General features: G+C 70.9%; 48 protein-coding genes. 13 read left to right on the top strand and 35 right to left on the bottom strand.

Annotation, left to right across the window (positions count from 1 at the left end; translation table 11 throughout):
* The first annotated feature begins 137 nt into the window (after positions 1 to 137).
* Positions 138 to 1106 (top strand): LysR family transcriptional regulator, encoded by a 969-nt coding sequence (locus tag CQ393_RS11655; RefSeq protein ID WP_153191724.1) that lies wholly within the window; start codon positions 138 to 140, stop codon positions 1104 to 1106.
* A gap of 111 nt (positions 1107 to 1217) precedes the next feature.
* On the opposite strand, the gene CQ393_RS11660 is transcribed toward CQ393_RS11655, so the two are convergent.
* From CQ393_RS11660 to arfB, 10 genes are all read right to left on the bottom strand, one after another.
* Positions 1218 to 3647, bottom strand: coding sequence for an EAL domain-containing protein (locus tag CQ393_RS11660; RefSeq protein WP_153191725.1), 2430 nt, complete (start codon positions 3645 to 3647; stop codon positions 1218 to 1220).
* Between the two features lie 157 nt (positions 3648 to 3804).
* Positions 3805 to 5520, bottom strand: a complete 1716-nt coding sequence (gene dld, locus CQ393_RS11665; RefSeq protein WP_153191726.1) for a D-lactate dehydrogenase — start codon at positions 5518 to 5520, stop codon at positions 3805 to 3807.
* A gap of 115 nt (positions 5521 to 5635) precedes the next feature.
* On the bottom strand, positions 5636 to 6778 hold the full coding sequence (lldD, locus tag CQ393_RS11670) for an FMN-dependent L-lactate dehydrogenase LldD (protein WP_153191727.1): 1143 nt from the start codon (positions 6776 to 6778) through the stop codon (positions 5636 to 5638).
* On the bottom strand, positions 6775 to 7560 hold the full coding sequence (lldR, locus tag CQ393_RS11675; protein WP_265588096.1) for a transcriptional regulator LldR: 786 nt from the start codon (positions 7558 to 7560) through the stop codon (positions 6775 to 6777). Before lldR ends, lldD begins: the two co-directional genes overlap by 4 nt.
* Before the next feature lie 17 nt (positions 7561 to 7577).
* A complete protein-coding gene (gene lldP / locus CQ393_RS11680) occupies positions 7578 to 9236 on the bottom strand; it encodes an L-lactate permease (RefSeq protein WP_153191728.1) in 1659 nt (552 codons plus the stop codon).
* A gap of 221 nt (positions 9237 to 9457) precedes the next feature.
* Positions 9458 to 10078, bottom strand: coding sequence for a signal peptidase I (gene lepB / locus CQ393_RS11685; RefSeq protein WP_153191729.1), 621 nt, complete (start codon positions 10076 to 10078; stop codon positions 9458 to 9460).
* Between the two features lie 339 nt (positions 10079 to 10417).
* Entirely contained in the window at positions 10418 to 12589 is a 2172-nt protein-coding gene (dcp, locus tag CQ393_RS11690) for a peptidyl-dipeptidase Dcp (RefSeq protein WP_153191730.1), read from the bottom strand.
* A gap of 170 nt (positions 12590 to 12759) precedes the next feature.
* The gene (locus tag CQ393_RS11695; protein WP_343199946.1) at positions 12760 to 14193 is read right to left on the bottom strand and encodes a deoxyribodipyrimidine photo-lyase; all 1434 of its coding nucleotides are present in this window, start codon (positions 14191 to 14193) and stop codon (positions 12760 to 12762) included.
* A gap of 3 nt (positions 14194 to 14196) precedes the next feature.
* Complete coding sequence (locus tag CQ393_RS11700) at positions 14197 to 14799, bottom strand: lysophospholipid acyltransferase family protein (RefSeq protein ID WP_153191731.1); 603 nt, start codon at positions 14797 to 14799, stop codon at positions 14197 to 14199.
* A 3-nt stretch (positions 14800 to 14802) separates the two neighbouring features.
* A complete protein-coding gene (gene arfB, locus CQ393_RS11705; protein ID WP_153191732.1) occupies positions 14803 to 15234 on the bottom strand; it encodes an alternative ribosome rescue aminoacyl-tRNA hydrolase ArfB in 432 nt (143 codons plus the stop codon).
* 117 nt (positions 15235 to 15351) lie between these two features.
* Between arfB and CQ393_RS11710 the strand changes: the two genes are divergently transcribed.
* Positions 15352 to 15738 carry an MAPEG family protein gene (locus tag CQ393_RS11710; RefSeq protein ID WP_153191733.1) on the top strand — a complete coding sequence of 129 codons (387 nt, stop codon included), beginning with the start codon at positions 15352 to 15354 and terminating at the stop codon, positions 15736 to 15738.
* A gap of 3 nt (positions 15739 to 15741) precedes the next feature.
* On the opposite strand, the gene CQ393_RS11715 is transcribed toward CQ393_RS11710, so the two are convergent.
* From CQ393_RS11715 to CQ393_RS11730, 4 genes are all read right to left on the bottom strand, one after another.
* Entirely contained in the window at positions 15742 to 16449 is a 708-nt protein-coding gene (locus tag CQ393_RS11715; RefSeq protein ID WP_153191813.1) for a pseudouridine synthase, read from the bottom strand.
* Positions 16450 to 16557: 108 nt separating this feature from the next.
* On the bottom strand, positions 16558 to 17232 hold the full coding sequence (locus tag CQ393_RS11720) for a Qnr family pentapeptide repeat protein (protein WP_153191734.1): 675 nt from the start codon (positions 17230 to 17232) through the stop codon (positions 16558 to 16560).
* Complete coding sequence (gene ubiB, locus CQ393_RS11725) at positions 17229 to 18896, bottom strand: ubiquinone biosynthesis regulatory protein kinase UbiB (RefSeq protein ID WP_153191735.1); 1668 nt, start codon at positions 18894 to 18896, stop codon at positions 17229 to 17231. Before ubiB ends, CQ393_RS11720 begins: the two co-directional genes overlap by 4 nt.
* Positions 18893 to 19540 (bottom strand): SCP2 sterol-binding domain-containing protein, encoded by a 648-nt coding sequence (locus CQ393_RS11730; protein WP_153191736.1) that lies wholly within the window; start codon positions 19538 to 19540, stop codon positions 18893 to 18895. The genes ubiB and CQ393_RS11730 overlap by 4 nt, the downstream gene beginning before the upstream one ends.
* A gap of 201 nt (positions 19541 to 19741) precedes the next feature.
* Here CQ393_RS11730 and ddlA point away from each other — a divergent pair, with 201 nt between their 5' ends.
* Positions 19742 to 20845 (top strand): D-alanine--D-alanine ligase, encoded by a 1104-nt coding sequence (gene ddlA, locus CQ393_RS11735; RefSeq protein ID WP_153191737.1) that lies wholly within the window; start codon positions 19742 to 19744, stop codon positions 20843 to 20845.
* Between the two features lie 54 nt (positions 20846 to 20899).
* Here ddlA and CQ393_RS11740 read toward each other — a convergent pair whose 3' ends face one another.
* Positions 20900 to 21055 (bottom strand): DUF1328 domain-containing protein, encoded by a 156-nt coding sequence (locus CQ393_RS11740; protein WP_082443529.1) that lies wholly within the window; start codon positions 21053 to 21055, stop codon positions 20900 to 20902.
* Between the two features lie 102 nt (positions 21056 to 21157).
* Positions 21158 to 22150, bottom strand: a complete 993-nt coding sequence (gene oleD, locus CQ393_RS11745) for a 2-alkyl-3-oxoalkanoate reductase (protein WP_153191738.1) — start codon at positions 22148 to 22150, stop codon at positions 21158 to 21160.
* 173 nt (positions 22151 to 22323) lie between these two features.
* Between oleD and CQ393_RS11750 the strand changes: the two genes are divergently transcribed.
* Positions 22324 to 23427, top strand: a complete 1104-nt coding sequence (locus CQ393_RS11750) for a serine hydrolase (protein WP_153191739.1) — start codon at positions 22324 to 22326, stop codon at positions 23425 to 23427.
* Here CQ393_RS11750 and CQ393_RS11755 read toward each other — a convergent pair.
* Positions 23411 to 24976, bottom strand: a complete 1566-nt coding sequence (locus CQ393_RS11755; RefSeq protein WP_153191740.1) for a winged helix-turn-helix transcriptional regulator — start codon at positions 24974 to 24976, stop codon at positions 23411 to 23413. The genes CQ393_RS11750 and CQ393_RS11755 overlap by 17 nt on opposite strands.
* A gap of 12 nt (positions 24977 to 24988) precedes the next feature.
* On the bottom strand, positions 24989 to 26632 hold the full coding sequence (oleC, locus tag CQ393_RS11760) for an olefin beta-lactone synthetase (RefSeq protein WP_153191741.1): 1644 nt from the start codon (positions 26630 to 26632) through the stop codon (positions 24989 to 24991).
* A 103-nt stretch (positions 26633 to 26735) separates the two neighbouring features.
* Here oleC and CQ393_RS11765 point away from each other — a divergent pair, with 103 nt between their 5' ends.
* Entirely contained in the window at positions 26736 to 27167 is a 432-nt protein-coding gene (locus CQ393_RS11765; protein ID WP_153191742.1) for a YkgJ family cysteine cluster protein, read from the top strand.
* A gap of 238 nt (positions 27168 to 27405) precedes the next feature.
* Here the strand turns inward: CQ393_RS11765 and CQ393_RS11770 are convergent, their stop codons facing one another.
* Complete coding sequence (locus tag CQ393_RS11770; protein ID WP_194269658.1) at positions 27406 to 28296, bottom strand: alpha/beta fold hydrolase; 891 nt, start codon at positions 28294 to 28296, stop codon at positions 27406 to 27408.
* A 130-nt stretch (positions 28297 to 28426) separates the two neighbouring features.
* Positions 28427 to 29137: a hypothetical protein gene (locus CQ393_RS11775; protein ID WP_153191743.1), complete on the bottom strand. Its 711-nt coding sequence runs from the start codon at positions 29135 to 29137 to the stop codon at positions 28427 to 28429.
* A 117-nt stretch (positions 29138 to 29254) separates the two neighbouring features.
* Between CQ393_RS11775 and CQ393_RS11780 the strand changes: the two genes are divergently transcribed.
* The 3 genes from CQ393_RS11780 (at position 29255) to CQ393_RS11790 (ending at position 31073) form a co-directional block, all read left to right on the top strand.
* Positions 29255 to 29842 carry a uracil-DNA glycosylase family protein gene (locus CQ393_RS11780; RefSeq protein WP_228114498.1) on the top strand — a complete coding sequence of 196 codons (588 nt, stop codon included), beginning with the start codon at positions 29255 to 29257 and terminating at the stop codon, positions 29840 to 29842.
* A gap of 155 nt (positions 29843 to 29997) precedes the next feature.
* Positions 29998 to 30726 carry a UPF0149 family protein gene (locus CQ393_RS11785; protein WP_153191744.1) on the top strand — a complete coding sequence of 243 codons (729 nt, stop codon included), beginning with the start codon at positions 29998 to 30000 and terminating at the stop codon, positions 30724 to 30726.
* Between the two features lie 110 nt (positions 30727 to 30836).
* Positions 30837 to 31073 (top strand): hypothetical protein, encoded by a 237-nt coding sequence (locus tag CQ393_RS11790; RefSeq protein ID WP_153191745.1) that lies wholly within the window; start codon positions 30837 to 30839, stop codon positions 31071 to 31073.
* Between the two features lie 126 nt (positions 31074 to 31199).
* On the opposite strand, the gene CQ393_RS11795 is transcribed toward CQ393_RS11790, so the two are convergent.
* The 3 genes from CQ393_RS11795 to CQ393_RS11805 form a co-directional block, all read right to left on the bottom strand.
* Positions 31200 to 32216 (bottom strand): 3-oxoacyl-ACP synthase III, encoded by a 1017-nt coding sequence (locus tag CQ393_RS11795; protein ID WP_153191746.1) that lies wholly within the window; start codon positions 32214 to 32216, stop codon positions 31200 to 31202.
* Positions 32217 to 32549: 333 nt separating this feature from the next.
* Complete coding sequence (locus CQ393_RS11800) at positions 32550 to 32861, bottom strand: DUF4156 domain-containing protein (protein ID WP_153191747.1); 312 nt, start codon at positions 32859 to 32861, stop codon at positions 32550 to 32552.
* A 102-nt stretch (positions 32862 to 32963) separates the two neighbouring features.
* Entirely contained in the window at positions 32964 to 35822 is a 2859-nt protein-coding gene (locus tag CQ393_RS11805) for a pitrilysin family protein (protein WP_153191748.1), read from the bottom strand.
* 459 nt (positions 35823 to 36281) lie between these two features.
* On the opposite strand from CQ393_RS11805, the gene CQ393_RS11810 reads away from it, so the two are divergent.
* From CQ393_RS11810 to CQ393_RS11820, 3 genes are all read left to right on the top strand, one after another.
* The gene (locus CQ393_RS11810; RefSeq protein WP_153191749.1) at positions 36282 to 36677 is read left to right on the top strand and encodes a hypothetical protein; all 396 of its coding nucleotides are present in this window, start codon (positions 36282 to 36284) and stop codon (positions 36675 to 36677) included.
* A 114-nt stretch (positions 36678 to 36791) separates the two neighbouring features.
* Positions 36792 to 37271: a tRNA (cytidine(34)-2'-O)-methyltransferase gene (locus CQ393_RS11815; RefSeq protein WP_153191750.1), complete on the top strand. Its 480-nt coding sequence runs from the start codon at positions 36792 to 36794 to the stop codon at positions 37269 to 37271.
* Between the two features lie 99 nt (positions 37272 to 37370).
* Positions 37371 to 37832, top strand: coding sequence for a hypothetical protein (locus CQ393_RS11820; RefSeq protein ID WP_153191751.1), 462 nt, complete (start codon positions 37371 to 37373; stop codon positions 37830 to 37832).
* Positions 37833 to 37919: 87 nt separating this feature from the next.
* Here the strand turns inward: CQ393_RS11820 and CQ393_RS11825 are convergent, their stop codons facing one another.
* Genes CQ393_RS11825 through CQ393_RS18080 form a run of 7 tightly spaced genes read right to left on the bottom strand, consistent with a single transcriptional unit; the run spans position 37920 to position 46804 of the window.
* Positions 37920 to 39233 carry an MFS transporter gene (locus CQ393_RS11825; RefSeq protein WP_153191752.1) on the bottom strand — a complete coding sequence of 438 codons (1314 nt, stop codon included), beginning with the start codon at positions 39231 to 39233 and terminating at the stop codon, positions 37920 to 37922.
* A 4-nt stretch (positions 39234 to 39237) separates the two neighbouring features.
* Positions 39238 to 39999 (bottom strand): hypothetical protein, encoded by a 762-nt coding sequence (locus CQ393_RS11830; RefSeq protein WP_153191753.1) that lies wholly within the window; start codon positions 39997 to 39999, stop codon positions 39238 to 39240.
* Between the two features lie 12 nt (positions 40000 to 40011).
* Entirely contained in the window at positions 40012 to 41262 is a 1251-nt protein-coding gene (locus CQ393_RS11835) for a CaiB/BaiF CoA-transferase family protein (RefSeq protein ID WP_228114500.1), read from the bottom strand.
* Entirely contained in the window at positions 41259 to 42656 is a 1398-nt protein-coding gene (locus CQ393_RS11840) for an amidase (protein WP_153191755.1), read from the bottom strand. The genes CQ393_RS11835 and CQ393_RS11840 overlap by 4 nt, the downstream gene beginning before the upstream one ends.
* A gap of 10 nt (positions 42657 to 42666) precedes the next feature.
* Positions 42667 to 44064: an AMP-binding protein gene (locus CQ393_RS11845; protein WP_153191756.1), complete on the bottom strand. Its 1398-nt coding sequence runs from the start codon at positions 44062 to 44064 to the stop codon at positions 42667 to 42669.
* Positions 44061 to 45452, bottom strand: coding sequence for an MmgE/PrpD family protein (locus tag CQ393_RS11850; protein WP_194269659.1), 1392 nt, complete (start codon positions 45450 to 45452; stop codon positions 44061 to 44063). The genes CQ393_RS11845 and CQ393_RS11850 overlap by 4 nt, the downstream gene beginning before the upstream one ends.
* A complete protein-coding gene (locus CQ393_RS18080; protein WP_194269660.1) occupies positions 45443 to 46804 on the bottom strand; it encodes an MmgE/PrpD family protein in 1362 nt (453 codons plus the stop codon). The genes CQ393_RS11850 and CQ393_RS18080 overlap by 10 nt, the downstream gene beginning before the upstream one ends.
* 138 nt (positions 46805 to 46942) lie before the next feature.
* Between CQ393_RS18080 and CQ393_RS11860 the strand changes: the two genes are divergently transcribed.
* A complete protein-coding gene (locus tag CQ393_RS11860) occupies positions 46943 to 48184 on the top strand; it encodes an acetyl-CoA hydrolase/transferase C-terminal domain-containing protein (RefSeq protein ID WP_153191758.1) in 1242 nt (413 codons plus the stop codon).
* A 16-nt stretch (positions 48185 to 48200) separates the two neighbouring features.
* Positions 48201 to 48944, top strand: a complete 744-nt coding sequence (locus tag CQ393_RS11865) for a GntR family transcriptional regulator (RefSeq protein WP_153191759.1) — start codon at positions 48201 to 48203, stop codon at positions 48942 to 48944.
* Between the two features lie 153 nt (positions 48945 to 49097).
* Here CQ393_RS11865 and CQ393_RS11870 read toward each other — a convergent pair whose 3' ends face one another.
* The 5 genes from CQ393_RS11870 to CQ393_RS11890 form a co-directional block, all read right to left on the bottom strand.
* Entirely contained in the window at positions 49098 to 50654 is a 1557-nt protein-coding gene (locus CQ393_RS11870; protein ID WP_153191760.1) for an FAD-binding oxidoreductase, read from the bottom strand.
* 4 nt (positions 50655 to 50658) lie between these two features.
* The gene (locus tag CQ393_RS11875; RefSeq protein ID WP_153191761.1) at positions 50659 to 51831 is read right to left on the bottom strand and encodes an acyl-CoA dehydrogenase family protein; all 1173 of its coding nucleotides are present in this window, start codon (positions 51829 to 51831) and stop codon (positions 50659 to 50661) included.
* A gap of 57 nt (positions 51832 to 51888) precedes the next feature.
* Complete coding sequence (locus tag CQ393_RS11880) at positions 51889 to 53259, bottom strand: NAD(P)/FAD-dependent oxidoreductase (protein WP_153191762.1); 1371 nt, start codon at positions 53257 to 53259, stop codon at positions 51889 to 51891.
* An 88-nt stretch (positions 53260 to 53347) separates the two neighbouring features.
* Complete coding sequence (locus CQ393_RS11885) at positions 53348 to 55822, bottom strand: TonB-dependent receptor (RefSeq protein WP_153191763.1); 2475 nt, start codon at positions 55820 to 55822, stop codon at positions 53348 to 53350.
* 75 nt (positions 55823 to 55897) lie between these two features.
* Entirely contained in the window at positions 55898 to 56785 is an 888-nt protein-coding gene (locus CQ393_RS11890; protein WP_194269661.1) for a DUF1838 family protein, read from the bottom strand.
* Between the last annotated feature and the right edge of the window lie 25 nt (positions 56786 to 56810).

Genomic DNA, 56810 nt, shown 5'->3' on the forward strand with positions numbered 1-56810 from the left:
GGACGGAATGGCGGTGGCGACGGCGGACATGGCGGAACCCTGCATGTGTCGGGGATCCCACCGTGCCGCCGGGGTCACTTATTTATCAAAACAGTTTTTGCAATACCGAGCATAAGTTGTGCTAATAATCGACTCAAATGCCCGGAAAGAAACCCGTAACCCCGCGTTTTTCCTACAAGTCCGACCGGCTCAAGCCGCTGCGCGCGTTCTGCCAGACGGTCCGCCTGGGCTCGGTTTCGCGTGCGTCGGAAGCACTGTTCGTCAGCCAGCCGGCGGTGAGCCTGCAGCTGCAGGCGCTGGAACGGGAACTGGGGGTGGTGCTGTTCGAGCGCAGCGGCCGGCGCCTGGTGCCCAGCCGCGAGGGCCAGCTGCTGTACGAGATGGCGCAGCCGCTGGTGGAGAGCCTGGACGGGCTGGAGGCCAGCTTCCGCGACAAGGTCCGCGGGCTGGACGCGGGCGAACTGACCGTGGCCGCCAATTCCTCGACGATCCTGTACCTGCTGCCGAAGATCGTCGAGGACTTCCGCCAGCGCCACCCCGAGGTGCGGCTCACCCTGCAGGACGCGATCAGCGCCGACGGCAACGAACTGCTGCGCGGCGACGCCGCCGACCTGGCGGTCGGCTCGATGCTGGATGTGCCGGGCGACCTGAGCTACGCGCCGGTCTACGACTTCGAGCAGGTGCTGATCGCCCCGCGCGGCCATCCGCTGGCCGGCAAGCGCGAGCTGACCCTGGAAGACCTCTCGCCGTGGCCGCTGATCCTGCCGCCGAAGCGGCAGATCACCTGGCGGCTGGTGGACCTGGTGTTCCAGCGCCACCGCGTGCCCTACACCGTGGCGCTGGAGGTCGGCGGCTGGGAGGTGATCAAGCAGTACGTGGCGATGGGCATGGGCATCTCCATCGTCACCGCGCTGTGCCTCAACGACGCCGACCGCGAGCGGCTGGCGATCCGCCCGATGGCGCGCTACTTCCCCAAGCGCAGCTACGGGGTGACGGTGCGCCGCGGCAAGGTGCTGTCGCCGCAGGCGCGCGCCTTCATCGAGCTGATCCGCCCGGACCTGTTCGCCCCGCGCCAGTACGACGATACCGGGCATTCGGAGCGGTAGCGTCCGCCGCGGTTGTAGGAGCGACTTCAGTCGCGAAGGGGCTTGCCTGGTAATGCCCGGTCGCGACTGAAGTCGCTCCTACGGCCGGCTGGTGGGCGGCGCGTCGGGGCCTCAACGCCCGGCCGCGGCCCATTCCGCCGCCGGGCGCGGCCGGCTGAAGGCGTAGCCCTGCAGCAGTTCGCAGCCCAGGCCGCGCAGCAGTTCGATCTGCTCGGCGGTTTCCACGCCTTCGACCACTACCCCCAGCTCCAGGTCGCCGGCCATGGACACGATCGCGCGCACGATCTTGCGGTCCGGGGCGCTGTCGAGGATGCGGCGCACGAAGGACTGGTCGATCTTGATCAGGTTGACCTGGTAGTGCGACAGGTAGCCCATCGAGGAATAGCCGGTGCCGAAGTCGTCGATGGCGATGCGCACGCCCTGCCGGTGCAGCTGTTCCAGCGCGGCGGCGACATGCTGCTGGTCGCCCAGCAGCATGTCCTCGGTCACTTCCAGCACCAGCCGCCGCGGCGGCATGCCGGCCTCGGACAGGGTCTGCGCCAGCTGCGTGGGGAAGTCGCTGGCGTAGATGTCGCTGACCGAGACGTTCACCGCCAGATAGGGTTCGCAGGGCGCGTCCAGGTGCGGCAGGAACGCTTCGCACGCGCTGCGCAGGATGCGCTGGGTCAGCGCGCCGACGTGGCCGGTCTCGACCGCGGCCTGCACGAATTCCGGCGGCGGGATCCAGCCCAGGTCCGGGTGCCGCCAGCGCGCCAGCGCCTCGAAACCGGCGATGCATCCACGGCGCACGTCGTGGATGGACTGGTAGTAGACCTCGATCTCGCCGCGCGCGATCGCCTCCGGCAGGCTGGCCTCGATCTGGAACTGGCGCGCCGCGCGCTCGTGGATCGCGCTGTCGAAGGCGACCACCGCCGTGCTGCGATTGCGCTTGGCCTCGTACATCGCCGCGTCGGCCTCGCGCAGCAGGCGTTCGGCGGCCAAGCCCTGCAGCGGCGCGGTGCTCATGCCGAACGCGGCGGTGATCGGGATGCGCCGACCGTTGATCAGGAACGGCTGCTGGAACAGCGCGTCGCACAGCGCGCGCAGCCGCGCCAGGTCGTCCTCGCCGTGCACGCGCGCCATCACGACGAAGGCGTCGCCGCTGAAACGCACCAGCGCTTCGCGCGTGCCGCAGCGCTGCCGCAGGCGTTCGGCCACGGCCACCAGCACGCGGTCGCCGAACGCGTGGCCATGGGTATCGTTGACCAGCTTGAAGCGGTTGAGGCCGAGCATCACCAGCGCCACCTGCTCGCCCTCGCCGCCGGGCTGCGGCAGCGCGTGCAGGAGCCCGGCCAGGCCGCTGCGGTTGTGCAGGCCGGTCAGTTCGTCATGCGTGGCCTGGTGGTGCAGCGCGCGCTGGCGCGTGGCCTGCATGATCCCGCGCACCATCAGCACCGCCACCACGAGCACCAGCAGCAGCACGACCACCACGATGAAGAACAGCTGCGTGCGGTATTCGCGGGCGAAGATCGACGGCGGCGCGTTGACCAGGGTGCTGCCCTCGGGCAGGCGCCGCGGATCCACGCCCAGCCGGCGCAGTTCGGCGTTGTCGAACAGCAGCGCCAGCGGCGTGTCGTGCACCACCGGTATCGCCGAGGCCGCCTCGCCGGCCAGGATCCGGCGCGCCATCGCCGCCTGCAGGCGACCCGTCTCCAGGCCGCTGTTGAGATAGCCGCCGACCGCGCCGTGGCCCACCGCCATGTCCAGGTCGCTGTACACCGGCAGCGCGGTGCGGGCGCGCACGTAGGCCGGCACCAGCTCCGGTTCCAGCGGCAGTTCGCCGTCGCGCACCGGGATGCTGCCCAGGGCGAAGACCAGCGTGCCCTCGGGCACGCGCGGCAGGCGCGGCGCCAGCCGGTCCAGCCGCGGCGTCGGCCAGTGCTCGACGGCGGGATGGCCGGGCAGCCGCGCCAGCGCCGCGTTGATGTTGGCCCGCATCGCGGCGCCGTTGTCGCTGTCGGGGGTGATGAACAGCAGGCGCCGGGTGCGCGGGTGCAGCACCAGCGCGGTACCGAGCGTACGGGCGAGGTCGAAGCGTTCGAGGATGCCGGTGACGTTGGCGCGCGCGCCGACGATGCGCTCGGGCGCGGCGTTGATGCCGCTGAACACCACCGGGGTATCGCCGAACAGCCCGGCCTGCGCCACGACGAAGGCCAGCGCATCGTCGTCCACGGTGGCGATCAGGTCGAACCGCTGGCCGGCGTACTTGCCGCCCATGTAGCGGGTCAGGCGCTCGCGCTGACCGGCGTCGGGGTAGCGCTTGGCGTCCATCCATTCGACATGGAACACCGGCCTGTCGCGGGTGGCCCCGCCCCACTCGGTCAGGCCGGAAAGGATGCGGTCCTCCCAGCCGAAGCCGGGGTGGTAGGACAGCAGCACCAGCACGCGCGGCGGACGGGACGGCGCCTCGCCCCGCGCGGCCGCCGCGCCGCCGGCGGCTGCCGTCGCGCACAGGCAGGCCAGCCACAGGCCCGCGAGCCAGCGCCAGGTCCGGGCCTTCAACCGGGTTGCCAGGACAGGCGGCGCCATTGGCACGGAGCGACAACATGGGAGCACGGTGCATCCTGCAAGCGGACGGAATCCTGCCCGAGCATAAGCCCTGCCCGCCACGCCGGGATGGCCCGAAAGCCATCCCGCCGCTGCCGGTGCGGCCGCCGCGTCAGCGGTCCGCGCAGCCGCAACCCCTCCAGCCCGCCTGCCGGCTGGTCTTGCCGATGCCCGGGTTGAAGGTGTTGCTCGGGTCCAGACGCCGGTAGAAGTCCGCCAGCGCCGGCTTGGCCGGATACAGGTGGCCGACGTTGTGCTCGGCCGGATATTCGGCGCCGCGCGCGTCCAGCAGCGCCCACATCGCGTGCTCGATCGCCACCGGGTCCTCGCCCTTGCGCGCGATGTAGTCCTGGTGGAACACATGGCACAGGAAGTGGCCGTAGTACAGCTTGTGCAGCAGGCGCGCGTCGAGCGCGGCCGGCAGCCGCTCGAACCAGTCGCGGTCGTCGCGGCGCAGCGCGATGTCCAGCGCGACGATGTCCTCGACGCGGTCGCGGTGCGCCTCGCGGTAGCGCACCGCCGCGCTGGCGATGGCGAAGCGGTGCAGGAAGGCCTTGCGTCCCTCCTCCGCCGTGCAGCGGAAGAAGCCGCCCTCGTGGTCGGCGAAGAAGCCGCGCAGCCAGGCCTCGGTGTCCGCCGCATCCTGCGCGGAGACCTTCAGCAGCAGGTGATGCTCGTAGCGCTGGCGGAACCTGCCCATGCGCGCAGGCAGATGCGGCGGCAGCAGGCCGACCAGCGCCTGCATCACCCGATCGGTCGCGCCGCGCAGCCCGAGCCTCTCGAACCAGCCGTCGACCCGGCTCTTCCACGCGAACGCGGCCGGCACGCGCGCGGTGCCGAGCCGGTCGATCAGCAGGAACACGTCCTTGCCGTAGCGCTCGCCGATGTCGTAGGCGTCGCGGTGGATGTACTCGCCGGAAATCGGCAGGCGCTCGAAGCCGGTGAGCAGCTGGCGGCGGATCGCGGTCAGGCTGTCGGTGCGGTTGCTGCCGATGTAGAAAACCTCGGCCGGCTCCTTCTCGAAGGTATCCAGGCGCACCGCGAACACCGCCAGCTTGCCGGCCGAACCGGCGGCTTCGTAATGCCGCGCCGGGTCGGCGTTGAAGCGCGCCGGGGTGCCGGCATCCACCTGCCGCACCTGCGCGGCGTAGTGCGGATCGGACGCGGCGCGGCCCTCGCCGCTGCCGATGTCGGCTGGCGCGTAGTCGCCGGCCTGCAGCCGTTGCAGGATTTCTTCCGGACCATCGCCCAGCGCGATGCCGAGATGGTTGACCAGGTGCAGCCGGCCTTCGGCATCGACCTGCGCGAACAGCGCCATCTCGGTATAGGCCGGCCCGCGCCGCACCAGCGCGCCGCCGGAGTTGTTGCAGATGCCGCCCAGCACCGAGGCGCCGATGCACGAGGAGCCGATCACCGAATGCGGCTCGCGGCCGAGCGGCGCCAGCGCCTGTTCCAGCCGGTCCAGCGTGGCGCCGGGCAGGCACACGACCTGGCGTCCCCCATCCAGCAGCTGGATGCCGGTCAAGCGCAGCGTGCTGACCAGCACCACGGGCCGCCCGTAATCGTCGCCGTCGGGCGTGGAGCCGCCGGTGAGCCCGGTGTTGGCGGCCTGCAGGATGATCGCCGCACGGCCCTGCACCGCCGCCTGCAGCACGCGCCACAATTCCAGCAGCGTGCCAGGCCGCACCACCGCCAGCACCGGGCCCTCGCCGAAGCGGTAGCCCCTGCGGAAGCGGCGCGTGGCTTTGTCGCCGGTCAGCACGTGGCGCGGGCCGACGCTCTGGCGCAGGGTGGTCAGCAGGGCGTCGCGGGAGGTCTGGTCGGGCATGGAAGGTTCCTGGTGAAGCCTTGGCTTTTCGTAGGAGCGGCTTCAGCCGCGATGAGGCTTTCCCCGGTAAAGCCTCATCGCGGCTGAAGCCGCTCCTACAGGGGGGGACCGGGGCTCACGCCGGCAGCCGCACCAGCGCGTCGCGGCCGATGTCGGCGATGCGGCGCGCGCCGGTCAGGGTCATCGCCACGCGCATCTCCCTGGCGATCAGGTCGAGCAGGTTGGCGACGCCGGCCTGGCCCTGCGCGGCCAGCGCGTAGACGAAGGCACGGCCGAGCAGCACGGTGTCGGCGCCGAGCGCGAGCATGCGCACCACGTCCAGGCCGTTGCGCACGCCCGAATCGGCGAGGATCTTCAGCTCGCCCTGCACGGCATCGGCAATGGCCGGCAGCGCGCGTGCGGTGGACAGCACGCCGTCCAGCTGGCGGCCGCCGTGGTTGGACACCACGATGCCATCGGCGCCGAACTTCACCGCATCGCGCGCGTCGTCCGGGTCGAGGATGCCCTTGATCAGCATCGGCCCCTTCCAGAACTCGCGGATCCATTCCAGGTCCTTCCACGAGATCGACGGATCGAAGTTGCTGCCCAGCCAGCCGATGTAGTCGGCCAGTCCGGTCGGGTGGCCGCGGTAGGCGGAGATGTTGCCCAGGTCGTGCGGGCGGCCGCGCAGGCCCACGTCGAGGGCCCAGCGCGGATGCGTCGTCGCCTGCAGGTAGCGGCGCAATGCCGCGTGGGGGCCGCTCATGCCCGAATGCGCGTCGCGGTAGCGCGCGCCCGGCACCGGCATGTCCACGGTGAACACCAGGGTGGTGACGCCCGCCGCCTGCGCGCGCTCCAGCGCGTTGCGCATGAAGCCGCGGTCGCGCAGCACGTACAGCTGGAACCACATCGGCCGCCTGATCGCCGGCGCCACTTCCTCGATCGGGCACACCGACACCGTGGACAGGGTGAACGGGATGCCGCGGCTGTCGGCCGCGCGCGCGGCCTGCACTTCGCCGCGGCATGCATACATGCCGGTCAGGCCGACCGGCGCCAGCGCCACCGGCATCGCCAGTTTCTCGCCGAACAGCTCGGTGTCCAGGCTCAGGTCGGCCATGTCGCGCAGCACGCGCTGGCGCAGGGCGATGTCGGCCAGGTCGGACACGTTGCGCCGGAGCGTGTGCTCGGCATAGGCGCCGCCGTCGATGTAGTGGAACAGGAACGGCGGCAGGCGACGCTGCGCGGCCGCGCGGTAATCGGTGGAGGCGGAGATGATCATGGGTCGACCGTGGAGGAAGGCAGGCGCGAGGCCCGCGCGCGCCGGGCCTCGTTTTCGTCGAGCGTGCGCAGCGTGGTGTGCACGAATTCGAGATGGGCCAGGGCGGCGGCGCGCGCGCGTGCGGGGTCGCCGGCCAGCACCGCGTCCATCATCGCCCGGTGCTGCTCGGACAGCGGCGAGAAGGTGCGCGGCGAGGTGTACAGCCGTTCGCGGCTCTGCGAGATGTTGGTCTGCAGCAGGTCGAACAAGCCGCGCATCACCTGCAGCAGCACCAGGTTGTGCGAGGCCTCGGCGATGGACAGGTGGAAATCGGCGTCGGCGCTGGCCTCGCCGGCGGGGTCGTCCTTGCCGTGCGCGTCCATCATCGTCTGGAAGGCCCGGGCGATGCGCTCGCGGTCCTGCGCGGTGGCGCGCAGCGCGGCATGCCAGGCCGCGGCGCCTTCCAGCGCATGGCGGATCTCCAGCACGTCGAAGCGGTATTCCGGATCGCCCTGGAACAGCGGCAGGTAGGGCGCCAGCGGCTCGACGATGGCCTGCCGCGCGCGCGCCGCCGGCTCGGCCACGTAGGTGCCGCCGCCGACACGCGCGGTCAACAGGCCCTGGCTGCTCAACTGGGCGATGGCCTCGCGCAGCGCGGTGCGCGACACGCCCAGCTGCACCGCCAGCGTGCGTTCGGCCGGCAGGCGGTCGCCGGCCTGCAGCTGCCGCTCTTCCACCAGCGCGCGCAGCTGCGCGGCGACCCGGTCCGATACCCGCTGCGGATTTCCGCGATGCATGTTCATGCCGTCATCGTGCCCGCTCAGGGAATCATCCACGTCAGCCACCACGCCTGCGCGCTGGTGATCAGCCCGACCATCACCGTGAACGCCAGGCTGTGGCGGATGGTGAAGCGGAACAGGTCGGCCTCCCGGCCGGCCAGCCCCACCGCCGCGCAGGCGATGGCGATGGACTGCGGCGAGATCATCTTGCCGGTCACCCCGCCGGTGGTGTTGGCCGCCACCAGCAGCACGTCGGACACGCCGATCTGCTGCGCGGTGGTGGCCTGCAGCGCCGAGAACAGCGCGTTGGACGAGGTGTCCGATCCGGTCAGGAACACGCCCAGCCACCCCAGGAACGGCGAGAAGAAGGTGAACGCATCGCCGGTATGCGCCAGGGCCAGCGCCAGCGTCGCCGACAGCCCGGAGTAGTTGGCGATGAAGGCGAAGGCCAGCACCATGCCGATGGAATAGATCGGCGTCTTCAGCTCGCGCACGGTCTCGCCAAAGGTGGACAACGCAGCCCGAGCCGGCATCCGCAGCACCAGGATGGCGACCAGTGCCGCCAGCAGGATCGACGTGCCGGTGGCCGAGAACCAGTCGAGCTTGTACACCGCCTCGTAGGCGGAAGGCGCGCTGGTGATCGGCGGCATCTTCTGCACCAGCTTGTCCAGGCCCGGCACCGGCAGTTTCAGCACCCAGCTTTCCAGCGCGCCGCCGGCGGCGAACAGCGCCTTGAACGGCTTGATGCTCCACAGCGTGACCAGGGCGGTGAGGATCAGGAACGGCGACCACGCGCGCGCGATCTGGCCGGCGCCGTGGCGCGGCGCGTCCTGCGCCAGCATGGCGGCCTCGGCGCTGGCCTCGGTCTCGAAGCGGAAGATGCGCCGCGGTTTCCAGCGGCGCAGGAACAGCGTCAGGCACACCAGCGATGCCAGGGACGCGGTGATGTCCGGCAGTTCCGGGCCGATGAAATTGGAGGTCAGGTACTGGGCGAGGGCGAACGAACCGCCGGCCACCAGCACCGCCGGCCAGGTTTCCCTGATGCCGCGCCAGCCATCCATGATCGCCATGATCCAGAACAGCACGATCAGGGTCAGGAACGGCAGCTGGCGCCCGGCCATCTGCCCGATCTCGAACGCGTCCAGCCCGGTGACCTGGCCGGCGACGATGATCGGGATGCCCATCGCGCCGAACGCCACCGGCGCGGTGTTGGCGATCAGGCACAGGCCCGCGGCGTACAGCGGCTTGAAGCCCAGCCCGACCAGCAGCGCGGCGGTGATCGCCACCGGCGCGCCGAAACCGGCCGCGCCTTCCAGGAACGCGCCGAAGGCGAAGCCGACCATCAGCATCTGCAGGCGCTGGTCCTCGGTCACCGACAGGATCGAGGCGCGGATGATGTCGAACTGGCCGGTCCGCACCGAGATCTTGTACAGGAACACCGCGCCGAGAATGATCCAGGCGATCGGCCACAGGCCGTAGACGAAACCGTACAGCGCCGCGCCCAACGCCTGCAGCGGCGGCATGCGGTAGAACAGCAGCGCCACGCCCAGGGCGATTGCCACGGTGAGCGTGCCGGCCAGCCAGCCCTTCATGCGCAGCACCGCGAGCGCGACGAAGAAGAAGGCGATGGGCAGCAGCGCGATCAGGCTGGACAGCCAGATATTGCCGGCCGGGTCGTACAGTTGTTCCCAGGGCTGCATGTCGATTCCCCAATTCGGACAGGACAGCGCCTGCGCGGGGCAGGCACGCAACGGCAGCCTTATTGGTACTACCAATAAGCGACAACCGGAACCCGGGATGCGAATGGGATCAGGCAGTCCGCGGAGAGCGCATTAGATCACAGCTCTTTCCGCGATATTGGACAGACCAATTTAACGGAGAGCTCGGCGCTCACGCGGGTCGCGCGGCTATTGCGGACGGGCTATAGCGCCCGCCACGCCATGCCCTCGCCGCGGCGCCAGAACACCGCGCGCGCCTTGCCGTACACCGTGTCGGCATCGACCAGGCCGAAGAAGCGGCCATCGAAGCTGTCGCCGCGGTGGTCGCCCAGCACCAGCAGCTTGCCCTCGGGAACGGTGATGCCGTCGATGTCCGGGCCGCCGCCGGCGTCCAGGTCCAGCGTCACCTGCTTGCCGCCGAAGGCTTCCTGCCGCGGCTCCAGGCGCAAGGGCCGGCCGTTGATGCGCAGGTAGCCGCCGTGCAGTTCGACGCGGTCGCCGGCCACCGCGACAACGCGCTTGATCAGCCGCGTGCCGTCGGCCGGCGAATCGAACACGGCCACGTCGCCGCGCTGCGGATGGCCGGTGTCGAGCAGGCGGATGCCGGTGAACGGCAGGCGCAGGCCGTAGGCGCGCATGTCCACCGCGACGTGGTCGCCGGGCTGCAGCGTCGGCTGCATCGAACCGCTGGGCACCTGGTAGTGGTTGGCGAGCGTGTCGCGCGCCGCGCCCAGCAGCAGCAGCATCGCCGCCAGCGGCAGCGCTTCGCGGCGCAGCCAGGCCAGCACGGGGTGGGCGGATGCGGGGCGTTGGTCCTGGGGCATGGCGGCATTCCATCGACAGTGATCGAGTGTGGACTGCCGGCCTCCGGGGGAAGTTCCCGTCTCCTTGGGCAGCGCGGGTTGCAGCGCGCTTCCGAAGGAAGAGGGGCGCCGAGGATTGCAATGCACGAGGCTGCGCCCTGCCCCAAACCCCGCTCATCCCGACGGGCAAGGGCTTGGGTAGATGCGGGGCTTGCCCCGCATGGGGCCGTCCCGCGATGCTTCATGCGGGGCAAGCCCCGCATCTACAGGAATGTTGCCACCACCCCGGCCATGCTCTCTGGTCCAAGCGGAAGACAAAGAAGCGGGAGGATCGCTCCTCCCGCTTCCTTACCACCCGGCTTACTTCAGCCCGCGGTTCTTCAGCAGCGGCTCCACGCTCGGATCCTTGCCGCGGAACTCGCGATAGGCGGTGGCCAAGTCGCGGGTGTTGCCGATGGACAGGATCTTGTCGCGGAACACCTGGCCGTTCTCGCGGGTCAGGCCGCCGTGCTCCTTGAACCACTCGAAGGCGTCGTCGTCGATCATCTCCGCCCAGAAATAGGCGTAGTAACCGGCCGAGTAGCCGCCGCCCCAGATATGGTCGAAGTAGCTGCTGCGGTAGCGCGGCGGCACCTGCGCCAGGTCGACGTGGTACTTCTTCAGCGCGGCGGCCTCGAAGGCGTCCACGTCCTGCTGCGGCGCGTCGGCGCCCTGCGTATGCCAGGCCAGGTCGAGCAGCGCCGCAGCCAGGTACTCGGTGGTGGCGTAGCCCTGGTTGAAGGTCTTGGCCTTGGCGATCTTGTCCACCAGCGCCTGCGGCATCGCCTCCTTGCTCTGGTAGTGCCTGGCGTAGTTGGCGAACACCTTCGGGTCCGAGGCCCAGTGCTCGTTGAACTGCGACGGGAACTCGACGAAGTCGCGCGGCACGCCGGTGCCGGCCACGCTCGGGTACCTGGTGTTGGAGAACATGCCGTGCAGGGCGTGGCCGAACTCATGGAACATCGTGGTCACGTCGTCCCAGCTCAGCAGCGCCGGCTGGCCGGCGGCGGGCTTGGTGAAGTTGCACACGTTGTAGACCACCGGCCGGGTGCCGGTCAGCCCGTCCTGCTCGACGAACACGTCCATCCACGCGCCGCCGGACTTGCTGTCGCGCTTGAAGTAGTCGGCGTAGAACAGCGCCAGCGGCTTGCCGTCGGCGTCGCTGACCTCGAACACACGCACGTCCGGGTGGTAGACCGGGATGTCCTTGCGTTCCTTGAAGGTCAGGCCGTAGAGCTGGTTGGCGGCGAAGAACACGCCGTTCTGCAGCACGTTGTCCAGCTCGAAGTACGGCTTGATCTGCGCCTCGTCCAGGTCGTACCTGGCCTTGCGCACCTGCTCGGCGTAGAAGTCCCAGTCCGAGGCGGCGGCCTTGAAACCGCCCGTCTTTGAATCGGCACGTTGCGCGTCGATGACCTTCTGGATCTCGGCCAGTTCGCCGCGCGCCTTGGCGGTCGCGGCCGGCACCGTGTCGGTCAGCAGCTTCAGCGCGTTGGCCGGGGTCTGCGCCATCTGGTCGCCGAGGTTGTAGGCGGCGTAATTCGGGAAGCCCAGCAGCTTGGCCTTGGCCGCGCGCAGCTGCGCCAGGCGCTGGATGATCCTGCGGGTGTCGTTGGCGTCGCCCTTTTCGGTGCGGGTTTCCGAAGCCTCCAGCACCTTGGCGCGCAGGTCGCGGTCCTGCAGCGACATCAGCACCGGCTGCTGGGTGGTGTTCTGCAGCGCCAGCACCCACTTGCCGTCGAGCTTGCGGCCCTTGGCCGCTTCCTCGGCCGCGGCGACGTCGCCGTCGGACAGGCCGGCCAGCTGCGCCTTGTCGTCCACCACCACCGCGCCGGCGGCGGTGGCCGCGACCAGCTTGTTGTGGAAGTCGTTGGCCAGGGTGGCTTCCTCGGCGTTGTACTGCTTCAGCGTTTCCTTGTCGGCATCGCCGAGCTGGGCGCCGGCCTTGACGAAGCCCTTGTAGGTTTCCTCGACCACGCGCAGCTGCTCGGCGTCCAGGCCGGCCCCGGCGCGGCCGTCGTACACCGCCTTGACCCGTGCGAACAGCTTCGGGTCCAGGTGGATGGCGTCGCCGTGCGCGGCCAGCTTCGGGATCACCTCTTCCTGGATCTTCTGCCGCTCGGGATTGGTATCGGCCTGCACCACGCCGAAGAACACGCGGCTGGTGCGGTCGAGGATGGCGCCGGACTTCTCCAGCGGCAGCAGGGTATTGTCGAAGGTGGCCGGCTCGGCGTTGTCGGCGATCTGCCTGATCTCGGCCAGCTGCTGGCGCATGCCTTCCTCGAACGCCGGCAGGTAGTCGCCGTCCTTGATCCTGTCGAACGCCGGCGCCTGGAACGGCAGCGTGCTGGCGGCCAGGAACGGATTGGCCGGGGCCTCGGCCGGCTGGCCGGCGGTCGGGGTGTCGGTGGTCACGGGGGCGGTGGACTCCTTGCCGGAACAGGCCGCCAGCGCAAGGCTGATGGCGGCGGCCAGAATGACGGTGCGCGACATGTAACGTGCTCCTGAGGGACGGGTGCGTGCAGCCGCAAACCCTACTCCGTCCGCCACGCGCCGGCATGTGCCGATGGTGGCGGCTTCCAGCCTGTACGCGCCCGTAGGAGCGCACTTCAGTGCGCGAGGGGACTTCCCGGCAGAGCCTCTTCGCGCACTGAAGTGCGCTCCTACGGGGCGCCGCGGCGCAGCGTGGCGAAGGCGGCCAGCGCGTCGGCGCGGCCGGCGGCCAGCTCCACCTGCGGCCGCGGTGGATAGGCCGGCGCCAGCCGCCGCGCCAGTTCGGGATGCTCCCACGGCGCGAAGCGCGCCGGCAGCGGCAGGCCCGCCAGTTCCGGCACCCAGCGCGCGATGTAGGCGCCGTCCGGGTCGAACCGCCGCGCCTGGCTGACCGGATTGAACACGCGGAAGTACGGCGCCGCGTCGGCGCCGGTACCGGCGGTCCACTGCCAGCCCTGGGTGTTGTTGGCCAGGTCGGCGTCCACCAGCGTGTCCCAGAACCAGCGCGCGCCGTGCCGCCAGTGCTGGCGCAGGTGCTTGCTCAGCCAGCTGGCCACCACCATGCGCACGCGGTTGTGCATCCAGCCGGTGTGCCACAGCTCGCGCATGCCGGCATCGACGATGGGCACGCCGGTGCGCCCGTGCCGCCATGCCTCCAGCTGCGTTTCGTCGGCCGGCGCCCACGGGAAATCGTCGAAGCGCGGGTCGAGGTTGTGGTCGGGAACCCGCGGGTAGTGGTGCAGCACGTGGTGGGCGAACTCGCGCCAGCCCAGTTCGGCGAGGAAGCGGTCGCGGTCGGCCTCGGCGATGGCGTCGCCGGCGGCCAGCACCGCCGCGGCGATGCGCCGTACCGACAGCTCGCCGTGGTGCAGGTGCGGTGACAGCCGCGAGGTGCCCGCCTCGGCGGCGAAATCGCGGCCCTGCGCGTAGCCGTGCACCGCGCCGTCGAGGAAGGCGTGCAGGGCCGCGCGCGCGCCGTCCTCGCCGGGCGTGAAGCGCTGCCAGAAGCCGGCGTCCCACGCCGGACGCGGGGCCGGCAGCAGGTCGTCCAGGCGCTCGCCCGCGGACAGGTCGACCGCATCCAGCGCAGGCAGGCGCGCCGGCGCATCCCAGGTAACCGGTGCACGCCAGTGCGCGCGCGCCGATTTCCAAAACGGCGTGAACACGCGGTACGGATCGCCCTGCCGGGTCGCCAGGTCCCACGGCTCGAACAGCAGCGCGCCGTTGAAGCTCTCCGCGTGCAGGCCGGCCTGGCGCAGGCTGCGCTTGATGTGCGCGTCGCGCTGCTCGATGGCCGGCTCGTAGCGCCGGGTCCACAGTACCGCCTCGGCGCCGGTACGCGCGGCCAGCGCCTGCAGCGCGGCGAGCGTGGGCCCGCGCGACAGCAGCAGGCGCGACCCACGGCGTTCCAGCGCATCGGCCAGCGCCGCCAGCGAACGCCGCCGCCATGCCAGCGACGCCGCGCCCGGCACCCATGCGCCCTCTTCCTCCGGCGCATGGATGTAGACCGGCAGCGGCCGCAGGCCGCGGTCCAGCGCCGCGCGCAGGGCCGGCTGGTCGTCCAGGCGCAGGTCGTCGCGCAGCCACACCAGCGCGATGTTCACCGCCTACACCGTGCCGCGGTTGCGGCCGATCCACGGCCGGTACCAGTGGCGGACCGCGGCCATGTCGGCGGCATCGTCGCCGCTGGTGTGGAACGGCGCGCCGAAGCCGATGGTCTTCTCCGGGTAGTGGAAATAGGCCGGCACGATCGGCACCTGCGCCATGCGCGCGATGCGGATGAAACCGCTCTTCCACTCCTTCACCGGCTTGCGCGTGCCTTCCGGCGCCAGCGCGAACCAGATGCGCTCGCTGCCCTGGATCATCGCCACCGCCTGCCCCACCGTGCCCTGCGGCGAACTGCGGTCCAGCGGCACCACGCCCAGCCGGCGCAGCACCGCGCCCAGCGGCCACCAGAACAGCTTGTCCTTGCCGAGGATGCGCGCCTCCACGCCCAGCGCCATCTTCGCCGCCAGGCCCCAGAGGCCGTCCCAGTTGGACGAATGCGGCGCGGCGATGACCACCGCCCTGCGCAGATCGGGAATCGGCCCGACCACGCGCCAGCCGCCCAGGCGCAGCAAGCTGCGCCCCAGCCAGCGCGAGAACGCGCTGCCGTGCACCCGGGGTACGTTCGGCGGAACCGGCGGCACGACCGGCGACGGCTTGTCCAAGCGCTACTCCCAGTTCCGTTGCGAGCGGCCGCGCTTGAGCTGCGCCCGCCCTTTCTTCTCGTCCAGCCGCCGCAGCCGGGAGCCGTAGGTCGGCTTGGTCGCCACCCGCGTCTTGGGCACCGCCAGCCCCGCGCGGATGAAATCGGCCAGCCGCTCGCGCGCGTCGGCGCGGTTGCGCTCCTGCGTGCGGAAACGCTGCGCGTCGATCACCAGCACGCCCTCGTCGGTGAGGCGCCGGTCGCGCCGCGCCAGCAGGCGCGCGCGCAGCGGCTCGGGCAGCGACGGCGAACCGGCGACGTCGAAACGCAGCTCGACCGCGCTGGATACCTTGTTGACGTTCTGCCCGCCGGCGCCGCTGGCGCGCACGAAACGCTCGACGATCTCCGTTTCCGGGATCGCCAGCGACGCGTCGACGGCAAGCGAGGGGGTGGCCATGGCTGCGGATTGTATCGGCCCGGCCGGTCGGCCGCGCGTGCAGGCGACGCGGCGGCGGCTTTCCGGCCCGCGGCAGCGACTGCTAGGCTGCGCGCTGACTTCCGGAAGGAGCAGCCCATGTCGACCGCTTACTGGTGCGTGTTGATCGCCGCGCTATTGCCCTACGTCTGGATCGCCATCGCCAAGGTGCGGCCCGGGTACAACAACCGCAACCCGCGCGCCTGGGCCGCCAGGAGCGACAACTACCTGGTGCAGCGCGCCAACGCCGCGCACCTGAACGCCTTCGAGAACTTCGCGCCCTTCGCCGCCGGCGTGGTCCTGGCGCAGCTGGCCGGCGTGGAGGCGCAGCTGATCAATCAACTCGCCATCGCCTTCGTCGTGTTCCGCGTGCTGCATGGCCTGCTCTACGTCGGCGACAAGCCGCCGCTGCGCAGCCTGGCGTGGCTGGGCGGCTTCGCCTGCGCGGCGGCGCTGATCGTGCTGGCGGCGCTGCGGGCCGGCTGATCCCTACGGCGCCTCGTTCCAGCCCAGCAGCTGGAACGCCTTGCGGAACCCGGCGTCCAGCGGCGCGGTGATCTCCATGCGCCGCCCGTCCTGCGGGTGCGGGAACGACAGCCGCTGCGCGTGCAGCAGCATGCGGTGCACGCCGTGCATGCGGAAGGTGCGGTTGTGGCGGCCGTCGCCGTGGCTGGTGTCGCCTATCAGGTGGTGGAACACGTGCTTCAGGTGCCGGCGGATCTGACGGAAGCGGCCGGTCTGCGGCTGGCAGCGCAGCAGGGCGTAGCGCGAGGTTTCAAAACCGTTCGACGGCACCGGCAGTTCGCCGGTCAGCAGTTTCTGGAAATGGGTGATGGCCGGCTTCTTCACCGGCTTGCCCGGGCCGCCGTCCAGGTCGTGATCGACCGTGAACGCCTCCTCCGCCGGCCAGCCACGGCATACGGCGAGGTAATCCTTTTCGACGTCGCCGCCCATCAGCGTCTTGCCCAGGGCGCTGGCGGTGTCGCGGTCGAAGGCCAGCAACAGGCAGCCGCTGGTGGCGCGGTCCAGGCGGTGGATCAGGAAGATCGGCCGGCCCAGCTGTTCGCGCAGGCGGTCGGCAAGGAAATCGTCCTCGCCGCGCGCCAGCTTGCTGTCGTGGACCATCAGCCCGGCCGGCTTGTCGACCACGGCCAGCCAGTCGTCGGCGTACAGCACCGGCAACGTCCGGTCGGGCATCGCTGTCGTCGTGTCGTGTTCCATCGTTCGGCATACCTGCTCGGGCCCGCCATGCGCGGCCCTGTTCGTGGGAGCCCCGCGGCAGCGGGGCGGTAGGGCACGCGGGTGTCAGGATTTCAGCGGTTCGACCGTGATGCCCATGCGCAGCATCAGCTGCGCGACCTGCAGGGTGTCGAGGCTGGCGCCTTGCAGATCGACCACGCGCAGGTCCAGCTCGCCCAGCTCCGAACCGGTCAGATCGCAGTGGGTGAAATCGGCCGAGCGCCAGTCCAGCGACGAGAAGTCCCCGCCGGACAGGTCCGACCCGCTGAAGTTCGCGCCCGCCACGTTGGCGCCGACCCAGCGGTTCTCCCACAGCTCGCACTTCTCCAGCGTCACCCCGGAGAAATCGGCGTAGCTGAAGTTGGACTGGGTGATGAAGGCGCTGCAGAACCAGGTGCGCGCGGTGATCTGGTTCATGAAGCTGGCATTGGAGAAATCCGCGCCCTGCGCCCTGCATTCGGCGATCTCCAGCCCCAGCGCCTTGGCGAACGCGAACCCGCACATGCTCAGGTCGCACTGGCGGAAGCTGGCTTCCTTGAGCTGCGCGCCGTTGAAGCGGCAGCCGGCCTGGGTGTCGACATCGTAGAAGACGCAGTTCACGAACGCGGCGCCGGTCAGGTCGGCGCCGGAGAAATCGCAGTTGCGGAAATGCGTATTGGCGACCTTGGCGCCGGTGAAGCGGTCCCTGTCGATCCGTTCGTCGCTGACGATCGTCGGTGCCGCGGTGGCCCCGCCGCTCATCGCCGCAGCCATGCCGACGCCAGCGCCAGCGCGCCCGCGCCGCCGCTGATCCACGACCACAGCGGCACCGACGCCCATTGCGGGCCGCCGGCGTGCAGGCCGTGCAGCAGCGCGGCCACCACCAGCAGGCCGGCGCCGGCCACCGCGGTGACCACGCGCCGCTGCATGCGCCGCAGCGTCTGGTCGAGGTTGACGATGTCCTGCGAACGCATCGACAGCGCGTGCTGGCCTTCGACCTGCTGGCGCAGCCAGGCATGCACCAGCACCGGCATGTCCGGCGTGCGGGTCATGATTTCCGGCAGCCGCCGGCGCAGTTCCTTCAACGCGCGGCGCGGGCTGTAGCGCTCGCGCAGGATGCGTTCGAGCACCGGCCTGGCCACCGCCCAGATGTCGAGCTGCGGGTCGAGCTGGCGGCCGACGCCCTCGATGTTGAGCAGGGTCTTCTGCAGCAGGATCAGCTGCGGCTGCAGGGTCAGCTGGTAGCGCTGCGCGGTGCGGAACAGCTTGAGCAGCACCTCGGCCAGCGAGATCTGCGACAGCGGCCGGGTGAAGTACGGCTCGCACACCGCGCGCACCGCCGCCTCCAGGTCGTCGATGCGCACCGTGGCCGGCATCCAGCGCGCCTGCACGTGCAGTTCGGCGATGCGGCGGTAGTCGCGGTTGAAGATGGCCATGAAGTTCTCGGCCAGGTAGTACTGGTCCTCTTCCGAGAGCTGGCCCATGATGCCGAAGTCCAGCGCGATGAAGCGCGGGTTGTCGCGGCGCGCCGGGTCGGTATCGACCCAGATGTTGCCGGCGTGCGCGTCGGCGTGGAAGAAGTTGTCGCGGAACACCTGCGTGTAGAACACGCGCACGCCCTTGGCGGCCAGCGCGCGGCGGTCGATGCCGGCCGCGTCCAGCGCGGCGATGTCGTCCGAGGGAATGCCCCAGACCCGCTCCAGGGTCAGCGCGCGCTCGGCGGTGTGGGTCCAGATCACCTCGGGCACGTAGAGGTCGTCGGAGTCCTGCCAGAAACGGCGCAGCACGCTGGCGTTGGCGCCTTCGCGCTGCAGGTCCAGTTCGGCGGCCAGGGTGGTCTCGATCTCGGCCACCACCTCGCGCGGGCGGATCTTGTCCGCGCGCGGGTGGGTGCGTTCGACCAGCGCGGCCAGCGACCTGAGCAGGGCGATGTCGGCGTCGATCTGCCGCTCGATGTCCGGGCGCAGCACCTTGACCACCACCTGGCGGCCATCGTGCAGCGTGGCCGCGTGTACCTGCGCGATCGAGGCCGAGGCCAGCGGCGCGGTGTCGAAGCTGACGAACGCGGCGCTGACCGGCAGGCCCAGCGCCTGTTCGACGATCTGCCGCGCGCGTTCGCCGTCGAATGGCTTGACCCGGTCCTGCAGCAGGGTCAGCTCGACCGCCACGTCCGGCGGCACTAGGTCGCGGCGGGTGGACAGGATCTGCCCGAACTTGACGAAGATCGGCCCCAGTTCCTGCAGCGCCAGGCGCAGGCGCGCGCCGCGCGGCAGCGAGGCGACGTCGCCGCGCGCGCGCGGCACGAACGGCCGGGCGATGCGCAGCCAGCGCTCGGCCGGCGTGCCGTCGAACAGGTCGTCGAGCCGGTAGCGCAGCATCACCCGGCCGATGCGGCTGGCGCGGAACATCGCGCGGGTCGCCTTCATGCCCGGCCTCCGCTGCGCAGGCGCGCCACGCGCGCGGCCAGGCGCTCGACGTCGTCGCGGATCGCGTCGACGTCGTCGTGGAAGGCGTCCAGCTCGGCGCGCGGCACCACGTCGCGCGATTCCTCTGTCACGTATTCGGCCGCGGTCTGCGCCAGGTCGGTGGCGCTGCGGCGGGCCTGCGCCAGCGCCGCGCGCAGGGTCTGCGCGACCTGCACGCCCAGCACCTCGCCGAACACCGCCACGAACGGCTGCTGCCAGTCCGGGTCGAAGCGCGTGGCCAGCTGCTGCAGGCGCCGCGCCAGTTCGGCGTCGCCGGACACCTTCACCCGCCCGGCCGGCGCCGCGCCCGGGCTGCGGCGCGCGTTGGCCAGGAACGGCAGCTGCGCCAGCACCCCGCCCAGCGTGCTGCGCACGGCCAGGTCCGGTTCCTGCGCGGCGTCCACCGGACCGACCGTCAGGCGCTGGCCGTCGACCCCGATCTGCAGCGCCAGCGACGGCGATTCCAGGGTCAGGGCGATGCGCTGGCCGTCCAGCGGCGCCAGCGCGGCGCGGGTGTCGGGGTCCAGCGCCAGCGCGCGGTTCAGCGCCATTTCCAGCGCGCGGCCGGCCAGCGGCTTGATGAACTTGAAGGGGGAAGCAGGCATGCGCGGCATTCTACCGAAGCGGGGATGCGGGAATGGGGAAGGATGGATTCCCGTTTGCCGGAGGTCACCGTGTGTCCGGGCAGGCAGGTGAACGCGCAGAGCATCCGGCAAACCCTCCTCCCCGTTCCCTGTTCCCCATTCCCGGCCGTTCCCCCATGCTATGCACACCCGCATCAATGCAATCGGCAGGAGCAACAGGCAATGGGCAAGACCCGGGTCGGCATCATCTTCGGCGGTCGTTCGGCCGAGCACGAGGTCTCGCTGCAGTCGGCGAAGAACATCCTCGATGCATTGGACAAGGAGCGCTTCGACGTCAGCCTGATCGGCATCGACAAGCAGGGCCATTGGCACCTGAGCGATCCGCAGCAGTTCCTGCTCAACCCCGGCGACCCGGCGAAGATCGCGCTCAACCGCTCCGGCAACGCGCTGGCGGTGCTGCCCGGCCGCGAGCAGGCGCAGCTGGTGCCCAGCGACCCGGCAACGGCGCTGGCGCAGATCGACGTGGTGTTCCCGATCGTGCACGGCACGCTGGGCGAGGACGGCTCGCTGCAGGGCCTGCTGCGCATGGCCAACCTGCCCTTCGTCGGCTCCGGCGTGCTCGGCTCGGCGGTGGCGATGGACAAGGACGTGGCCAAGCGCCTGCTGCGCGATGCCGGCCTGCCGGTGGCGCCGTGCGTCTGCTTCAACCGCGCCACCGCGGCCGCGGCCGACTACGACGCGCTGGTCGCGCAGCTGGGCACGCCACTGTTCGTCAAGCCGGCCAACCAGGGCTCGTCGGTGGGCGTGAGCAAGGTGCGCGATGCCGACGAGTTCCGCACGGCGATGGCGCTGGCGCTGTCCTTCGACCACAAGGTGCTGGTGGAATCGGCCATCGTCGGACGGGAGATCGAGTGCGCCGTGCTGGGCAACGACCATCCCGAGGCCAGCGTCTGCGGCGAGGTGGTGGTGCACGACGATTTCTATGCCTACGACACCAAGTACATCAGCGCCAACGGCGCCGAGACGGTGATCCCGGCCGACATCCCGGCTGAGGCGCAGGAGCGCATCCGCCGGATCGCCATCGCCGCCTACCAGGCGCTGGACTGCGCCGGCATGGCGCGCGTGGATGTGTTCCTCACTCCGGCGGGCGAGGTGGTCATCAACGAGATCAACACCCTGCCCGGTTTCACCCGCATCAGCATGTATCCCAAGCTGTGGGGCGCCAGCGGCCTGGACTACACCGCGCTGATCACCCGCCTGGTGGAACTGGCGCTGGAACGCCATGCCGCCGACAAGGCGCTGCGCAGTTCGATCACCGGCGGCTGACCGGCCGGACCGCCGGAGCCGGCGGCGCGATGCGCCCACCGGCTCCGGCGTGCGTCATCCCTTCCTGCGGAACAGCGAGATCACCGCCAGGATCAGGAACACCACGAACAGGATCCAGGCGATGTTGCTGGCGGCGCCTGCGATGCCGGAGAAGCCCAGCAGCGCGGCGATGATGGCGATGACGAAGAAGACGATGGCGTAATGGAGCATTGGGATCTCCCTTGTGTGAGAACTCGGGCTCCATCCTCGGCAAACCGCGGTGGCGGGATGGTGACGGGGAAGTGATCGCCAGATGATGGGCGCCGGCGCGGCTCAGCCCTGCACGCTGGCGCGCAGGCGGCGCAGTCCTTCCTCGATCGACACCTTCGGCACATAGCCGAAGTCGCGCCGCGCAGGCTCCATCGAATACCAGTGCGGCGTGCACAGCTGTTCGGCGAGGAAGCGCGTCATCGGCGGCTCGCCGCGCAGGCGCAGCAGCGGCCACAACTTCTCGCAGACCGCGCCGATACGGTACGCGGCCTTGAAGGAGATCGACTTCTCCACCGCCGGCGCGCCCATCGCCGCGAGCAGCCTGTTGAGCAGTTCGCGCATCGGCAGCGGTTCGCCGTTGGAGATGAAGTAGGCCCTGCCGGCGCAGGCCGCGCCCGCCACCAGGTGGTCGAACGCGTCGAAGTGCGCCTGCGCGGCGTTGTCGATGTAGGTCGTGTCCACCTTGTTCAGGCCGTCGCCGACCAGGCGCAGGCGCCCGGCGCGGGCGCGCTCGGCCAGGCGCGGCACCAGCTGGTTGTCGCCCGGCCCCCAGATCAGCCGCGGGCGCAGCGCCACCGTGGCCAGCTCCGGCCCGTTGGCGGCCAGCACTTCCTGTTCGGCGATGGCCTTGGTGGCGGCGTAGGGCGCCTGGAAGTCCTCGCCGTAGGGCACCTCGTCCGCGCCCAGCCCTTCCACCGGGTGGGTGGCGCGGTGGGTCACGCTGGGCGTGGAGGTATGGACCAGCCGGCCGATGCCGTGCGCGCGGCAGGCCGCCAGCACGTTGCGGGTGCCCACCACGTTGGCCTGGAAATAGCTGTCGTAGCTGCCCCACGCACCAGCCTTGGCGGCGTTGTGGAACACCGCATCGGCGCCGGCGGCGGCATGGCGCACGGCGTTGGCGTCGGCCAGGTCGCCACGGATCTGGCCCACGCCCAGCGCGGCCAGCGCCGGGTAGTGGCCGCGGTTGAAGCTGAGCACCTCGTGTCCGCGCTCGACCAGCCCGCGGCACAGCGCCTGCCCGAGGAACCCACCGCCGCCCGTCACCAGGATCTTCATCGCGATACCGCGCCACTGCCGGAAAGCCGCACACGATAGCGGCAGTGCCCGGCGCTGGCGACGACCCGGCCGCAAGCCATTGATCGCATTGGCCTTCATAATTCTTCATCGTCCCATCAGGCACTTCAGCCGGGGCCTGGCTGTACTCGCAGGCCCCGACCCGAGGAGCCGCCATGAAACGCCTGATCCTGTTGTCCCTGCTGTTGGCCACCGCCCCTGCCGCCCTCGCCGCCCCGGCACCGGCTGCCCTCGACGATGGCTGGAAGGTGGCCGATCCGGCCGCCACCGGCTGGCACGTCGAAACCCTGGAGGCGATGGCGCGCGCCATCGCCGACGGCCAGGCCCCGGAAACCACCAGCGTGCTGCTCGTCCGCGATGGCGCGCTGGTCTACGAGCGCTATTTCGGCGGCAGCGACCGCGACACGCTGCAGGACACCCGTTCGGCGACCAAGAGCGTGACCGCGCTGCTGGTCGGCGCGGCCATCGCCCGCGGAAAGATCACCGGTACGCAGGCCCGCCTGTACGACCTGTTCGGCGACCGCCACTGGCAGAACCCCGGCCCCGCCAAGGAAGCGACCACCATCGAGGACCTGCTGACGATGAGCGCGCAATGGGAATGCGACGACGACAACGTGTTCTCGGCCGGCAACGAGGAACGCATGTACGTGAGCGCCGACTGGGTGCAGTTCGCGCTGGACCTGCCGGCCAGGGGCTATGCGCCGTGGACGCGGCGGCCGCAGGAAAGCCCCCATGGCCGCGCCTTCGCCTACTGCACCGCGAACGCCTTCATGCTCGGGGCGGCGGTGGAGAAAGCCAGCGGGCAGCGGCTGGAGGATTTCGCCGCGCAGGCACTGGAGCGGCCGCTGGGCATCGTGCGCTCGCAGTGGGGCCGCGCCTCGGAAGGCACGGGCATGGGCGGCGGCGGCACCCGCTACCGCAGCCGCGACCTGGCCAAGCTCGGCCAGTTGATCCTCGATCACGGCCGCTGGCAGGGGCGGCAGGTGCTGCCGGCCACCTGGGTGGCGGCGATGACCACGGTCCACGCGCAGGCACGCGAGGATGCGGACTATGGCTACCAGATGTGGCGCTTCCGCTTCCCGGTACGCGGCGTGGAGCGCGGCGTATGGGCCATGTCCGGCAACGGCGGCAACTATGTGTTCGTGCTGCCGGAAGAGCGGCTGGTGGCCGTGATCACCCGCCGCGCCTACAACCAGCGGCAGGCGCATGCGCAATCGCAGGGTGTGTTCGCCGACTACGTGCTCAAGGCATTGCCCTGACCGTGCCCGTCTCGTCCGGCAGCAGCCCTTTTCCGCGCACCTGTGCGCGCTGCGCGGCCAGGTCGGCTTCGATGCGTTCCAGCGACGCGTCGAAACCCGGCCGCGCCCGCAGCGGGGCCAGCAGCGGCGAGGCGCGAAGGTAGGCGGCATCGCGGTAACCGGCCAGGCGCGCGCGCTCCAGCGCCGCCAGCGCCGCCTCGGGTTCGCCCGCGGCCATCAGCAGCAACGCCGCATCCAGGCCGTCCAGCAGATCGGTGCCGCGCGCCACGCCCTCGAGCAGCCCACCGGCCCGGCTTCGCAGCGCGGCCGGCGCCGGTAACGGCTGCGCCCCCGAAACCCAGGCGATCGTCTGCGCCAGGCTGCCCTGCGGACGCAGGCGCAGCGCCTGCAGGCTGGCCTCGCGCGCTAGGCCGGTTTCGCCCCGTGCCAGCGCCAGCTCGGCCTGCAGCAGATGCAGCCCGGCATGCCCGGCGCCACGGCGCAGGGCCTCGTCCAGCGCCGCCTGCGCCTCGTCCCGGCGGCCGTGCACGAACAGGAACCGCGGCCAGGCCAGGTTGGAGAACACGCTGTCCGGGTACAGCCGGAAGCTGTCCCGGTAGCGCGCTTCGGCGGCAGCCGCATAGCCCAGCAGATTGAGGTTGCCCGCTATCTGGATGGGCAGGAAACGCACCTTGGCAGGGTCGCGGACCTGGAGGTTGGCTTCCAGCGCCTCGACCAGACGCCCCTGGCGTTCATAGAGGTAGGCGGCCGAGCCGCGCGCCGCATCGGCGCCGGGATCGCGCCGCACCGCCTGCTCGTAGGCCGCCAGCGCCTGCGCCATCTCGCCGCGGCAGTCCAGGGCGTAACCCAGCGCGGCATGCGCGGCCGCCCACTGCGGCCGCGCCGACACCATCCGCGCCGCCAACCGCTGCGCCTGCATCGCGTCCTCGGCGCTGCCGTCGTACTGGCAGGCGCGGGCACTATAGGCGCGGCTCAATCCCAGCGTGGCGTCCGGATCGTCCGGCGCCTCCTGCAGGCGCTGCCGGTACAGCACGATCGCGCGCTCGTTGTTGTCGCGCTGGCCGATGCCGGCATAGTGGTCGGCGCGCTGCAGCAGGGGCGGGACCGGAGGCGGTTGCCGGGAACGCCACGACCGCCACGCGACCACGGCGCCGGCCGCCAGCGCGACGGCAAGGGCGATGCGGAGGCCGCGGCGCCACCGCGGCAACGCCGGTGCGGCCGGCCCGGTCGTCTCGACCGCATGCACCGGCACGCACAGTTGGTAACCCTGCCCACGTACCGAGCGCAGGTAGCGCGGCTGCCGCGGATCGTCGTCCAGCGACTGCCGCAACAGGCGCACGCGCTGGGTCACGGTTTCCTCGTTGACTAGCGCCGGCGCCCAGACCTGCGCGATCAGCTCGTCGAAGCCGACCACGCGCTGCCCCTGCTGCACCAGGTAATGCAGCAGGCGGAAGCTCAGCCCGCGCACGTCCAGCGCCACGCCGGCACGCTCGACCCGCTGGCGCCGCACGTCGATCAGCAGGTCGTCCAGCTGGTAGCGCTCGTCCATCGCCTGGCGGCCTCAGCCGAGCCTGTCCTGCGCCCAGGCCGCCAGTTTCTCGCGGCCGATCTTGGCGTTGTGGCGGATGTCGACCGGGAAGGCGGGGTGGCGCAGGTAATGGCCGATGCCGGCCAGGTGCGGATGGCGCGCGGCCAGCGCGCGCAGCTGCGACTCGACCGTCGCCGCATCGGCGCCGGGCAGCAGCTCGTAGCAGAGCACCGGCACCTGCCTGCCGGACTCGCCGACGCCGACCAGCGCGGTGCGGCGCACGCCCGGCACGGTGTTGAACACCGGCTCGGCCTGTTCGGTGTACAGCGGCCCGGCGGCGGTTTCCACGCGCTGGGTCTTGCGCCCGCAGAACCACAGCCGGCCCTGTTCGTCGAACCAGCCGACGTCGCCCATGCGGTGCACGATGCGCTCGCTACCATCGGCCAGGGTTTCGCGGATCTTCGCCGCGGCGGTGGCCTGCGGGCGGTTGTAGTAGCTATCGGTGGCGGTGGGGCCGGCCACGGTGATCTCGCCCACCTGGCCGGCGGGCAGTTCGCGAGCGCCGCTCCAGTCGACGATCGGCGCGTCGTCGATGGCGATGATGCGCACCACGTTCGGCGCCACCACGTGGCCGACGCAGGTACCGGCGCCGGCTTCGGTGGCTTGGCGGGTTTCCTGCAGTTCACGGCCTTCGATCACCGCCACCGGCAGGCATTCGGTGGCGCCGTAGGGCGTCCAGAACTGCGCGTGCTCGGGCAGCAGTTCGCGCATCTTTGCCACCACCTGCGGCGGCACCGGCGCGCCGGCCGAGGTCACGCGCGTCACCGTCGGCAGCGGCTGGCCATGCTCGGCCAGCACCCGCATCAGCGCCGGCGAGCCGAACAGCTGGGTCACGCCGAAGCGGGCGATGGCGTCGTGCAGCCGGCGCGGGTCGGCGCTGCCCGGCCGGGTCGGGTCCATGTCCGGGATCACGCTGGTCAGGCCCAGCGCCGGGTCGAACAGCGCGAACGGCGGGAAGGTCGGCAGGTCCACGCCGCCGGCCTCCATGCCGAAGGCGTTGCGCAGCAGCTCGACCTGGCCGACGAAATGGCGGTGGCGGTAGACCACGCCCTTGGGCACACCCGTCGAACCGCTGGTGAACAGGATCGCGGCCACGTCGTCGGGCGCGGTATCGGCCAGCTGGCTGCCGGCGCCGGCCCCGGCGGCCTCGAGCTTCGCCAGCGTGGTACCGCCCCAGCCCCAGCGGGTACCGACGGTGACCAGCCGCGTGGCCGACTTCGCCCAGCCCAGCAGCAGCCGCGCCACGTGCGCCAGCCCGATGCCGACGAAGGCCTGCGGCTGCGCCTCGTCCAGGCACTGGCGCAGCGCGCGCCTGTCGATGCCCGGATCGACCAGCACCGGCACCGCGCCGCTCTTGAACAGGGCGAACATCAGCAGGAAGAACTCCGGCCCCGGGCGCACCATCACCACCGTGCGCACGCCGCGGCCGATGCCGTGGGCGGACAGGCCGGCGGCGATGGCATCGCTGCGCGCGTCCAGGCTGCGGTAGTCCAGGGTGACGTCGTAGGCGGCCATGCCGCCGGCACCGGGCCGGCCCGGGCAGCGGATGGCGACCTGGTCGGGCCGTTCGCGCGCCAGTTGCGGCAGGCACGCGGCGATGTTGCACGGTTCGTTCATCTTTCTATTGTCGCCGCTGAAGAAAATTCTTGCGCGCGGCCCGGGCGCGTGGAAAATTTTCCGCCTTCCCCCTGCCCATCCCGCCGCCCGAAGGCCGGCCGCCATGCTCCATCCCTGCCTGACCTGCGGCGCCTGCTGCACCCAGTACCGCGTCGCCTTCCACTGGATGGAATCGGACGAGGTCACCGAAGGCGGCGTGCCGCACGCGCTGACCGAGCGCCTGGACGCGCACCGCCTGTGCATGCGCGGCACCTATTCGGACCCGATCCGCTGCGTGGCGCTGGACTCGGAAATCGGCGTGTACTCGCGCTGCAGCATCCATCCCAACCGGCCCAGCGTGTGCCGCGAGGTCGATGCGTCGTGGGAGTACGGCAAGGCCAGTTCGCAGTGCGACCGCGCGCGCATCGCCCATGGCATGGCGCCGCTCACCGTGGCCGACTGGCGCTGGCGCGACGACGCGGACAACGACGACGACCACCCGGACGACAGCGGCAACAGCCCGTCGTCTCCACCGAACACGCCTGTCGCGGCGTAAGCGCGGATCCGCGCTGCGCCGCCCCAAGGTTTGCCACGCAAATCGTGGGTCCGGCTCATCGTTCCCCACATCCCCCGCGCCTGCCGGCGCGCGCCCCTTGACTCAAGGGGGCCCTTCGTTGGTCGCACACGGCGTCAAGCCTTCGCATCGTAGGAGCAACTTCAGTCGCGATGAGGCTTTCCCGGGAAGTCCCATCGCGACTGAAGTCGCTCCTACGGGAGCGTGGGCACGCCGATGGTCAGCCGATCGGGTTGCGCTCCAGGAACGCCCGTACCGCCGGCACGATCACCTCGTGCTTGTCTTCCAGCACGTAGTGGTTGGCGTCCTCGAAGGCCATCACCTCGGCCTGCGGCAGCGCCCTGCGAAAGCCGGCCAGGAAATGGTGGTCGAAGCAGATGTCGCGCAGGCCCCAGGCGATGAACGCCGGGCGGTCGGCGAAGGACGGCAGCGCCGCGGCGGCGCGCTCCAGCAGCGGCCAGGCCTTGTCGGCGGGCGACAGCGGGATGTCCTGCATGAAGCGGATGGTGGCGATGCGGTTGTCCCAGCTGTCGTACGGCGCCACGTAGGCGCGGCGCACGTCGGCCGGCATGCGGCGCGAAACGCCCAGCCACGAGGCGCCCGCCGAGAACGCGTTGAACGTGCGGATGAACCATTCGCCCGGCGTCCAGTGCCGGCCCATGGCGATCTGCCACGGCATCGGCTTCTCCGTCGGCAGCGGAAACGCGGCGGTATTGGTGATGACCAGCCGCTTGACCTGCGCGTTGTGCGACAACGCCCAGCCGAAGCCGATCATGCCGCCCCAGTCGTGCACCGCCAGCGTGACCGGCCCGGTGATGCCGAGGTGGTCGAGCAGCGCGGTGACATCGTCCACGCGCGACTGCAGGGTGTAGTCGTAGCGGCTGTCGTCCGGCTTGTCGGACAAGCCCATGCCTATGTGGTCCGGCACGATGCAGCGGTACCTGTCACTCAGGCCGTTGACCAGGTGCCGCCACAGATAGCTCCACGACGGATTGCCGTGCAGCATGACGACCACCTCGCCATCGCGCGGGCCTGCGTCGATGTAGTTCATCGACAGGCCCGGGCGGACCTGGAAACGGTGGGTGGTGGTGGGGTAACCGGGAAAGTTCAAGCGCGGCCCTGTCTGGATCGGATACGTCCGCCGCGGACGCTGCCGGCGGCGGACGATGGACGGATGGCCCCTTGCGGGCGCGCAAGATTGTCGTGCCAAACCGCCGGATTGACCAGTTCGGGCGCGCCGGTCAGCCGCAGCTCGTCTTGAACGAGGCCGACGAGGCGGACCCGATCGACAGCAGGATCACGCGGCAGCGCTGCCCGCCCGCGCCCTGGTAGGCGATGGAATCCCCGCTTTTCAGCCAGCGGGTCTGGTCGTCCTGCCCGCCCGCGCTGACGCTGACCTGGGCGCTGCTGGAATGGATCGTCTGCACGCCCAGCACCGACGACGCATCCAGCGCCATGCCGGTGTTCTCGGACAGGATGACGTCGTAGCCGCCCTGGACACCCGCCTGCCGGCCGGCCACCTGCGACAGCCGCTGGTTCTCCTGCCTGGCCAGCGCCAGCTGGGCGAACAGCCCCGCGTTCATGGCCTTCATCTCCCCGACCGCCCCCTTCACTTTGGCCAGCGCCGCGCGTCCGCCGCCGTCCACCGAACTGCCGAGCGCGCCGAGGCTGTCCTGCAGTTTCTTGAACGCGGCGTCCTGGTCTTCCTTCATGCGTACCAGGTACGCGTCCGGAGCGCGGAACCTGTCGCGCACATGGCCATAGGCCTCGCTGCCCGCCACGCCTACGGCGAGCAGGGCCAGCGCCACCAGCGTGCGCTTGACCGGCTCGCCCTTGCTCGCGCTGTCGCGCTGCCCCCAGTACCAGCCCAGCGCGCGCCGGACCATGCCCTGCCTTGCCGGCGGATCGCCCTTCTCCCCCGCAACGGCCTTGTCGTTTTCCCTGCTTTCCATGACACCCCCTGATGGCTCGATAGCGGAGCCGGCATGCCCGCTCCGCGGTCCGAGCATAATCCAGGCACACGCATGCCGGCCGCGCGGCGGTTCCGGCATATGGGAAGGAGGCGGGAGATGCACGATTTCGACGCCCTGATGGCACGCATCCGCGCCTGCCGGCTGTGCCAGGCGCAGCTGCCGCTGGGCTGCCGGCCGGTGCTGCAGGCCTCGCCACGCGCGCGCCTGCTGATCGTCAGCCAGGCGCCCGGGCGCAAGGTGCACGAGACCGGCATTCCCTTCAACGATCCCAGCGGCGAGCGCCTGCGCGACTGGCTGGGGATGGACAGGCCGGCGTTCTATGACGCCGCCAGGGTCGCCATCGTGCCGATGGGCTTCTGCTTCCCCGGCACCGGCGGCAACGGCGACCTGCCGCCACGCCCCGAATGCGCCCCCACCTGGCATCCGCAGCTGCTGCCACGACTGGAACAGCTGCGCCTGACCCTGGCGATCGGCCAGTACGCGCAGGCCGGCCTGCTCGGCGACCGGCGAGGGCGCACGCTCACCGAGACCGTGCAGGCCTGGCAACAGCACCTGCAGCGCGGCGTACTGCCGCTGCCCCACCCCAGCCCGCGCAACCGGCTGTGGCTGGCGCGCAACCCGTGGTTCGAAAGCGAGTTGCTGCCGGTATTGCGCGCGCGGGTGGCCGACGCGCTGGCCGGCTGAACCTGCGGAACAGCGCGATCCCCCAAACGGTCGGTACCGGATGCCGCAGAAGCGGAAGAATGCAACCGCCAGCCCGATCCGCTGCGGTCGGCCCGGATGCGGGATCCGGACCCGCAGCGACTACCATGCACGCCCACCCCACGACAGCGGCCGCCATGTCCACGCCTCCTCCTTTCCTCGACGACAACCAGATCGAACGGCTGTCCAGCCTGCTCGAGCAGCGCGCGGTGCCGTTCAAGGGTCTCAATCTCGAAGCGCTGGACGGCTTCCTCTCGGCCTTGGTGGTAGCGCCGGTGGCGGCACCGCCCGGCCAATGGCAGCCGCAGGTCTGGGGCGGCCAGCCGCCGCGCTGGAACGACGAGGACGAAGCCCTCCAGGTCCAGCAGCTGCTGATGGGCCACTGGAACATGTGCGCCGCACGGGCGCGGTTCGAGGGCGAGGACCTGCCCGATCACCTCGCGCCGCTGATGTGGCTGCCGGAAGACCCGGAGCAGGACGAGGAGGCCCAGGCCGAATCCGAGCTCGATGTCGGCCGCGACTGGGCGCTGGGCTTCTTCACCGCGGTCATGCTGCATGAAGCCGAATGGGACAAGTGGCTGGACGAACACGAGTGGATCGAGGAGATCTTCGACCTGCTCGACCAGCTGGCCAGCGGCGAACGGATCGACCCCGAGAATCCCGAGGCGCCACCGGCCAAGGTCACCTACCGCGAACGCCTGGACATCACCATGGAGCTGCCGGCGATGCTGGCCGACCTCAACCACCATCGCATCGACGTCCTGACCCCGCGCGTGCCGATCCGCCGTGAAGCGGAACCGGGCCGCAACGACGACTGCCCCTGCGGCAGCGGGAAGAAATACAAGAAGTGCTGCGGGCTGAACTGAGCGGGGCCGTCGGCTCCGTCACCCGGCGCCATGGGCCGGGGTTAAGCGCCCGACGCTGAATTTCCCATGGGTGCCGGGCTCGCCCGGCACGCACCCTCCCCGGCAAGCCCGTGCGGGGCAATCCCCGTACCTGCACGGCACGACGTGGCAATTCCGAACGATTGCCCGGCGATACCGATGGCATCCGGAAGTGCTCCCCCAATGCCATCGCCGCCAAGCGCGTGACCGCATGGCAGCTGGCCGAGGCGATGAAGCAGGCGGGCATCGGCGCGCATGCGTACCAGCCGCGCGGCGATGCACCGGGTGCTGGACGGGAACGCCTCGACGCTGACGCGGGTACACCCTGAGCAGAGCGACCGCCGCCGCGGGCTGCGCGCGCCGCTTCGAACTGGCGGTCGTGCAGGCCAGATGCAGAACGCCCGCGGGAAAACCCGCGGGCGTTCTGCGTTGTTACCGGGATCGAGTGCCCTGGCTTACCAGACCACCTCGGCCATGGTGCAGTTCAGGCCCGAACCAATCCCCATCAGCGCGACGCGGTCGCCCTTCTTGAGCTTGCCCAGCTGGCGCAGCTTGCTCAGCACGATCGGCACCGAGGCCGGGCCGACGTTGCCGTGCTCGCCGAAGATGGTCATCACCTTCTTCGGGTCGATGCCGAAGGCCTTGATGAAGGCGTTGGTGTGCGGCTGGCTGACCTGGTGGATGACGAACTGGTCGATCTCGTCCACCGCCCAGCCCAGCGCCTGGCGGGTGGCCTCGAAGGTCTTGGTGGCCAGCTTGATGCCTTCGATCAGCAGCAGGCGGGTGTCGGTGACCATGCGGTCCAGGTTGCCCACGCACAGCTTGTTCCACTGGTTGGCCGCGCGGGTCACGCCGCCCTTGTAGCGCGGCGCGTCGGGCACCAGCTCGGCGCGCGCCAGCACCATGGCGGCGGCGCCCGAGCCGGTGGTCAGCGCGGCGAACTCGTCGCGCAGCTGCTGGGCGGTGACGTCCGGCGCCATCATGCGCTCCAGGGTCTTTTCATAGACCAGGTTGGAGCTTTCGCCGTCGACGATCAGCGCGTAGTCGATGTCGCCGCGCTCGATCATGCGCGCGGCCACGTCCATGCCGTTGATGAAGGCCAGGCAGGCGTTGGCGATGTCGAAGGTGACGCAGTCGTCGCCGATGCCCAGGTTGCCCGAGACGATGGAGGCGGTGGACGGCTCCAGGTAGTCGCGGCTGACCGAGGTGTTGACCAGCAGGCCGATGCGGTCGGCGGACACGCCGGCATCTTCCAGCGCCTTGCGCCCGGCCATGGTGGCCGCGTCCGAGGCCTGGGTACCCTGGTCCCACAGGCGGCGCGCGTGGATGCCGGCGACATCGCCCAGCATGTCGGCGCGGATGCCCAGACGTTCCAGCGTCGGCTGCAGCCGCTCGTTGATTTCCTTGGAGGTCAGGGTGTGCGGCGCGTCGACATGCGCCAGTCCCGCGATCGAGACATTCTGGAAAGGCATCGGAAGGCGCCAGGACTCAGGCGAAGGGGGCGCCATTCTAGCGGCTGCATCCCCTTGACGCATCTTTAACGGTTTCCGGCCACTGCGTATGGACACCGGACCGGCGCGCCACCTGCGCAAAGCCTTGGCCGGCGAGGCGTTGCGCCCGCCGGAGCGTTGCTGGAAAGCCTCCGGTCAACGGGCAGCGAAGCGGCGGAGCGTTCGATCCGGGGAAGAGCCGCGCCGCTTCGGCAGCGCGCGCACGCCATGCCGGCGCGTCGTTGCGCGTCGCGTTCACGGACCTTCGTCAGGCGGCGCGAGGTCGCCGAAGACCGGTGCCGGTGCGCAGGGCCGTCAGCGGCACTGCCATGCGCTGTAGCGCTGGCTGCCGTCCGCCGGCGGCGCCAGGGCCTGGATCGCGTTGGCGCCGGCGCTGGGGGCCTCGTTGCGCGCCAAGGTTTCCAGTTCTTCCTGCACGCGCAGCGGATTGCGGTTGTAGAAGCCGACCTTGTTCTTGACCGAGACCACGATCTCGCCCTTGGCCACGCAGCCCGGCGCCACCGGGCCGGCCGGCAGCACGCGCACCGCCTTGCCGCCGCTTTCGATCGGCACCCAGGTGCAGGCGGCCGTGCTGGCAATCAGGGCGGTGAGGATCAGAGCGCGCATGGACAGGTCCTTGTTGGGATCGGAACGGATTGTGCCGTGCCGGGATGAATCGATGATGATTCGCGGCCCGCCCGCGGTGGAGCGGGCCGCGAAGGTACTACATCACTTGCCGGCCGGCAGCGGGTTGCCGTCGCCGTCGATGACGATCACCTCGCCCAGCCCCAGCGCGCGCACCGGCGCCTCGGTCTGCTTGAGGTCGCCGACCACCACCCAGGTCAGCTTCGACGGGTCCAGCGTCTTCGCCGCTTCGGTCACCTGCGCCGGGGTCATCGCCTCGATCTCGGCCTTGCGCTTGAACACATAGTCGTCCGGGCGCTGGTAGCGCACGATGCCGCCGATGGTGTTCATCACCGCCGAGGCGGTCTCGTAGGCGCCCGGCAAGCTCAGCGTCTGGATGTTGCGGATGCGGGCGACTTCCTCGGCCGTCGGCGGACGCTGGCCGCTGGCGAAGCGGCTGATCTCGGCCTGCATTTCCTTCATCGCATCGCCGGTCTTGTCGATCTGCACCGGCGCGATCGCCATCCACGGCCGCTGCCCCAGCGCGCCGCTGGCGCTGGAACGGGCGCCGTAGGACCAGTGCTTGTCCTCGCGCAGGTTCATGTTCAGGCGCGAGGTGAAGTCGCCGCCCAGCACGCCGTTGGCGATGTCGAAGCGGGTCGCGCCGGCGTCCATGGTCGAGGGCACGACCTGGCCGGCGAACAGGTTGGCCTGCACCGCGCCGGGCTGGTCGATCAGGTAGACGCGGGCCTTGTCCGGACGCGCGACCGCGGACGGCGCGCCCACCTTCGGCGCGGCGCCCTCGCCCTTCCAGTCGCCGAGCTGGCGTTCCAGCAGCGGCACGATTTCCTTCAGCGTGGTGTCGCCGACCACGATCAGGGTGGCGTTCTCCGGGCGCACCCAGTCCTTGTGGAAGGACACCAGGTCCTCGCGGCCCAGGGCCTGGATCGCCGCCTCGTCGCCGCTGCCGGTGAACGGGATCGCGTACGGGTGGCCCTTGCCGTACAGCAGCGGCGGCAGCACCCGCATCGCCACTGCGTTCGGGTTGACCTTCTCCTGCTTGATGCCGGCGATCCAGGTGGCCTTGATGCGGTCGATCTCGCCCTGGTCGAAGCGCGGCGCGCGCAGCACGTCGGCGTACAGGGCCAGCGACGGCGCCAGGTTCTCCTTCAGCGCCGACAGGTAGACGTTGGCGCCGTCCAGCGCGGCGCCGGCGCCGATGCGCGCGCCCAGCGCGTCGGCCGCGTCGGCGAAGGCCAACGAACCGAGCTTGCCGGCGCCTTCGTCGAGCATGCCCATGGTGAAGTTGGCGGTGCCCGGCTTGCGCCCCTGGTCGGCGGTGAAGCCGCCCGGGAACTCGTAGCTGAACTGCACCACCGGGATGTCGTGGCGCTCGGCCAGGACCACCCGCGTTCCGTTCTTCAGCGTGGCGCGCTGCAGCTGCGGGAACTTCAGTTCCGGGAAGGTCGCCGTCTGCGGCACCCCGGCGCTGCGGTCCACCTGCGAGGGCAGCACGCGGTATTTGGCGTCGACCGCCGGCACGTCGAACGGCGCCGGCTTGCCCGAGGGCAGTTCCTCCAGCGCCACGCGCTCGCCCGGCTCGACCACCAGGGTGTGGTCGCCCACGCCCAGCCACTTCGCGCCGGCCGCCTTCACGTCGGCGGCGCTGGCGTTCTGGATGTTGCCCAGCGAAGTGCGGAAGCAGCCCGGGTCGCCTTCGTACACGGCGCACTCGGCCAGCGCGTCGGCCTTGCCGCCGAAACCGCCGATGCGCTCGATGCCGCGGATGAAGCCGGAGCGGAACGCGGTCTTGGCGCGCGCCAGTTCATCGGCACTCGGGCCGTCGGCCACCAGCTTCTTCAGTTCCTCGTCGATGACCGCTTCGACCCTGGCCGGGTCCACGCCCTGCTTGACCGTGGCCATGATCACGAAGTTCGAACCCAGCTGCGACGGGCCGACCATGGTGCCGATGTTGTCCACCAGCTTGTCCTGGTGCAGCAGCCGCTGATCCAGGCGCGAGGACTTGGCGCCGCCCAGCACCTGCGAGAGCAGCTGCAGCTGGTCGATGTCGGCGGTGCCGACCTGGGCCACGTTCCAGGCGCGGTAGATGCGCGCCTGCGGCACCTTGTCGGTCATCACCTCGCGGGTGGAGGCCGCGCGCCGGGCCACGTCCACCTTCGGCTGGGCCATGGTCGGGCCGGCCGGGATGTCGCCGAAATAGCGGGCGACCTTTTCCTTGGCGGTGGCCACGTCGATGTCGCCGGCCAGCACCAGCACCGCGTTGTTCGGGCCGTACCAGGTGCGGAACCAGGTCTTCACGTCGTCCAGCGAGGCGGCGTTGAGATCGTTCATCGAGCCGATCACGCCGTGGTGGTACGGGTGGCCGGCCGGGTACAGGGCGCGGGTCAGCTTGTCCCACACCTGGCCATAGGGCTGGTTCTCGCCCTGGCGCTTCTCGTTCTGCACCACGCCGCGCTGTTCGTCGAGCGCGGCCTGGTCGATCGCGCCGAGCAGGTGGCCCATGCGGTCGGACTCCATCCACAGCGCCATGTCCAGCGCGGTGGTGGGCACGTTCTGGAAGTAGTTGGTGCGGTCGGTGTTGGTGGTGCCGTTCTGGTCGGTGGCGCCGACCTGCTTGAAGGGTTCGAAGAACTCGCCGTGGTGGTTTTCGCTGCCCTGGAACATCAGGTGCTCGAACAGGTGGGCGAAGCCGGTGCGGCCGGACGGCTCGTCCTTGGCGCCGACGTGGTACCAGATGTTGACCGCCACGATCGGCGCCTTGCGGTCGGTGTGCACCACCACGCGCAGGCCGTTGGGCAGGGTGAACTCCTCGAACGGGATGTCCACCGCCGGCGCGGCGGCCGGGGCTTTCGCCGCGGCGGCCAGCGGCATGCCGGCGAATCCGCCGAGGGCGATGCCGAGCGCGGCGGCGAGAAGGGCGGTCCGGGGTGCTGCTGCGTTCATCCCACTTTCCTTGAGCAATGAATGTGAACGCCGATCCTAACCGCGCGCGCATCCGGCGGCATACGCCATGGGTCATGGGTGGGCCGGGTGCATGCCGCGCAGGCGCTGCGCGGGTGCGACGCGTTCACCGCGCGCCATTCGGGCAGCCGCCCCTGTCCTTCTGGTCCCCGCCCCCCCACTGAAAGACGCCTGTACACCGCACCGATGTCCGCGGACACGGGCCGGCAGACGGGGGTGTCCGGACAGCGGACACTCCATGGCGGAAAAATATCCTTTTAAATCATGAAGATATTTTTGGCACGCATCCTGCTTCGTGTACAGCGGCGACCACGAAGGATCAAACGACTCATGACTGGAAGCTGAACAAATTGAAGGAAAGCAAAAAATTCCTTGCATCCCGAGATTTGGTGTATTACTTTACTACCACACCACCGTTCACACACACCAAACAGGCCCGCCATGAACACCAAGTCCTTCGCCATCGCCATCGTCCTCGCCGCCGGGTTCGCCGCTTCCGCGCACGCCGCCGACATCACCACCCTGGAAACCGTGCAGGTCCGTCCTTCGGCCGACCAGCTGGCCCAGGCCGAACACGAGCGCAGCAGCGCCATCCCCACCCTGTCGTCGGTGCAGGTGCGCCCGACCGCCGGCCAGATCGTCGAACTGGCCGCCGAGCAGGCCGCCTCGCGGCTGGCCGCGCACACCCCGGTCGCGATCGGCGCCAGCATCGGCCAGTGGATGGTCTCGCTGCCGGCCATCACCGTCCGCCCGGATGCGCAGCAGGTCCAGGCGCTGGCCGCGGAACTGGCCGCCGACACCCTGGGCCAGGTCGCCAACGGGATGGTCGCCAAGTGAGCCGTCGTCCCGATCCGGACCTGTCCGCGCCGCACCCGCACGGCGCATGCCCCGCCATCGGCCGCAGCGGCGCGGACAGGTCCTAGCGCGACGGCCGCGGCGTAAACTCCGCCGATGACCGTCCCGCCCGTTTTCCACGTACTGCTGTACCAGCCCGAGATCCCGCCCAACACCGGCAACGTGATCCGGCTCTGCGCCAACACCGGCGCCCGGCTCCACCTGATCGAACCGCTCGGCTTCGACCTCGATGACAGGCAGCTCAAGCGGGCCGGCCTGGATTACCACGAATACGCGCGCATGCAGGTCCATCCGGACCTGGACACCGCGCTGGCGCGCATCGCGCCCAACCGCCTGTTCGCCATGAGCACCCGCGCCAGCGTGCGCTACGACACGGTGCGCTTCGCCGACGGCGACGCCTTCCTGTTCGGCCCGGAAACGCGCGGCCTGCCGCAGGAACGGCTCGACGCCCTGCCTGCCGGCCACCGCCTGCGCCTGCCGATGCAGCCGGACAACCGCAGCCTCAACCTGTCCAACTCGGTCGCCGTGGTGGTGTTCGAGGCGTGGCGCCAGCATGGGTTTCCCGGCGGCGCCTGAGCCTGCGCATGCGATCGCGCGCATGCGGCGGACGCCGCGGATCGATGCAGTATTCTCCGCACTCCGCGCCGCCCCCCGGCGCCCACCACCGGAAGACCGATGCTTCGCACCACCGTTGTTGCAGCCCTGCTTGGATTGGCCGTCATCGGCCAGGCCCACGCGGCGCCGGCCCTGGATACCAGCCTGCCGACGGCCGCGCAGATCCAGCGCATCCATGCCGACCTCGCCGACCACAAGACCTACAGCGAGCTGAGCCAGGGCGACCGCGCCCAGGTCGTCAACGCGCTGTCGCGGATCGGCGGCGCGCTCGGCGACGATGCCGTGCTGTCCAGCCTGCACCCGAGCGCGCAGGTGGACGTGGTGAACGACCAGGAGCTGGTCAACACCCTGCTTGCCAGGGCCAGGGCGGACAGCCGCCTGGTATGCCGCCGCGAGCAGGCGACCGGCAGCAACCGCATCCAGACCATCTGCATGACCGTGGCCGAGCGCGCCGCCGCGCGCGAGCGGAGCATGGAGGCGATGCGCAAGACCGGCTTCAGCCAACCCGAAAACCGGCCCTGACCGTCCGCCGGCATCGCCGTTCCGCCACCGACCCGCCGCCGGTGGCGGCAGGCCGCCATGGCCGCGGTCCCGCGGACGCGGATGCCGCTATCGGTCGATGTCCTGCAGGCGCGTTTCCGGCATCAGCCACAACGCCAGCAGGCCGCAGATCAAGGCCATCGCGGTCGGGTAGACCAGCCCGGCGAAATCGCTGTGGTAATGGGCGCTCACCGCCGCCGTGGCCAGCGGCATGAAGCCGCCGAACCAGCCGTTGCCCAGGTGATAGGGCAGGCCGATGGCGCTGTAGCGGATGCGGGTGGGGAACAGTTCCACCAGATAGGCCGACGCGGGGCCGCAGACCAGCGCCACCGGCAGCGACAGCCACCACAGCACCGCCAGCGCCGGCAGCCAGGCCAGTTCCGGCCGCACGCTGGCGGCCAGCAGGCGGAAGGCCGGCAGCAGCGTGGAGGCGGCCAGCAGGAAACCGGCGATGATGACCGGACGCCGGCCGATGCGGTCGGACAGCCACCCGGCCAGCGGGAACAACGGCGCGGCCAGCAGCAGCGCGCACATCATCAGGCCGCCCGCCGTGCCCACGTCCAGGCCCAGCGGCTTCTGCAGGAACACCAGCGGGAAATACTGGCCCGCGTTCCACACCACGCCCTGCGCGGCGGTCATGGTCGCCAGCGCCAGCAGCATGGCCTTTACGTGCCTGCGGTCGCCGAAGGCCTCCCGCAGCGGCGAGGCCGCCACCCGGCCCTCGCGCTGCAGCTTCTCGAAGGCCGGCGATTCGGCCAGGTGCAGGCGCATGTAGACCGAAAGCGCCAGCAGCAGCACCGACGCCAGGAACGGCAGCCGCCAGCCCCACTGCTCGAACGCGGCCTCGCCCAGCGCCCCGCGGCAGGCGGTGATGGTGCCCAGCGCCAGCAACAGTCCCAGGGTGCCCGTGCCCATCACCAGCGATGTGTTGAGCCCGCGCCGCGCCGGCGTGGAATGCTCGGCCACGTAGGTCGCCGCGCCGCCGAACTCGCCGCCCACGGCGATGCCCTGCAGCAGCCGCAACGCTACCAGCAGCGCCGGCGCCAGCAGGCCGGCCTTCGCGTAGGTGGGCAGAACGCCGATGCCGACCGTGGCGATGCCCATCAGCACGATGGTGATGAGGAAGGTGCGGCGGCGGCCGATGCGGTCGCCAAGGCGGCCGAACACCAGCGCGCCCAGCGGCCGCACCACCCAGCCGGCGCCGAACACCGCCAGCGCCGACAGCAGCCCGGCGGTCTCGTGTCCGGGCGGGAAGAACTGGCGGCCGAACACCACCGCCAGCGAGCCGTAGAGGAAGAAATCGAACCACTCGAACACGGTGCCGGCCACCGCTGCGGCGATGGCACGTGCGCCCTGCCGTGGCCGGGCGGCGTCCGTCGTCATCGGCTCAGCGCCCGTCCAGCACGAACACGCCGTGCGCGATCGGCGCGTCCACCACCGCGTGCGCCCAGCGGATGTCGCTGACCAGCGCGCCGCCGTAGTACAGCCGTACCCGTCCCGGCTGCTGGAACCGGGGCTGCGGCACCATGTAGAAGTCGCTGTAGATGCGTTCGTGCCAACCGCGCGGCGTGGCGAAACCGACCTTGCGCACGGTGTGGTCGGCCTGGTCGATCCAGAACATCGTGCTGGCGCCGCTCGGGTCGGCGACGCGGATCGTCCAGGCCGCGCGGCCCTCGACCTGGTCGTCGGCCATGCGCGTCAGCACGAACCCGTCGTCGAGCGCGAAGCGGATGATGCCGAAGCCGAAGTTCTCGCTCCATTCGCGCGAGGCCTCGGCCTGCTCCACCTTGCCCTTGTCGTTCCAGGTGTCCTTGCCGTCGTAGCTGATCTGGTACAGCGTGGCATCGCCATTGCGCGCGTCGAGCCGGAACTTGCCGTTGGCGCCATGCGCGGCCTGGTTCCAGGCCGGGAACTCGCGCCACATCTCGTAGTGCGACACCTCCCTGCGGCTGGCGGCGGTGCCGTCGGCGTACAGCACGGCGGTCCCGGTCAAGTGCAGGGTGCGCGGGCGTTTCCAGCTGTCGCCGCCCGCGGCGGCGTGGGCCATCTGCACGATCCGGCGCGCATCCAGCGGTTCCTCGGCGGCAACGCCGGCGGCCAGCGACAGGCCGCACAGCAGGGCGAACAACGGCAACAACATGCGCTTCATTCTGTCTCTCCTCTATCGGATGGAGTCGGCTGGAACGGCGGCCTGCACCACGCCGGCCGCCTGCAACACGGCGAAGGCGCTGCCATCGATCGCGAGCACTTCGTCCAGTACCTGCGCGGTGTGCTGCCCCAGCACCGGCGCCGCCTGCGCGTAGCGCAACGGCGTGGCCGAGAAGCGCAACGGATTGCGCACCATCGGCACCGTGCCGCCGCCGGCGTGCGGCAGGTCGATGCGCAGGCCGCGCGCCTGCACCTGCGCGTCGTCGAATACCTGGTCGATGCGGTTGACCGGGCTGGCCGGCACCACCGCCTTCTCCAGCGCGTCCAGCCACTGCGCGGCAGGACGCGTGCGCAACCGCTGCTGCAGCAGCGGCACCAGTTCGGCGCGGTGCGCCACGCGCGCGGCATTGCTGGCATAACGCGGATCGGCCGCCAGCCCTGGCTCGCCGATCACCTCGCACAGGCGCGCGAACTGGGCGTCGTTGCCCACGGCGAGCATGAAATGGCCGTCGGCCGCCGGCATCACCTGGTACGGCACGATGTTCGGATGCGCGGTGCCCTGCCGGTCCGGCACGACGCCGCCGACCAGCCAGTTCGAGGCCTGGTTGGCCAGCCACGCCACCTGCGTGTCCAGCAGCGCCAGGTCGATGTGCTGGCCCTGGCCGCTGCGTTCGGCATGGCGCAGCGCGGCCAGGATCGCGGTGGCGGCGTACATGCCGGTCATCAGGTCGGTCGCGGCCACGCCCACCTTCTGCGGGCCGCCGCCGGGCGCGTCGTCCGGCTCGCCGGTCACGCTCATCAGGCCGCCGACGGCCTGGATCGCCGCGTCGTAGCCGGCGCGCTGCGCGTACGGCCCGTCCTGGCCGTAGCCGGTGATCGAGCAGTACACCAGCGCCGGGTTGACCGCGCGCAGGCTGGCGTAGTCCAGCCCGTATTTCGCCAGCCCGCCGACCTTGTAGTTCTCCACCAGCACTTGGCAGCGCGCGGCCAGCGCGCGGATCAGCGCCTGCCCTTCCGGCCGGGTGAAGTCGATGGCGACCGAGCGCTTGCCGCGGTTGGCGCACAGGTAATACGCCGACTCGGCGGTGTCGTTGCCGTCGGCATCCTTCAGGAACGGCGGTCCCCAGCCGCGGGTGTCGTCGCCCATGCCGGGGCGCTCGATCTTGATCACTTCGGCGCCGAAGTCGGCCAGCACCTGGGTGGCCCACGGCCCGGCCAGGATGCGCGACAGGTCAAGCACGCGTACGCCGTCGAGCAGGTTCATCGCGGCCACCATGCGGCGCAGGCGGCGGGGATCGCCGGTTGCCAGGCCATCGCCTGCTGCAAGGCCTCGGCCAGCGCGATCAGGGTGTATTCCTCGCCGATGCCGGCGACCAGTTGCATGCCCACCGGCAGTTCGCCGGCGGCCACCGGCAGCGGCAGCGACAGCGCCGGATGGCCAGACATGTTGGCGTAGGCGGTGAGGTCGGCCTGGCTGGCCGGCACCGGGGTGCCGAAGGCGAAGGCGCGCTGCGGCGCGGTCGGCATCGCCAGCACGTCGCATCGCGCCAGCCACTGCTGCAGCTGGACCTGGGCGCGGTCCACCAACTGCGAGGCCGCGGCCAGTTCGGCCGCGCTGCGGCCCTCGGCCCAGCCCATCAGCTTGGCCAGCAGCGGCGAGAAGCGGCTGCGGTCGCCGGCCCAGTCTCCGGCGTGTTCGACCAGCAGCTCGGCCTCGCATAGCAGCAGCCCGGCGCGCCGCGCGCAGCCGGAAGCGAAGGCCGGCGCCGGCAGCGGCTGCAGCCGGTGGCCGAGCGCGGACAGCAGGTGCAGCCCTTCGTCGAACGCGGCCTGCACGTCAGCGTCGATCCCGGCGGCGTCGCCGAAATCGACCACGCCGATGCGCAGCGGCCCTTCGCGCGGCGGCGCGAACGCGATGCCGCGCGACTGCGCGCAATCCGGGTCGTAGCCGGCCATGGCCGGCAGCAGCAGGCGCAGGTCGCGCGCCGACCGCGCCAGCGGCCCGACGTGGTCCAGCCGCCGGCACAGCGCAACCGTGCCGCGGGTGCTGACCGCGCCCCAGCTCGGCTTCAGGCCGACCACGCCGCAATAGCTGGCGGGTATGCGCACCGAGCCCATGGTGTCGGTACCCAGTGCCGCCGCGCACAGCCCGGCGGCCACCGCCGCGCCGCTGCCGCCGCTGGAGCCCCCGGGCGTGAAGCCGGGGCGATGCGGGTTGTGGCAGGCGCCGTAGAACGGGTTGTCGTTGTCCGCGCCCATCGCCGCTTCGTGCATGTTGAGCTTGCCGACGATGACCGCGCCGGCGCGGCGCAGGCCGGCCACCGCCGGGCTGTCCGCCAGCGCCGGGGCGGCGCCGCGGCGCGTCTGCATGCCGGCGGTGGTGGCCATGCCGGCCACGTCGATGTTGTCCTTCACCGCGACCGGCAGGCCTTCCAGCGCACGCGCCTTGCCGGCGCGGCGGCGCGCGTCCGCCTCGGCTGCGGCGGCGAGCGCGGCGCGCGCATCGACATGGAGGTAGCTGTTGATCGCCGCCTGGCTGGCGTCGATCGCCGCCAGCTGCTGCCCCACCAGCTCGACGCAGCTTACGGCGCCGGACGCCAGCAGCGACGCCTGCGCGGTCAGGTCGCGTCCCAGGAGTTGCGCATCGGCCTTGCCCACGCGATCGTCCTCAGCCGAACCGCTTGTCGATCAGGCGCACCGGCTTCTGCCGCACCTCGATCCCGGTCAGCGGCGCCAGCGCGCCCGGCGCGGCCAGCACCACGCCCATCTCCACGCCCAGCTTCTGCCGCAGCAGCGCGGCGAACTCGGCGGCCAGCGCTTCATCGTCGAGCACGCCGCGCGTTTCCACGTGCACGGCAAGGTCGTCGCGGCCGGCGTCGTCGCGGCTGGCGATGCAGATGAACTCGCCGGCGAAGGCGGCGTGTTCCTCCAGCACCGGCGCCATCGCCTGCGGGAACACGTTGATGCCGCGGATCTTGACCATGTTGTCGCTGCGGCCGAGGAAGCCCTCGATGCGGCGCAGGTTCAGGCCCAGCGACGAGGGCGTGGTCAGCACCCGGGTCACGTCGTGGGTGTTGAAGCGAATGATCGGGTAGATGTCGTCCTTGTACAGGCAGGTGACCACCATGTCGCCTGCCTCGCCGTCGGCCACCGGCGCGCCGCTGTCCACGTCGAGGATCTCCACGTACTGCGCGTCCTCCATCAGGTACAGGCCGTCCTGGTCCGGGCCCTGGCCGGCGATCGCGCCGGTGTCGCCGACGCCGTACCAGTCGTACAGCTGCGCGCCGCCCCAGGCCGCCGACAGCGACTCGCGCGACTCGCGCCCGAGGTGGCCGCAGATCATGCGCACGGGGATGTCACGGCCCGGCTCCAGACCGTTCTCGCGCGCCACGTCGGCCAGCTTCTTGATGTAGTCGGCGAAACCGACGATCACCGTGGCGCCCATGTTCTTCATCAGCTGCACCTGCTGCGCCGAGCGCATCTCGATGCCGGTGCCGGCCGAGCAGAACAGCGCCTGGGTGAAGTGGGTGACCGCCTCGCGCACGTAGTGGCCGCCGTTGATCATGCCGTGGCCGTAGACCGAGTGCACGACGTCGCCGGCCTGCATGCCGTGCCAGCGGTAAAGGCGCGCCAGCAGCAGATTCTGCACTTCGCGCGAATGCGGCGAGAACACCAGCGGCTGCGGCCGGCCGGTGGTGCCGGAGGTGGTGTGGAACACCAGCGGCCGGTCGCCGGCGGCGGTGCCGTCGCGCCAGCCGTGGAAGTCGCCCAGCGGCGGGCACGCTTCGACCGAGGCCATGATCTCGTGCTTGCCGAACACCGGCAGTTTGGTGATGTCGTCCAGGCTGCGGATGTCGCCCGGCGCGATGCCGGCCGCGCCCCACAGCCGCTGGTAGAACGGGATCTGCCAGGCGCGGGCGACGCAGCGCAGGAACATCGCATCCTGCTCGGCGCGCAGCTGCGCGCGGCTGATGCGTTTGAACTTGTCGGTGAAGGCCTGGTCCAGCGGAAACTGGCGCAGCAGTTCCTTCACGTCGAACGATTCGAAATAGGTCGGGTGGGTCATGGCGTCTCGACGATCAGCAGGTCGACCAGCCGGCGCACATCGTCGATGTCCTGCAGCTGGTCGAAGTGGGAAATCAGGGCGGCACGGCGCGCGGCATCGAACGGACGCGCGGCGTGGTCAAGGCAGTGGTGGAACTTCTCCAGTTGCTGCTCCCGCGACAGCGGCCGCTGCGGCGAACCGATGGCGGCGTCGCGGTGGGCGCGCAGGACGCGGCCGTCGCGCAGGGTCAGTACCAGCGACTGCGGCACCAGCGCATTGGGGTCCTCGCAGTCGTTCGGCACCAGGGTCACGCGGGCGGCGAACGCGGCCAGGCGCGGGTCGGCGAGCCGGTCGGCGGTGTAGGCCGACAACCCGACGCGGCCGTCGAGCAGCACGGTGCCGAGCAGGAACGGCAGGCACAGCCGCGCATAGCTGGTTTCCATGCCGGCCATGTACGGGCGCCCGACCAGGCGCCGCACCAGCGGCGGCGCCTGCAGTTCGATCGCGGACACCTCGTCCAGGCCCAGCGCGTGGCGCTGGCGCAGCTCCATCAGCATGTCCTGCGCGGCGTGCGCGGCGCCGCCGGTGGGAAACGCCTTGTGGCTGACATCCAGGATCTGCGCCTGGTGCGCGGCCAGGCTGCGCAGCGCCGGGCCGGTATCGAACCCACCCTCGATCAGCGGCAGGTAGCCGAAGGGGCCTTCGAGCACCTCGCGCGGCGCGGGAAACCCGTTGCGCGCCAGTTCCCAGCAGCTGAGCACCGCGCGGGCGTTGAGCGCGACCTGCAGGGCCAGCGCCGGCGAACCTTCCACGTGCGCCTGCATCGTGCCGGACAGGTGGCTGTAGGTCAGGCCGAGCATGCGCCGCTGCAGCGTTTCGTCGGCGCCATGCAGGTGCGCGATGCCCAGGGCCGCGCCCAGCGCGCCGCACATGGCCGGACGGAAGAAGCGCATCGGCGACCGCGCGCAGATGCCCAGCAGGGTGGCGACGTCCACCGCGACGTTGAGCGCGGCGATCAGCGCGCGGCCGTCGCTGGCCTGGCCTTCGATGTTGCCGCGCCGTTCGGCGGCGGCGACCAGCGAGGCCATGATCACCGCCATCGGATGCACCACCGCGGGCATGTGCACGCAGTCGAATTCCTGGTTGTGGATCTGGTAGCCGTTGAGCATGGCCGCGCTCGCCGCCGGCAGCATCTGCCCGGTGACCCAGGCGCGTGCGCCCTGGCCGCTGCCGTAGGCGGCGATGCTCTGGCGCACCGTTGCGGTCAGCGGCACCTGCGGGCCGGAGCCGGACAGCCCCACCGCCAGCGAGTCCATCGCGAACGTGCGCGTGGCCGCCACCGCTTCCGGCGCCAGGTCCTCGTAGCGCAGCGTGCGCGCGTGCCGCAGCAGGGCCTCGGTCAATCGCATGGGTCCACCCTCGCCAGCACCGTGTCCAGGCTTTCCAGACTGCCGCCGTCGGCGAGCGCCCGCACCTGTCCGAAGAGGGATTGCGCCAGTCCGGCGGATGTGCCGCCCCAGCGCGCCAGTTCCACCGCCTTGGCGACGATCTCGTCGGCCTGCATGGGACATTCCGGATCGCCCCAGGCGTCGATGCGGTCGGCGTCCACGCACCGCCCGTCGGCCAGCCGCAGCCGCACCCGCGCGCCGTAGTGCGCGGGGAAGCGTGCACTGCACGCGGCGTCCTCGGCCAGCACGATGCGTCCACGCCACGCGGCCACTTCGGCGTCGCTGCAGGCCTCGGCGGTGTAATGCGCCAGCTGCGGGCGGCCATGCACCACGATCGAAGCCAGCGCATGCTGCAGGCTGAACTTGGCCTGTGCCTCGTCCGCGGGTTCCGGCCGGTCGCAGAAGCGCAGGGCTTCTGCGTAGGTGTGCAGTTCCACCGCCTCGACCCGCGCGCCGGCCGGCAGCCGCGCCAGCGCATCGCGCATCGCGTCGATCGCCGGATGCGCGTGGCGGCAGGCCGGCCAGGGTTTCAGGCTGGTGTCGTGGATCAGCCAGTCGTCCGCGGCGGCGACCACCGCGGACGGATCGGCGTCGGGCGCAGTCGCGGCGAACAGGCCCTGTTCCCCTTCCAGGATGCGGCGCGGGCCGCGCACGCCGGCCAGGGCCAGCCGCGCCGCCAGCCAGCCGCCGCGCGCGGCCTCGGCGTTGTGCAGCGACTTGGTCGGCACCGGCTCATGGCGCATCTGCCACAGCCCGCCGGTGCGGCTGCCGGCCGTGCCCAGCGCATCGGCGAGCGCGGCGTCGTCCAGGCGCAGGATCGAAGCGGCCGCCGCCGCGGCGCCGAACGCACCCGCCGTCGAGGTCGGATGCCAATAACGGTAGTGGCCGCGGCCCAGCGCGCGGCCGATGCGGATGGTGGCTTCATAGCCCCGGACCACCGCATCGAGCAGCGCGGCGCCATCGGCGCCCGCGCACTGCGCGGTGGCCAGCGCGACCGGGATCACCACCGGCCCGGGATGCAGGATCGCGCCGCGGTGCACGTCGTCCATCTCCAGCACGTTGCCGAGCGCGGCGTTCAGCAGCAGGGCGTCCCCGGCATCGCGCCGGCCCACCCCGAGCGCGCGCGCGCGGCCGGCCGGTTGCGCGCGCACCAGCGTGCGCAGCTGCGCCGCCAGCGGATGGCGCGACGCGCCGAGCGCGCAGCCCAGCCAGTCGACCATCAGCAGCGCCGCACGCTGGCGCGCCCGCGCGTCCACCGGTTGCCGCAGGCGCCGGGCGAGCTGTTCGGTGAGGCTGGCGGAGGAAACGGGCATCGCGCTGCGGTTCGACTCGGCGGTGGAGGATCGGTACTGGCGCTGCTGCATGCGTGACGCGGGCCGGCGTCCGCAGCATAGCCCAATTTGTCCGGACATATCATATGATCCGTTTTCCGCACGCCGCAATCCTCGCCCATGCCCAGACCACTGGATGCCGACACCTTCCTCGACCTGCTCGCGCAGGGGCCGGAGGTCTTCGCTCCGGGCTGCGCCGGCCATTCGCTGCTGTTCGAGCGCTGGCTGCGCATGGCGCCGGAACGCTGCGCCGGACTGCGCTTCACCGGCGTGCACATCCCCACCGTCAATACCTTCGATTTCGCCGCGCTGCATCCGCTGGCGCGGCAGCGCACCCTGTTCCTCAGCGCCGACCTGCGCGCCTCCTGGCTCGATGGCCGCGTCGACTACCTGCCGATCACCTATACCGCCGCGTGGCACTGGCTGGGCGAGACGGCATTCGACACGGTGCTGGTCCAGGTGGCCCCGCCCGACGACGACGGCAACTGCTCCTTCGGCGTGGCCTGTGATTTCACCCCGGCGGTGTGGCCGCGCGCCCGGCGCGTGCTGGCCCACATCAATCCGCGCATGCCGCGCACCCGCGGCCCGTCGATCCCGCTGGCGCGCATCGACGCGGCCATCGAACAGGACACGCCGCTGCTCGAAGCCGCCGACCCGCCCGCCGACGCCGCGCTCGATGGCGTGGCGGCGAACCTGGCGCGGCTGGTCGACGATGGCGCGACGCTGCAGCTGGGGCTCGGGCGCCTGCAATCGGCGGTGCTGCGCGCGGTGCGAGGGCGCCGCAACCTGCGCATCCACAGCGGCATGGTCTCCGACGGTCTGCTCGGCCTGCTCGACTCCGGCGCGCTGTCGGCGGCGCCCGATGCGGTGGTGGCCGGCGTGGCGCTGGGCACGCAGGCGCTGTACGACGCGGTGCCGCGCGCGGTGCGCTTCCGCGAGGTCGGCCATACCCACGACCGCGCCGTGCTCGGCGTGATTCCCCGCCTGACCGCGATCAACAGCGCGCTGTCGGTCGACCTGCTCGGCCAGGTCAACGGCGAATTCCTGTCCGGCCGCCAGCTCAGCGGGGTCGGCGGCCTGCCGGATTTCCTGCAGGGCGCTCGCCAATCGCCCGGCGGACGCGGCATCATTGCGCTTCCGGCGGCCACCCCGAAGGGCGAAAGCCGGATCGTGCCGGTGCTCCCCGCCGGTCCGGTCAGCGTTGCCCGCGTCGATGCCGACTGCATCGTCAGCGAACACGGCATCGCCGACCTGCGCCACCTCGACGTCCATGCCCGTGCCCGCGCGCTGATCGCCATCGCGGCGCCGGAACACCGGCAATCGTTGGAACGCAGCTGGCACGATCTCTCGCTCAGGCTATGAACAAGGACCCGTACACATGACCGGTATGCGCCGCAGCAAACCCCGCTACGCCGAGCTGGGCGACCTGCTGCAGGCCGCCATCGAGAAGGGCGAATACCCCGTCGGCACGCTGCTGCCCACCGAACTGGAACTGTGCGAACGCTTCGAGGTCAGCCGCCATACCGCGCGCGCGGCGCTGGCGCAGCTGATCGCCGCCGGACTGGTGCAGCGCCGTCCGGGCGCCGGCACCCGGGTGATCGCGCAGAGCGCGGCGATGCGCTACGAACACGAGGTCGACACCGTCGACACGCTGATGCAGTACGGCAACACCACGCGCCTGAAGATCGTCGAGACCGGGCGCGTGCTGGCCGACGCGGCGACGGCGCAGCGGCTGGAGATCCGCGAGGGCAAGGAATACCTGCGCCTGCGCGGCCTGCGCCTGGAGGAACCGGCGCGGCTGGCGGTCGCGGTGACCGAGATGCTGGTGCCGGTGCGCACCGGCGTTCCCGTCGCCAAGCTGCTGGATGCGGCCAGCACCGCGCGCACCGTGGCCAGCTTCCTGGATCCGGCGCGGCTGTCGCGGGTCGAGCAGGTGTTCGATGCGGCGTCCTTCGACGCCGACGACGCCAGGCTGCTGGAGATCCGCAGGAGCGAACCGGCGATGCGCGTGCAGCGCCGCTACCGCGACGCTAGCGGCCGCCTGCTGATGCTGGCCACCAGCCTGCATCCGCCAGGCCGCTTCGCCTACTCCATGGTGCTTTCGCGCAACCACCGGCAGTAGGGCGCGAAGGCAGCCGCAGGGCCCGGTAGGAGCGGCTTCAGCCGCGAACGCTCTTGCAGCATTGAAAGGAAGCAAAGCTTTCGCGGCTGAAGCCGCTCCTACAGAAAATCCAGGAAATCCAGGGAATCGGGCGCGTCGTGGCCGGCGCCGGGCTCAGCGCGCCAGCACGCCGGGATTCATCAGTCCCTTCGGGTCCAGTTGCGCCTTGATCGCGTCCAGCAGGGCCAGCGCGGCCGGATCGCGGCCTTCGCGATAGCGGTAGAACTTGCCGATCTGGAAGTTGACCGCGCCTTCGGCGCGCATGACCCCGGCGATGGCGTGCTTGAGCGCGTCGGCGACGGCGCGGGCCTCGGGGTTGTCCTGCGGGCAGCCGATGCGGGCGCGGTGCGCGGCGTCGACGGTGCGCTGGTGGAAGGCGTTGTGCGAGTCCGGCCAGTAGAGGCACGGCTCGATCAGCACGGCCTGCGCGCCGATGGTGGTCATCAGGGTGCCGACGAACAGGCCATGCCGCTGCATGGCCTCCTTCTCCCGCGCGAACAGCGCCTGCAGCGCATCGAACAGGCGCACGGCTGCCGAGTGCGGGACGATGCCGTGCACCGGCGCCCAGCGTTCGCCGGACGGGCCCAGCATCGCGTTCTTCGCCGCGAACGGATTGGCCGCCATCACCCTGGGCACGCTGTTCTCCACCGCATGCCCGAGCCCGGCCACCGCGCGCCGCGCCGCATCCACGCGCGCGGCGAGTTCGGCGGCCGAATCGCCTTCCACGGTGACGTGCAGGCTGAACATGTCCGGGTCGAGGAAGCGGCGTCCCTTGGCGGCCAGGCGCAGGCCCTCGAACAGCCCGCCCTTGCGGATGACGTTGCCCAGTGCCCTGGCATCGGCGCCGAGGCCGGCGCGGCGCATGCGCACCTGCGCCAGGCCCGGATCGAACGCCGCCACCTCCGAAGGCAGGCCGGCGCGCGCCAGTGCCGCCATCGCACCCAGCAGCGGCGCGGGCTGCGCAAACTGCCACGACAGGTAGTCGATATGCGCCGACCGGGGCAGCAGCCGCAAGGTGGCGCGGGTCTTGATCCCGAGCAGGCCGCAGTCGCCCAGGAACAGCCCGGTCAGGTCGGGGCCGTGCCAGCGGAAGAACGGCGCGGTGCCGGCCGCGGCCGAGCCGGTACGCAGCCGTTCGCCGCGGGCGGTGACCACCTCCAGCCCCAGCACCGTCTCGGCGGAACTGCCGTGGCGGCCGGAGCCGTGGAACGTGCTGCCCTGCGCCAGGGTGCCGCCGACGGTGGCATGCGAGCCGGACATCGGGCCGAAGTACGGCGTGCGCACGCCGCGGGCATCCAGCGCCCGGCGCAGGTTTTCCCAGGTGACGCCGGCCTCGACCACGACGTAGGCGTCCTCGACGTTGATCTCGACGATGCGGTCCAGACCGCCGGTATCCACCAGCACGCTCGGCTGGCGCGCGGCCAGGTAGCCGCCGGTGTAGCTCATGCCGCCGCCGCGCGGCACCACCGCGATGCCGGCCTCGACCAGCGTCCCGACCGCCTCGGCCAGTTGCCCGGCGTCGGTGGGGCGCAGCGCCGCCAGCAGCGGCTGCCCCTGCGCGTAGACGTCGGTGGCCAGGTAGGCCAGCTGCGCGGGGTCGGTGATCAACCCCGCGCCGGGCGGCAGTCTCGGCGCGACGGCCTGCAGGAGCGGATCATGCAGGCCGTCCATCGCTTCAGAACGCGTTGATGCCGGTCAGTTCGCGGCCGATCACCAGCTGGTGCACGGTCTCGGTGCCTTCGTACGTGATCACCGATTCCAGGTTCAGCGCATGGCGGATGGCGCCGTGCTCGGTGGTGATGCCGGCGCCGCCGAGCAGGTCGCGGCACTCGCGGGCGATGTCGATGGCCAGGCGGCAGTTGTTCCACTTGGCCAGCGACACCTGCTGCGGCTGCATCTGCCCGGCGTCCTTCAGGCGGCCGAGCTGCAGCACCAGCAGCTGGCCGGCGGTGATGCGGCGGGCCATGTCGGCCATCTTGATCTGCGCGCTCTGGGTGGCGGCGACCGGGCGGCCGAACAGGATGCGCTCCTTGGTGTAGGCCAGCACCTCGTCCAGGCAGGCGATGGCCGCGCCCAGCGGGCCCCAGGTGATGCCGTAGCGGGCCTGGGTCAGGCAGCCCAGCGGGCCCTTGAGCCCCTTCACGTTGGGCAGGCGGTTGGCGTCGGGCACGCGCACGTTGTCGAAGAACAGCGCGCCGGTCACCGAGGCGCGCAGGCTCATCTTGTGCTTGATCTCCTGCGCGGTGAAACCCGGGGTGCCCTTCTCGATCACGAAGCCCTGCACGCCGTCGTCGGTATTGGCCCAGACGATGGCGATGTCGGCCACCGAGCCGTTGGTGATCCACATCTTGGAGCCGTTGATGACCCAGTCGCCGCCGTCCTTCACCGCGCGGGTCTTCATGCTGGCCGGATCGGAGCCGCCGTGCGCCTCGGTCAGGCCGAAGCAGCCGATGACCTTGCCGCGCGACATGTCCGGCAGCCAGCGCATGCGCTGCTCTTCCGAGCCGTAGGCGTAGATCGGGTACATGCACAGCGAGCTCTGCACCGAGACGAAGCTGCGCAGGCCCGAGTCGCCGCGCTCCAGCTCCTGGCAGATCAGGCCGTAGCTCACGCCGTTGAGGCCGGCGCCGCCGTACTGCTCCGGCAGCGAGCTGCCGAGCAGGCCCATGTCGGCGATCTCGGGGATCAGCTCGGTCGGGAAGCGGCCCTGGTCGAAGCAGTCGCCGATGATCGGCAGCACCCGCTCGTCGGTGAAACGGGCGACGGAATCCTGCACGGCACGCTCTTCCTCGCTCAGCAGCGAACGCACGTCGAACAGGTCGTAGGGGTTGAGGGTCTTCAAAGTCATTGCTGTCTCGGAAAGCTGCCGTCACGGCCGGGAAGGTGAACGAATAAGGTAGTCCATTCAGGCCGAAAGGATTGCTGCGGCCGCACGTTCGCCGGCTCTGACCGCCGCTTCCATGCCCGGGGCCTGCAGTTCGGTCTGTTCGCCGGCGAAGTGGATCCGGCCGGAAACCGCCGCGTTCCAGCGCAGGGTGGAGGCGAAATGGCCGGGGGCGATTTCCGAATAGGCGCCATCGGCCAGCGGATCGCTGCCCCAGCTGCGGGTTTCCAGCGGCTGCAGCGCGCCGCGCGCGGCCGGCCGCAACCGTTCCAGCGCGGCGATCGCCCAGGCCAGGCGCGCATCGCGGTCCAGCCGGTCGGCCTGGTGCGCCGCCGCGCCGTTGAGCCACAGGACCAGGCGGTCCTCTCCCGCGGCGCCGCCGGGGACCGCGAACAGGCGCTGCAGCGGGCCATCGCCCCACAGCGACGAGGGCAGGCCGTCCTCCTCCCAGAAGCGGCGGGTCGCGCGCAGGTGGACCGTGGTGACGGCGTTGTAGCGGCGCCCGGCCCATACCTGCCGCTGCGCCGGCGGCGGCGCCGGATCGATGGCGATGCGGGCCAGCGGACCGCTGGGCAGCGCCATCACCAGGTGCGGCGCGGCGAAACGGCGGCCATCGGCGCAATGGACCTCCACGCCCTGCGGCGCGGCCTCGACCCGGGTGACCAGCGCGCCGAGCACCGGCGGCCGCGCCAGGCCGGCGGCCATCGCCTCCGGCAGGGCCTGGCTGCCGCCCTGCACCCAGCCGGTCCCCTGTACGCCGAAACGGCGCAGCGCATCGCGGCGCAGCGCGTCCAGCGCGCTGATCGCGTGCACCGAGGAAAAACTGCTGCCGATATCCATCCAGGCGATCGCCTGCGGCGACCAGCCCTTGCTGGCCAGGTAGTCCGACAGGGGAACGTCCAGTGCCGCGTTGTCCGGGTCCTGCCAGCTGTCCTCGGCCGCCAGTCCCGCCATGCCCAGCGCGGCCGGCAGCAGCATCGGCGGCAGCAGGCCACGTTCCCTGCCCTGCAGGATGTTGTGCGGGCTGCGCTCCCACTCGGTGGCGCGCACCAGGGTGTCGCCGAGCACCAGCCCCAGGTCGGCCGGGCGCGGCAGCGCCACCGCCGGCGGCACGATGTCCACGCCGACCCGCTGCGCGTGCGCGCGCACCCTGGCGTAGCCGGTGCCGACCTCGACCCCGCCGACCTCGAACCGCAGGCCGTCGCGCTCCACGGTATGCAGGCGGCCGCCGACGCGCGGGTTCGCCTCCAGCACGGTGACGCGCGCGCCGCCGGCTTCCAGCGCATGCGCCGCGGCCAGCCCGGACAGGCCGGCGCCCACCACGATCACGTCGGCAGGCGCGGCCGCGGCCACGCCCGCCGGCCGCAGCGCCGCCAGCAGGGTCGCGCCCATCGCTCCGCTCAGAAGCCTTCTCCTGTTCACTGCATCCCGCTCCAGGTGGGGAGCCCGTCCCGGTGTGCGACGGGACGGGCCGGACCGGTCAGAACCGGTAGTTCACCTCGACGCCGAACATGCGCGGCATCGGCGCGCTGATGCCGAAATCGCGCTGCTGGACGGAGCTGTAGCCGGTCGCCGGGGCGGCGTTGGGCACCATGATCCGCGGCGCGGTGAAGCTCAGGTAGCGCAGGCCGCCCTGCGGCGTGTCGTCGTCGAACACGTTGGTCACGTACGCGCTGATCCGCCACGATTCGTTCGGGGTCAGGCTCAGGCGCAGGTTGCTCAGCGTGGAGGCGCCGAACTTGGCCAGGTTGTGCACCTGGATGTAGCGCGCGCCCTCGTAGGTGGTGTCCCAGTTGGCGTCGTAGCCCCAGCCGTTGGACAGCTCGCCGGCGTAGGCCAGGCCCACGGTCAGCTTGTTGCGCGGCACGAACGGCGATTTGTGCCCGGCCACGTTGGCCAGCGGGCTGCTGGCGTTCGGGTTCGGGTTGGACGCGTCGGACAGCAGGTCGGCCTGGTCGGCCGAATAGAACTTCTGGATCTCCGAGTCGGTGAAGGCATACACCACCGAGGCCAGCCAGCCCGGCGCGAACGCCCACTGTCCTTCCAGCTCGAAGCCGCGGATGCGGGTCTCGCCGACGTTGACGGTGTAGGTGTTCACGTAGGGCGTGCCGTTGCGCTGGTACGCCGTGCCGGACACGGTCAGGCCCTGGTTCTCCCAGTCGATCTGGTACACGTTGGCGTTCAGGCGCAGGGTGTTGTCCAGCCAGTCGCTCTTGATGCCCAGCTCGTAGTTGGTGACTTCTTCCTCGTGCACCTTGTTCAGGCCCTGCGCGATCAGGTCGGCGCTGGCCTGGTCGGTCAGGCGGGCGTCGTAGGCGAAGGTGTTGAAGCCGCCGGGCTTGTTGCCCTTGGACACCAGGCCGAACAGGTTGACGTTCTCGGTGGCCTGGTAGCTCAGGGTCCAGCGCGGGGTGAAGCTGTAGTACTTGGCCGAAGCGGTGTAGTTGCGGGTATAGGCGATGCCGCTGACCACCGCCGAATTGGAACCGTTGAGGCTCAGTTCGTCCTCGGCGTAGCGCGCTTCCAGCGAGGTCGTCCACTTGTCGTTGATGTGCCAGCGCAGCTGGCCGTACACGGCGCGGTTGACGGTCTTGTTGCCCGGGTCGGATGGCACCGGCACGCCGGTGCCCAGGTCGCCGGTGTAACCGGGCAGGCCCTCGGCCTGGTAGTAGTACGCGCCGATCAGGCCGGCCAGGTCGCGCTCCTGGTCGCTGCTCAGACGCAGGCCCTGCGACCAGTCCTTGGAGCGGTTCAGGCCGAAGGTCTGCAGCGCGCCCGGCACGGTGATGTTGACCGGGCCGGCCGGGACGATGAGCGCCGGGACCGCGTCGTAGCTCTGGTCCAGCGCGCTGTAGCGTTCCTGGCGGTTGATGCCGGTGATGGCGCTGAGCAGCCAGCCGTTGTCGAAGTTGTAGTCGATCTTGACGCTGGTGCGGGTGGCGTCGCTCTTGAGCCCCGGCATCAGCCCCTTGGCCAGGAAGCCGTCGGTGTAGATGCGCCACTCCTCCGGCAGCGGCAGGGTGCCGCAGTAATAGCCCTTGGTGCGCGAGACCATGTAGTTGGGCGGGTCGTTCGGGTTCGGCGTGGGCGTGGGCAGGTAGCAGTTGTTCTTGTCCGAGCCGATCAGCGTGATCGCCACGTGTTCGTCGCGCGTCTTCTGCCGGCTCACGCGCGCGACGATGTCCAGGTTGTCGGTCGGCGACCAGGCGATGGCGCCCATGGCGCTCAGCGTCTCGCTGCCGCCGAGGTCCTTGCGGCCGGACGCGGCGTTGTAGAACAGGCTGTCGTTGCCGCGCTTGTTGACGCTGGCCTCGTAGCCGAAGCGGCCGTCCTCGGTACCGCCGGAGTAGTAGATGCCCAGCTTCTCCTGGCCGTGGTTGCCTGCGCCCAGGGTCAGCTTGCCGCCCGGCGCGCTGCCGGGACGGCGGGTGATGTAGTTGACCGCGCCGGCGAAGGTGCTGCGGCCGAAGGCGGCGGCCTGCGGGCCGCGCAGCACCTCGACCTGGGCGATGTTCTCCAGGCCGAAGCTGGACATGTCGCCGTTGACGTAGATGCCGTCGATGAACAGCGAGGCATTGGTGTTGATGTCGTTGGAGGCCGGCGGCGACATGTTGGACATGCCGCGGATCACCGGCGCGTCCTGGTAGCGGCCGAAGGTGGACCGGAACGAGAAGCCCGGGGTCATGTTGGCCACGTCGCGCAGGTCGACCAGCCCGCGGCGCTCGATGGCCTCCTCGGAAATGGCGGTGACCGGCAGCGGCGTCTTCTGCAGCGTTTCGCGGATGCCGCGCGCGGTCACCTCCACCGAGTCGAGCTGGGTGACGCTGGGCGAGGCCGCCTGCCCCTGGTCGCCGGCCGGCTCGGCGCCGGTGTCGGCGGCGGCCGCGGGACCGGCCGCCAGCAGCAGGGCCAGTGCGATGGAAGCGCAGAGCTGATCGGGTTTTGCGTGCTTCATGGTTTCGTTTTCCCGGCTGGGGGCGGCAGGCGGGAGAGCGCGCCGCCGCGATGGAAGAGTGGGACGGTTACTGCCTCAATCCTTGGCGGCGGGCTTGTGCTTCAGGTCCCGGTAGTAGGTCCAACTGGTGACATTGGGCTGCGTCCAGGCCGCCGGGGCCTTGGCGTACTGCGGGTAGCGCGTGCGCACGCGCTCGCGGATGTCCTGCGGCAGGTCGTCGAGCGAATCGAGCTTGGCGCCCTGCGCCACGTACAGCAGGCCGCCGGGACGCTGGCCCAGTTCCATCCACGGCAGCCAGGGACCGGTGCGCGTCCAGCTGTAGTCCAGCGGCACGCTCTTCAGCGCCGGGTTCTCCATGTCCTTGCGCGAGGCGAAGAACATGAAGTGCTCCGAGCCGGCATAGACCGGCCCTGAGGATTCCAGCGGGAACGCATCGGGCTGCAGCGGGTTGGGATAGGACAGCGGGATGTTCAGGGTGAGCATCAGGCGGTCGCCCGCCTTCATCCACGGCAGCGCCATCGGCGGGCGGCCCGGCGGGTTGAACGCCTGGTTCACCGGATCGTTGGCGACGTCGACCACGGTGTTGCGCTTGCCGCTGATCGGGTTGTCCCAGCTTTCCAGGATCTGCCCGGTCTTGAGGTCGCGGTAGAAGGTCAGCTCGCGCGAGAGCATGCGCCAGGTGCCGTCGGCCTGCTTCTCCGAGCGGCAGATGTTGTAGCCCTCGAAGCCCATCAGCGGGACCGGCGCCTTGCCGGTCTCCTGCTGGAACAAGGTGCCCTTCCACCACGCCACCACGTCCTGCGACGGGTCCAGCGAGCAGCGCAGCTTCATCATCGATTCGGCGGCGTCGGCGGCCGCGTCGATGTCCAGGGCCGCGGCATGGACCGGGAGCATCGCGGCGGCCAGCACCGGCAGGCCCCACCCCTTCTTCGCGACTGCCAGCAAACGGGAAACGTTGTTCACGTACCACCTCTCGTTGGATTGCCTT

This window comes from Stenotrophomonas sp. MYb238 (genome assembly GCF_009496535.1).
GTDB lineage: Bacteria > Pseudomonadota > Gammaproteobacteria > Xanthomonadales > Xanthomonadaceae > Stenotrophomonas.

What these genes read in the sequence shown, in the direction of transcription:
- CQ393_RS11750 (WP_153191739.1), top strand. Translation starts at nt 22,324, where the DNA reads ATGAAACGCCTGATCCTGTTGTCCCTGCTGTTGGCCACCGCCCCTGCC.
- lldP (WP_153191728.1), bottom strand. Translation starts at nt 9,236, where the DNA reads ATGCAGCCCTGGGAACAACTGTACGACCCGGCCGGCAATATCTGGCTG.
- CQ393_RS11865 (WP_153191759.1), top strand. Translation starts at nt 48,201, where the DNA reads ATGACCGGTATGCGCCGCAGCAAACCCCGCTACGCCGAGCTGGGCGAC.
- CQ393_RS18080 (WP_194269660.1), bottom strand. Translation starts at nt 46,804, where the DNA reads ATGCCCGTTTCCTCCGCCAGCCTCACCGAACAGCTCGCCCGGCGCCTG.
- CQ393_RS11870 (WP_153191760.1), bottom strand. Translation starts at nt 50,654, where the DNA reads ATGGACGGCCTGCATGATCCGCTCCTGCAGGCCGTCGCGCCGAGACTG.
- dcp (WP_153191730.1), bottom strand. Translation starts at nt 12,589, where the DNA reads ATGTCGCGCACCGTCATTCTGGCCGCCGCCATCAGCCTTGCGCTGGCG.
- CQ393_RS11830 (WP_153191753.1), bottom strand. Translation starts at nt 39,999, where the DNA reads ATGAAGCGCATGTTGTTGCCGTTGTTCGCCCTGCTGTGCGGCCTGTCG.
- dld (WP_153191726.1), bottom strand. Translation starts at nt 5,520, where the DNA reads ATGCCCGACCAGACCTCCCGCGACGCCCTGCTGACCACCCTGCGCCAG.
- arfB (WP_153191732.1), bottom strand. Translation starts at nt 15,234, where the DNA reads ATGGCCACCCCCTCGCTTGCCGTCGACGCGTCGCTGGCGATCCCGGAA.
- CQ393_RS11885 (WP_153191763.1), bottom strand. Translation starts at nt 55,822, where the DNA reads ATGAAGCACGCAAAACCCGATCAGCTCTGCGCTTCCATCGCACTGGCC.
- CQ393_RS11825 (WP_153191752.1), bottom strand. Translation starts at nt 39,233, where the DNA reads ATGACGACGGACGCCGCCCGGCCACGGCAGGGCGCACGTGCCATCGCC.
- CQ393_RS11775 (WP_153191743.1), bottom strand. Translation starts at nt 29,137, where the DNA reads ATGGAAAGCAGGGAAAACGACAAGGCCGTTGCGGGGGAGAAGGGCGAT.
- oleC (WP_153191741.1), bottom strand. Translation starts at nt 26,632, where the DNA reads ATGAACGAACCGTGCAACATCGCCGCGTGCCTGCCGCAACTGGCGCGC.
- CQ393_RS11755 (WP_153191740.1), bottom strand. Translation starts at nt 24,976, where the DNA reads ATGGACGAGCGCTACCAGCTGGACGACCTGCTGATCGACGTGCGGCGC.
- lldD (WP_153191727.1), bottom strand. Translation starts at nt 6,778, where the DNA reads ATGATCATCTCCGCCTCCACCGATTACCGCGCGGCCGCGCAGCGTCGC.
- ddlA (WP_153191737.1), top strand. Translation starts at nt 19,742, where the DNA reads ATGGGCAAGACCCGGGTCGGCATCATCTTCGGCGGTCGTTCGGCCGAG.
- CQ393_RS11655 (WP_153191724.1), top strand. Translation starts at nt 138, where the DNA reads ATGCCCGGAAAGAAACCCGTAACCCCGCGTTTTTCCTACAAGTCCGAC.
- lldR (WP_265588096.1), bottom strand. Translation starts at nt 7,560, where the DNA reads ATGAACATGCATCGCGGAAATCCGCAGCGGGTATCGGACCGGGTCGCC.
- CQ393_RS11860 (WP_153191758.1), top strand. Translation starts at nt 46,943, where the DNA reads ATGCCCAGACCACTGGATGCCGACACCTTCCTCGACCTGCTCGCGCAG.
- CQ393_RS11795 (WP_153191746.1), bottom strand. Translation starts at nt 32,216, where the DNA reads ATGCCTTTCCAGAATGTCTCGATCGCGGGACTGGCGCATGTCGACGCG.
- CQ393_RS11785 (WP_153191744.1), top strand. Translation starts at nt 29,998, where the DNA reads ATGTCCACGCCTCCTCCTTTCCTCGACGACAACCAGATCGAACGGCTG.
- CQ393_RS11810 (WP_153191749.1), top strand. Translation starts at nt 36,282, where the DNA reads ATGAACACCAAGTCCTTCGCCATCGCCATCGTCCTCGCCGCCGGGTTC.
- CQ393_RS11800 (WP_153191747.1), bottom strand. Translation starts at nt 32,861, where the DNA reads ATGCGCGCTCTGATCCTCACCGCCCTGATTGCCAGCACGGCCGCCTGC.
- CQ393_RS11715 (WP_153191813.1), bottom strand. Translation starts at nt 16,449, where the DNA reads ATGCCCGACCGGACGTTGCCGGTGCTGTACGCCGACGACTGGCTGGCC.
- oleD (WP_153191738.1), bottom strand. Translation starts at nt 22,150, where the DNA reads ATGAAGATCCTGGTGACGGGCGGCGGTGGGTTCCTCGGGCAGGCGCTG.
- CQ393_RS11780 (WP_228114498.1), top strand. Translation starts at nt 29,255, where the DNA reads ATGCACGATTTCGACGCCCTGATGGCACGCATCCGCGCCTGCCGGCTG.
- CQ393_RS11815 (WP_153191750.1), top strand. Translation starts at nt 36,792, where the DNA reads ATGACCGTCCCGCCCGTTTTCCACGTACTGCTGTACCAGCCCGAGATC.
- CQ393_RS11835 (WP_228114500.1), bottom strand. Translation starts at nt 41,262, where the DNA reads ATGAACCTGCTCGACGGCGTACGCGTGCTTGACCTGTCGCGCATCCTG.
- CQ393_RS11805 (WP_153191748.1), bottom strand. Translation starts at nt 35,822, where the DNA reads ATGAACGCAGCAGCACCCCGGACCGCCCTTCTCGCCGCCGCGCTCGGC.
- CQ393_RS11730 (WP_153191736.1), bottom strand. Translation starts at nt 19,540, where the DNA reads ATGCCTGCTTCCCCCTTCAAGTTCATCAAGCCGCTGGCCGGCCGCGCG.
- CQ393_RS11850 (WP_194269659.1), bottom strand. Translation starts at nt 45,452, where the DNA reads ATGCGATTGACCGAGGCCCTGCTGCGGCACGCGCGCACGCTGCGCTAC.
- CQ393_RS11765 (WP_153191742.1), top strand. Translation starts at nt 26,736, where the DNA reads ATGCTCCATCCCTGCCTGACCTGCGGCGCCTGCTGCACCCAGTACCGC.
- CQ393_RS11880 (WP_153191762.1), bottom strand. Translation starts at nt 53,259, where the DNA reads ATGGGCGCGACCCTGCTGGCGGCGCTGCGGCCGGCGGGCGTGGCCGCG.
- CQ393_RS11820 (WP_153191751.1), top strand. Translation starts at nt 37,371, where the DNA reads ATGCTTCGCACCACCGTTGTTGCAGCCCTGCTTGGATTGGCCGTCATC.
- lepB (WP_153191729.1), bottom strand. Translation starts at nt 10,078, where the DNA reads ATGCCCCAGGACCAACGCCCCGCATCCGCCCACCCCGTGCTGGCCTGG.
- CQ393_RS11875 (WP_153191761.1), bottom strand. Translation starts at nt 51,831, where the DNA reads ATGACTTTGAAGACCCTCAACCCCTACGACCTGTTCGACGTGCGTTCG.
- CQ393_RS11710 (WP_153191733.1), top strand. Translation starts at nt 15,352, where the DNA reads ATGTCGACCGCTTACTGGTGCGTGTTGATCGCCGCGCTATTGCCCTAC.
- CQ393_RS11740 (WP_082443529.1), bottom strand. Translation starts at nt 21,055, where the DNA reads ATGCTCCATTACGCCATCGTCTTCTTCGTCATCGCCATCATCGCCGCG.
- CQ393_RS11720 (WP_153191734.1), bottom strand. Translation starts at nt 17,232, where the DNA reads ATGAGCGGCGGGGCCACCGCGGCACCGACGATCGTCAGCGACGAACGG.
- ubiB (WP_153191735.1), bottom strand. Translation starts at nt 18,896, where the DNA reads ATGAAGGCGACCCGCGCGATGTTCCGCGCCAGCCGCATCGGCCGGGTG.
- CQ393_RS11845 (WP_153191756.1), bottom strand. Translation starts at nt 44,064, where the DNA reads ATGACCCACCCGACCTATTTCGAATCGTTCGACGTGAAGGAACTGCTG.